Source organism: Mammaliicoccus fleurettii, from assembly GCF_002018435.1.
Lineage (GTDB): Bacteria > Bacillota > Bacilli > Staphylococcales > Staphylococcaceae > Mammaliicoccus > Mammaliicoccus fleurettii.
Genome location: NZ_MWJM01000014.1, coordinates 1 through 57,671, shown reverse-complemented (window position 1 = coordinate 57,671; position 57,671 = coordinate 1). Strand labels below are relative to the sequence as shown.

At 31.3% G+C, this 57,671-nt stretch carries 58 protein-coding genes; 20 read left to right on the top strand and 38 right to left on the bottom strand.

Annotated elements, in window-relative coordinates; all coding sequences use genetic code 11:
• Positions 1-271: 271 nt before the first annotated feature.
• Entirely contained in the window at positions 272-955 is a 684-nt protein-coding gene (locus B2G86_RS10770) for a hypothetical protein (RefSeq protein WP_078358110.1), read from the bottom strand.
• Between the two features lie 157 nt (positions 956-1,112).
• On the opposite strand from B2G86_RS10770, the gene hutG reads away from it, so the two are divergent.
• Together hutG and rarD are read left to right on the top strand one after the other, a co-directional pair.
• A complete protein-coding gene (hutG, locus tag B2G86_RS10765; RefSeq protein WP_078358109.1) occupies positions 1,113-2,102 on the top strand; it encodes a formimidoylglutamase in 990 nt (329 codons plus the stop codon).
• Between the two features lie 3 nt (positions 2,103-2,105).
• Entirely contained in the window at positions 2,106-3,014 is a 909-nt protein-coding gene (gene rarD, locus B2G86_RS10760; protein WP_078358108.1) for an EamA family transporter RarD, read from the top strand.
• A gap of 63 nt (positions 3,015-3,077) precedes the next feature.
• Here rarD and argF read toward each other — a convergent pair whose 3' ends face one another.
• On the bottom strand, positions 3,078-4,079 hold the full coding sequence (gene argF / locus B2G86_RS10755; RefSeq protein WP_078358107.1) for an ornithine carbamoyltransferase: 1,002 nt from the start codon (positions 4,077-4,079) through the stop codon (positions 3,078-3,080).
• 225 nt (positions 4,080-4,304) lie between these two features.
• Here argF and B2G86_RS10750 point away from each other — a divergent pair, with 225 nt between their 5' ends.
• The 3 genes from B2G86_RS10750 to B2G86_RS10740 all read left to right on the top strand — a co-directional run bounded on the left by B2G86_RS10750 (position 4,305) and on the right by B2G86_RS10740 (position 5,771).
• On the top strand, positions 4,305-4,568 hold the full coding sequence (locus tag B2G86_RS10750) for a SunI/YnzG family protein (RefSeq protein ID WP_078358106.1): 264 nt from the start codon (positions 4,305-4,307) through the stop codon (positions 4,566-4,568).
• 142 nt (positions 4,569-4,710) lie between these two features.
• The gene (locus tag B2G86_RS10745) at positions 4,711-5,433 is read left to right on the top strand and encodes an SDR family NAD(P)-dependent oxidoreductase (protein ID WP_078358105.1); all 723 of its coding nucleotides are present in this window, start codon (positions 4,711-4,713) and stop codon (positions 5,431-5,433) included.
• Between the two features lie 11 nt (positions 5,434-5,444).
• Positions 5,445-5,771, top strand: coding sequence for a heme oxygenase (locus B2G86_RS10740; protein ID WP_078358104.1), 327 nt, complete (start codon positions 5,445-5,447; stop codon positions 5,769-5,771).
• A 60-nt stretch (positions 5,772-5,831) separates the two neighbouring features.
• On the opposite strand, the gene B2G86_RS10735 is transcribed toward B2G86_RS10740, so the two are convergent.
• Complete coding sequence (locus tag B2G86_RS10735; RefSeq protein WP_078358103.1) at positions 5,832-7,190, bottom strand: YjiH family protein; 1,359 nt, start codon at positions 7,188-7,190, stop codon at positions 5,832-5,834.
• Between the two features lie 360 nt (positions 7,191-7,550).
• Here B2G86_RS10735 and B2G86_RS10730 point away from each other — a divergent pair, with 360 nt between their 5' ends.
• The gene (locus B2G86_RS10730; protein ID WP_078358102.1) at positions 7,551-8,708 is read left to right on the top strand and encodes an MFS transporter; all 1,158 of its coding nucleotides are present in this window, start codon (positions 7,551-7,553) and stop codon (positions 8,706-8,708) included.
• A gap of 43 nt (positions 8,709-8,751) precedes the next feature.
• On the opposite strand, the gene B2G86_RS10725 is transcribed toward B2G86_RS10730, so the two are convergent.
• The 10 genes from B2G86_RS10725 to B2G86_RS10680 all read right to left on the bottom strand — a co-directional run bounded on the left by B2G86_RS10725 (position 8,752) and on the right by B2G86_RS10680 (position 19,527).
• Positions 8,752-9,267, bottom strand: coding sequence for an Asp23/Gls24 family envelope stress response protein (locus B2G86_RS10725; RefSeq protein WP_078358101.1), 516 nt, complete (start codon positions 9,265-9,267; stop codon positions 8,752-8,754).
• Between the two features lie 61 nt (positions 9,268-9,328).
• The gene (locus tag B2G86_RS10720) at positions 9,329-9,553 is read right to left on the bottom strand and encodes a DUF2273 domain-containing protein (protein ID WP_025906323.1); all 225 of its coding nucleotides are present in this window, start codon (positions 9,551-9,553) and stop codon (positions 9,329-9,331) included.
• A 23-nt stretch (positions 9,554-9,576) separates the two neighbouring features.
• Positions 9,577-10,116 carry an alkaline shock response membrane anchor protein AmaP gene (gene amaP / locus B2G86_RS10715; RefSeq protein ID WP_239700419.1) on the bottom strand — a complete coding sequence of 180 codons (540 nt, stop codon included), beginning with the start codon at positions 10,114-10,116 and terminating at the stop codon, positions 9,577-9,579.
• A gap of 201 nt (positions 10,117-10,317) precedes the next feature.
• Positions 10,318-11,334 (bottom strand): FecCD family ABC transporter permease, encoded by a 1,017-nt coding sequence (locus B2G86_RS10710; protein WP_078358099.1) that lies wholly within the window; start codon positions 11,332-11,334, stop codon positions 10,318-10,320.
• Entirely contained in the window at positions 11,331-12,335 is a 1,005-nt protein-coding gene (locus B2G86_RS10705) for a FecCD family ABC transporter permease (RefSeq protein ID WP_078358098.1), read from the bottom strand. The genes B2G86_RS10710 and B2G86_RS10705 overlap by 4 nt, the downstream gene beginning before the upstream one ends.
• Before the next feature lie 15 nt (positions 12,336-12,350).
• Positions 12,351-13,154 (bottom strand): ABC transporter ATP-binding protein, encoded by an 804-nt coding sequence (locus B2G86_RS10700; protein WP_078358097.1) that lies wholly within the window; start codon positions 13,152-13,154, stop codon positions 12,351-12,353.
• A gap of 212 nt (positions 13,155-13,366) precedes the next feature.
• Complete coding sequence (locus B2G86_RS10695) at positions 13,367-14,203, bottom strand: YitT family protein (RefSeq protein ID WP_078358096.1); 837 nt, start codon at positions 14,201-14,203, stop codon at positions 13,367-13,369.
• Between the two features lie 160 nt (positions 14,204-14,363).
• Complete coding sequence (locus B2G86_RS10690; RefSeq protein WP_078358095.1) at positions 14,364-15,317, bottom strand: L-lactate dehydrogenase; 954 nt, start codon at positions 15,315-15,317, stop codon at positions 14,364-14,366.
• Positions 15,318-15,339: 22 nt separating this feature from the next.
• Positions 15,340-16,938 carry an L-lactate permease gene (locus B2G86_RS10685; RefSeq protein WP_078358094.1) on the bottom strand — a complete coding sequence of 533 codons (1,599 nt, stop codon included), beginning with the start codon at positions 16,936-16,938 and terminating at the stop codon, positions 15,340-15,342.
• Between the two features lie 867 nt (positions 16,939-17,805).
• A complete protein-coding gene (locus tag B2G86_RS10680; RefSeq protein WP_078358093.1) occupies positions 17,806-19,527 on the bottom strand; it encodes an ABC transporter ATP-binding protein in 1,722 nt (573 codons plus the stop codon).
• A 190-nt stretch (positions 19,528-19,717) separates the two neighbouring features.
• Here B2G86_RS10680 and pbp4 point away from each other — a divergent pair, with 190 nt between their 5' ends.
• Complete coding sequence (pbp4, locus tag B2G86_RS10675; RefSeq protein ID WP_078358092.1) at positions 19,718-21,091, top strand: penicillin-binding protein PBP4; 1,374 nt, start codon at positions 19,718-19,720, stop codon at positions 21,089-21,091.
• 81 nt (positions 21,092-21,172) lie between these two features.
• The gene (locus B2G86_RS10670) at positions 21,173-21,922 is read left to right on the top strand and encodes a M50 family metallopeptidase (RefSeq protein WP_078358091.1); all 750 of its coding nucleotides are present in this window, start codon (positions 21,173-21,175) and stop codon (positions 21,920-21,922) included.
• Between the two features lie 41 nt (positions 21,923-21,963).
• Here the strand turns inward: B2G86_RS10670 and B2G86_RS10665 are convergent, their stop codons facing one another.
• Positions 21,964-22,611, bottom strand: coding sequence for a metal-dependent transcriptional regulator (locus tag B2G86_RS10665; RefSeq protein WP_078358090.1), 648 nt, complete (start codon positions 22,609-22,611; stop codon positions 21,964-21,966).
• A gap of 145 nt (positions 22,612-22,756) precedes the next feature.
• Here B2G86_RS10665 and B2G86_RS10660 point away from each other — a divergent pair, with 145 nt between their 5' ends.
• From B2G86_RS10660 to mntC, 3 genes are read left to right on the top strand one after another with little or no spacing between them, the layout of a single operon-like run.
• Positions 22,757-23,470 (top strand): metal ABC transporter ATP-binding protein, encoded by a 714-nt coding sequence (locus tag B2G86_RS10660; RefSeq protein WP_078358089.1) that lies wholly within the window; start codon positions 22,757-22,759, stop codon positions 23,468-23,470.
• Positions 23,467-24,291 carry a metal ABC transporter permease gene (locus B2G86_RS10655; RefSeq protein WP_088369007.1) on the top strand — a complete coding sequence of 275 codons (825 nt, stop codon included), beginning with the start codon at positions 23,467-23,469 and terminating at the stop codon, positions 24,289-24,291. Before B2G86_RS10660 ends, B2G86_RS10655 begins: the two co-directional genes overlap by 4 nt.
• 10 nt (positions 24,292-24,301) lie before the next feature.
• Entirely contained in the window at positions 24,302-25,219 is a 918-nt protein-coding gene (mntC, locus tag B2G86_RS10650; protein WP_078358088.1) for a manganese ABC transporter substrate-binding lipoprotein MntC, read from the top strand.
• A gap of 414 nt (positions 25,220-25,633) precedes the next feature.
• Here the strand turns inward: mntC and B2G86_RS10645 are convergent, their stop codons facing one another.
• Genes B2G86_RS10645 through B2G86_RS10610 form a run of 8 tightly spaced genes read right to left on the bottom strand, consistent with a single transcriptional unit; the run spans position 25,634 to position 32,095 of the window.
• The gene (locus B2G86_RS10645; RefSeq protein ID WP_078358087.1) at positions 25,634-26,125 is read right to left on the bottom strand and encodes a Na+/H+ antiporter subunit G; all 492 of its coding nucleotides are present in this window, start codon (positions 26,123-26,125) and stop codon (positions 25,634-25,636) included.
• Positions 26,103-26,396, bottom strand: coding sequence for a monovalent cation/H+ antiporter complex subunit F (locus tag B2G86_RS10640; RefSeq protein WP_078358086.1), 294 nt, complete (start codon positions 26,394-26,396; stop codon positions 26,103-26,105). Before B2G86_RS10640 ends, B2G86_RS10645 begins: the two co-directional genes overlap by 23 nt.
• The gene (locus B2G86_RS10635) at positions 26,396-26,878 is read right to left on the bottom strand and encodes a Na+/H+ antiporter subunit E (RefSeq protein ID WP_078358085.1); all 483 of its coding nucleotides are present in this window, start codon (positions 26,876-26,878) and stop codon (positions 26,396-26,398) included. The genes B2G86_RS10640 and B2G86_RS10635 overlap by 1 nt, the downstream gene beginning before the upstream one ends.
• A gap of 2 nt (positions 26,879-26,880) precedes the next feature.
• The gene (locus B2G86_RS10630) at positions 26,881-28,377 is read right to left on the bottom strand and encodes a Na+/H+ antiporter subunit D (protein ID WP_078358084.1); all 1,497 of its coding nucleotides are present in this window, start codon (positions 28,375-28,377) and stop codon (positions 26,881-26,883) included.
• Complete coding sequence (locus B2G86_RS10625; protein WP_078358083.1) at positions 28,370-28,717, bottom strand: Na(+)/H(+) antiporter subunit C; 348 nt, start codon at positions 28,715-28,717, stop codon at positions 28,370-28,372. Before B2G86_RS10625 ends, B2G86_RS10630 begins: the two co-directional genes overlap by 8 nt.
• A complete protein-coding gene (locus B2G86_RS10620) occupies positions 28,714-29,139 on the bottom strand; it encodes a monovalent cation/H+ antiporter subunit B (protein WP_078358082.1) in 426 nt (141 codons plus the stop codon). Before B2G86_RS10620 ends, B2G86_RS10625 begins: the two co-directional genes overlap by 4 nt.
• On the bottom strand, positions 29,126-31,525 hold the full coding sequence (locus B2G86_RS10615) for a DUF4040 family protein (RefSeq protein ID WP_078358081.1): 2,400 nt from the start codon (positions 31,523-31,525) through the stop codon (positions 29,126-29,128). Before B2G86_RS10615 ends, B2G86_RS10620 begins: the two co-directional genes overlap by 14 nt.
• Positions 31,526-31,543: 18 nt before the next feature.
• Entirely contained in the window at positions 31,544-32,095 is a 552-nt protein-coding gene (locus tag B2G86_RS10610; protein WP_078358080.1) for a tyrosine-type recombinase/integrase, read from the bottom strand.
• 136 nt (positions 32,096-32,231) lie between these two features.
• Between B2G86_RS10610 and B2G86_RS10605 the strand changes: the two genes are divergently transcribed.
• Both B2G86_RS10605 and B2G86_RS10600 read left to right on the top strand, forming a co-directional pair.
• A complete protein-coding gene (locus B2G86_RS10605) occupies positions 32,232-32,441 on the top strand; it encodes a DUF1659 domain-containing protein (protein ID WP_078358079.1) in 210 nt (69 codons plus the stop codon).
• Positions 32,442-32,473: 32 nt separating this feature from the next.
• Positions 32,474-32,689 (top strand): DUF2922 domain-containing protein, encoded by a 216-nt coding sequence (locus B2G86_RS10600; RefSeq protein WP_078358078.1) that lies wholly within the window; start codon positions 32,474-32,476, stop codon positions 32,687-32,689.
• A gap of 649 nt (positions 32,690-33,338) precedes the next feature.
• Here B2G86_RS10600 and B2G86_RS10595 read toward each other — a convergent pair.
• A complete protein-coding gene (locus tag B2G86_RS10595) occupies positions 33,339-33,668 on the bottom strand; it encodes a MarR family transcriptional regulator (protein ID WP_078358077.1) in 330 nt (109 codons plus the stop codon).
• Between the two features lie 262 nt (positions 33,669-33,930).
• Here B2G86_RS10595 and B2G86_RS10590 point away from each other — a divergent pair, with 262 nt between their 5' ends.
• Complete coding sequence (locus B2G86_RS10590; protein ID WP_078358076.1) at positions 33,931-36,111, top strand: AraC family transcriptional regulator; 2,181 nt, start codon at positions 33,931-33,933, stop codon at positions 36,109-36,111.
• Positions 36,112-36,164: 53 nt separating this feature from the next.
• Here B2G86_RS10590 and B2G86_RS10585 read toward each other — a convergent pair whose 3' ends face one another.
• The 3 genes from B2G86_RS10585 to B2G86_RS10575 form a co-directional block, all read right to left on the bottom strand.
• Positions 36,165-37,127, bottom strand: a complete 963-nt coding sequence (locus B2G86_RS10585; protein WP_078358075.1) for an LCP family protein — start codon at positions 37,125-37,127, stop codon at positions 36,165-36,167.
• A 246-nt stretch (positions 37,128-37,373) separates the two neighbouring features.
• Entirely contained in the window at positions 37,374-37,670 is a 297-nt protein-coding gene (locus tag B2G86_RS10580; RefSeq protein WP_078358074.1) for a hypothetical protein, read from the bottom strand.
• Between the two features lie 55 nt (positions 37,671-37,725).
• The gene (locus B2G86_RS10575; protein ID WP_078358073.1) at positions 37,726-38,145 is read right to left on the bottom strand and encodes an HTH domain-containing protein; all 420 of its coding nucleotides are present in this window, start codon (positions 38,143-38,145) and stop codon (positions 37,726-37,728) included.
• Between the two features lie 114 nt (positions 38,146-38,259).
• Between B2G86_RS10575 and B2G86_RS10570 the strand changes: the two genes are divergently transcribed.
• Positions 38,260-39,216 carry an ornithine cyclodeaminase family protein gene (locus tag B2G86_RS10570; RefSeq protein ID WP_078358072.1) on the top strand — a complete coding sequence of 319 codons (957 nt, stop codon included), beginning with the start codon at positions 38,260-38,262 and terminating at the stop codon, positions 39,214-39,216.
• 108 nt (positions 39,217-39,324) lie between these two features.
• Here B2G86_RS10570 and B2G86_RS10565 read toward each other — a convergent pair whose 3' ends face one another.
• The 7 genes from B2G86_RS10565 to panD form a co-directional block, all read right to left on the bottom strand.
• Positions 39,325-40,176 carry a MurR/RpiR family transcriptional regulator gene (locus B2G86_RS10565; RefSeq protein WP_078358071.1) on the bottom strand — a complete coding sequence of 284 codons (852 nt, stop codon included), beginning with the start codon at positions 40,174-40,176 and terminating at the stop codon, positions 39,325-39,327.
• 5 nt (positions 40,177-40,181) lie between these two features.
• On the bottom strand, positions 40,182-41,618 hold the full coding sequence (locus B2G86_RS10560; RefSeq protein ID WP_078358070.1) for a PTS transporter subunit EIIC: 1,437 nt from the start codon (positions 41,616-41,618) through the stop codon (positions 40,182-40,184).
• Positions 41,619-41,637: 19 nt separating this feature from the next.
• The gene (gene murQ / locus B2G86_RS10555) at positions 41,638-42,522 is read right to left on the bottom strand and encodes an N-acetylmuramic acid 6-phosphate etherase (protein ID WP_078358069.1); all 885 of its coding nucleotides are present in this window, start codon (positions 42,520-42,522) and stop codon (positions 41,638-41,640) included.
• Positions 42,523-43,572 (bottom strand): MupG family TIM beta-alpha barrel fold protein, encoded by a 1,050-nt coding sequence (locus B2G86_RS10550; RefSeq protein WP_078358068.1) that lies wholly within the window; start codon positions 43,570-43,572, stop codon positions 42,523-42,525. It lies immediately after the preceding gene.
• 620 nt (positions 43,573-44,192) lie between these two features.
• Complete coding sequence (locus tag B2G86_RS10545; protein WP_078358067.1) at positions 44,193-46,604, bottom strand: MMPL family transporter; 2,412 nt, start codon at positions 46,602-46,604, stop codon at positions 44,193-44,195.
• Between the two features lie 185 nt (positions 46,605-46,789).
• A complete protein-coding gene (locus tag B2G86_RS10540; protein WP_078358066.1) occupies positions 46,790-47,149 on the bottom strand; it encodes a DUF1304 domain-containing protein in 360 nt (119 codons plus the stop codon).
• 12 nt (positions 47,150-47,161) lie between these two features.
• A complete protein-coding gene (panD, locus tag B2G86_RS10535) occupies positions 47,162-47,545 on the bottom strand; it encodes an aspartate 1-decarboxylase (RefSeq protein ID WP_078358065.1) in 384 nt (127 codons plus the stop codon).
• Between the two features lie 181 nt (positions 47,546-47,726).
• On the opposite strand from panD, the gene B2G86_RS10530 reads away from it, so the two are divergent.
• From B2G86_RS10530 to B2G86_RS10520, 3 genes are all read left to right on the top strand, one after another.
• Positions 47,727-48,560, top strand: a complete 834-nt coding sequence (locus tag B2G86_RS10530) for an aldo/keto reductase (RefSeq protein WP_078358064.1) — start codon at positions 47,727-47,729, stop codon at positions 48,558-48,560.
• Between the two features lie 567 nt (positions 48,561-49,127).
• Positions 49,128-49,496 (top strand): transcriptional regulator, SarA/Rot family, encoded by a 369-nt coding sequence (locus tag B2G86_RS10525; RefSeq protein WP_078358063.1) that lies wholly within the window; start codon positions 49,128-49,130, stop codon positions 49,494-49,496.
• Between the two features lie 113 nt (positions 49,497-49,609).
• Positions 49,610-50,260 (top strand): SDR family oxidoreductase, encoded by a 651-nt coding sequence (locus B2G86_RS10520; RefSeq protein ID WP_078358062.1) that lies wholly within the window; start codon positions 49,610-49,612, stop codon positions 50,258-50,260.
• 48 nt (positions 50,261-50,308) lie between these two features.
• Here B2G86_RS10520 and B2G86_RS10515 read toward each other — a convergent pair whose 3' ends face one another.
• Genes B2G86_RS10515 through B2G86_RS10495 form a run of 5 tightly spaced genes read right to left on the bottom strand, consistent with a single transcriptional unit; the run spans position 50,309 to position 55,477 of the window.
• Positions 50,309-50,917, bottom strand: coding sequence for an AAA family ATPase (locus B2G86_RS10515; RefSeq protein ID WP_078358061.1), 609 nt, complete (start codon positions 50,915-50,917; stop codon positions 50,309-50,311).
• On the bottom strand, positions 50,914-51,771 hold the full coding sequence (locus B2G86_RS10510; protein ID WP_078358060.1) for a class II fructose-bisphosphate aldolase: 858 nt from the start codon (positions 51,769-51,771) through the stop codon (positions 50,914-50,916). Before B2G86_RS10510 ends, B2G86_RS10515 begins: the two co-directional genes overlap by 4 nt.
• Positions 51,772-51,785: 14 nt before the next feature.
• Positions 51,786-53,075, bottom strand: coding sequence for a PTS sugar transporter subunit IIC (locus tag B2G86_RS10505; RefSeq protein WP_078358059.1), 1,290 nt, complete (start codon positions 53,073-53,075; stop codon positions 51,786-51,788).
• A gap of 15 nt (positions 53,076-53,090) precedes the next feature.
• A complete protein-coding gene (locus B2G86_RS10500) occupies positions 53,091-53,396 on the bottom strand; it encodes a PTS sugar transporter subunit IIB (RefSeq protein ID WP_078358058.1) in 306 nt (101 codons plus the stop codon).
• A complete protein-coding gene (locus B2G86_RS10495; RefSeq protein ID WP_158079037.1) occupies positions 53,393-55,477 on the bottom strand; it encodes a BglG family transcription antiterminator in 2,085 nt (694 codons plus the stop codon). Before B2G86_RS10495 ends, B2G86_RS10500 begins: the two co-directional genes overlap by 4 nt.
• Positions 55,478-55,789: 312 nt before the next feature.
• Between B2G86_RS10495 and B2G86_RS10490 the strand changes: the two genes are divergently transcribed.
• Complete coding sequence (locus B2G86_RS10490) at positions 55,790-56,794, top strand: LLM class flavin-dependent oxidoreductase (protein ID WP_078358056.1); 1,005 nt, start codon at positions 55,790-55,792, stop codon at positions 56,792-56,794.
• Between the two features lie 230 nt (positions 56,795-57,024).
• Positions 57,025-57,671: IS256 family transposase (locus B2G86_RS10485; RefSeq protein WP_198931318.1), on the top strand; the 647-nt coding region annotated here is incomplete at its 3' end.

Sequence of the window (57,671 nt, the reverse complement as noted above, 5' to 3'; positions counted from 1 at the left end):
ATTTTTCCTCTTTTCAAAATCATTTTAATTTATTTTACCACAAAATACCGAACAAGTATACGAACACTTTGTGACTTTATAGTGATGTACATCACAAAAAATAAATTCAAATGACGAAATTGTGAAAACAATCACAAAAGTATTGATTTGAAATAAAAGCCTGTTAAACTATAGTTGTAAGTCATATTAAACATAACCCTATACCATTGTTGAAATAACCCCCTTATTTCACAGTAAAAAGCGTTCGTCTACAGAGACGAACGCTTTTTATTTAGCTTGCTTTATTTAAATTCTCTTGATTATTAGTATTTTCATTTGTTGTTTCATTTGATTGATTTTGTTTTTGTTGTTCTTTATTCGTATCTTTATATTGTTGATTGTTATTATTCGAGTGATTTTCTCGATGATTATTTTCATTCGTATTCAATTCATCTGTTTGATAATTTGAATCTTGATCTGATTGTTGACTATTATCTTGATGTTGATCATCTTTAGGCAAAGTACAACCATCATCATTACATAAATAACCATCATGACTTAAATTTTGCCAAGCTCTCGTGAATTCTATTGTACTTTCTACATCATCACACTCTGCTTGAGAATTGCCTTGATTTAACAAACAATTTCTTGCAGTATTATATACTTTTGTATCGAATTCTTCAGGTACAGTATGATTGTTAGGTTTAACACCGTTCACATTTTCTTCTACTGGAATTTCTTCTGAAGACTGCTTTTCATTATTTTCTATACTTTTGTTATTTTGAGCTTTATTTTTTTCTACTGTTTTATTGTCAATACGCTTTTCTTCTTTCGTTTTAACTTCATTTGTATCTTCTTCTGTTGTTTTTACATTTGACGACTTTTCTTTATTTGTTTCATTATTCTTAGAAGATTGATTGTCACATGCTACTAGAAATATTAAGCAAACTGTTAAGAGACCATAAATCCATTTCATTGAATCACTCCTCGGCCTTTTTGCTTTTTCTTTCTTTTCTCTCATTAAGGACACTTCTTTCTTATAAAATAATTAAGCACATATTAAAACATAAGAATATCATACATGATAAACTGATATTAGTAAAAATTATTGTAACATGTAGGAGGTATTTGTTATGTATAAAGATGTTAAAAAGGATGAATGGACTGGTAGAACTGATAGCTTATCTTTACGCTCTGCATTTAGATTTCATCAAATTGTGAATTCGATTAATCTCGACAAAGATGATATTCAACCAAAGAAAGAATTTGAGCACCAAGTAAACATGGCGCTTATAGGCTTTGAATGTGATGAAGGTGTTTCTAGAAATAATGGCAGAACAGGAGCTGTTGATGGTCCTAAACATTTTAGAAAGTCATTGAGTCCCTTACCAATTCATAATGAATATTTACATTTAACAGACTATGGTAATGTCATTTGCAACAAAACTAAAATGGAAGATGCACAAGAAGAACTAGGAGATAAAATTTCTAAAATTCTATTACATAACCATTTCACAGTCATTGTTGGTGGCGGTCATGAAGTTTTATATGGACATTATTTAGGCGTGAGAAGAGCTAATAAAAACAAAAAAATAGGCATCATCAATATAGATGCGCATTTTGATATGAGAGATTATGATGAACAACCTTCTTCTGGAACAATGTTTAAACAAATTTTAGATCAAGATGACCAAGTCGGTTATTTTGTATTAGGTATACAAAAAAATGGTAATACAAAAGCATTGTTCGAAAGAGCTGATGAATATGGCGTACAGTATATACGTGAAGATGAACTACGTAGTCATTTATCTATCGAAACAATTACTTCTATTAATTCATTTATTGAAGAATACGACGAAATACTCATAACATTATGTACAGATTCAATCGATGTTAGTTATGCACCTGCTGTTAGTGCACCTTGTATAATGGGATTACAACCTCAAATTGTACAAACAATTTTACAGTTAGTTACAAATTCAAATAAAAGTACAAGCATTAGTATTGCAGAACTATCACCAAGATTCGATATTGATAATCGAACTTCGAGATTACTTGCAAATATTGCTTCAAACATTTATCACGATCAAGCAGAAGTTATTCAATCACAATGGGAGTCATAAACAATGTCAGAATTTAAAAAAGGTATTATGTATGCAACTTTCGCATATATAATTTGGGGTATTCTTCCAATATACTGGAACCTCGTAAATGAAATCGGTCCATTCGAAATACTAGCTCACCGCATAATATGGTCCGCTGTATTCATGTTGTTATTATTAACATTTACTAAACAACTATCAATGTTCAAAAATGCAACAATTAAATTATTTAAGCAAAAAAAAATGTTATTAGCGATTATTGCTGCAGGTTATATTATTACAGTTAACTGGGGTACATTTATTTGGGCTGTTAATAACCATCATGTGCTCCAAGCGAGTTTAGGCTATTACATAAATCCTTTAATGAGTATATTCCTAGCTTTTATATTTTTAGGAGAACGTTTCTCAAAAGCACAATGGATCGCAATTGCACTAGCGTTTATAGGTGTAATTTATATGACTTTCCAAGTCGGTGAATTTCCGTACGTATCGATACTATTAGCAACTTCCTTTGCATTGTACGGGTTAATTAAGAAAGTAGTAGATATCGATGCTTTTAGTAGTATTACAATAGAATGTATTGTCACATTACCAGCAGCACTTATTTATATATTCTACTTATCACAAAATGATGCTATTACTTTTGGAATGAATCATTCTAGTGGTTGGTTATTACTGTCTGGCGCAATAACTGCAATACCACTTATACTATTTAGTGCTGGAGCTAGAAGAATACCACTTTCACTAACTGGGTTCATTCAATATATCGGTCCTACTCTTATGTTCTTTATAGGTATTTTCTTACTTGGTGAACAATTTGATGTTGACCAGTTAATTACATTTATATTTATTTGGGCAGGTATAATTCTTTATAGCTATACTAAATATGTTGAAATCAATCGTAATCGAAAGAAATTAATAAAAGATTTTTAAATAAAAAGAGTGGGTGAGAAATCTAATTGTATAAAAAGATTTCTTCTCCACTCTTTTTTCACTTTAAAATATTTCTCCACACGTAGTGGCTAATAATGCTTTTATTGTATGCATTCTATTTTCTGCTTGTTGAAATACTTTAGAATAGTCTGATCTGAATACGTCATCAGTTACTTCCATACACGTTACACCAAATTTTTCGAAACAGAGTGCCCCCATTTCTGTATTCAAATCATGAATGGCAGGTAAGCAATGTAAAAATAAAGTATCATTTTTTCCTGTTAAATTTATAAGGTTCTGATTCACTTGATAATCCTTTAATAATTCAAAGCGTTCTTCAAGTTTGTCTTCTTCCCCCATTGAACACCATACATCTGTGTATATGACATCACTTCCGTAAATACCTTCTTGAATATCATCCGTGATTAACACTTCGCTTTGAGATTTTTCGCTAAGTGATTTGGCCATCTCTTGAATTTCTTTATTAGGATGCAATTCTTTTGGCGCTACTATATGGATATTTACGCCAAGTATCGCACTTGTTACAAGCAATGAATTTGCAATATTATTACGACCATCCCCGATAAAAGTCAAAGTCTTTCCTTCATATGTACCAAAATGCTCTTTAATAGTTAAAAAGTCAGCTAACATCTGTGTTGGATGCCACTCATTCGTCAATCCATTCCAAACTGGTACTTTTGAATATTTTGCTAAGTCTTCTACAGTTTTTTGTTCATAACCTCTAAAAGCAATGCCATCAAACATTGAACCTAATACAATTGCCGTATCTTCTACAGACTCTTTCTTACCAAGTTGTAAATCTTCTTTACCAAGATAAGAAATATTCGCCCCCATTTTAGTAGCAGCTACTGTAAAAGCAGAACGTGTTCTTGTAGATTGTTTCTCAAATAATAAAGCAATATGTTTTCCGCTTAAAAAACGGTGTGGGATCTGATGCTTTTCTTTGAATTTTAATTCTATAGCTAAATCAATAAGTGTTTCTAATTCTTCTTTAGAAAAATCAACTTCTTTTAAAAAACTCGTCTTATTTAATTCCTTTAACATAGATATCTTCGTCCCAATGAAACCAGCTCCTTATTTATTTATAAAGATAATATTACAATACAAAATCCTCTTTGTAAATAGTTATTCAATATATTGCATAAAAATACTAAATTTAATTAGTATGACATATTAAATAAAAAACATGACACATTTTCTTTATTATCTGTTGAAAACGGATACATAATGCGTTATGATGTAGTCATCAAACAAAAGGATGTGTTAGTTATGGCAATGAGAGTATCTAAAGACAACAATCAAGTTCATATTCAATGGAGAGTCGCTGATATTACAATTCCAAATAATGAAATTAAAGACATTAAGGAAGATCAGGATATTCACGCTTTGTCTAATGAAAATCAGGATCATATCGTAAGAATTGGTTCAACTTTTGGTAAAACAAATCGCGTGATCATTGAAACAAGTGAAAAAGAATACATTATTTATACACATGCTGATAAGAAGGTATATAACGAACTAACGAAAGCGTAAGTTTGAATCTTCTATCATTTAAAATAAACACCGCGAAGTCCTTATTAATCGACTTCGCGGTGTTATTTATGTCATATTCATATTAAATATTATGATACATTTTCAATGCGTGCTAACATATAGATGAGGAGTGATGTTAATTATGTTAAGAGAATTAAATGGGCTAAACGCCATTATTACAGGCGGTTCTAAAGGTATAGGTAAGTCTATTGCTATAGCTTTAGCTCGTGAAGGTGTCAATGTAGCAATAGCGAGTAGAAATGTCGAAACTTTAAAAGAAGCTGCCAATGAATTAAAACAATATGACGTTAAAGTTTTTTATAAAGAAACAAACATAGCACATCATAAAGATGTCCAACGCTTTATCGAAGACTCATATCATGCACTCGGTTCAATTGATATTGTTATTAATAATGCAGGTATAATGAAAACTAATTCATTTTTAGAAGTTAGTGAATCAGAATTCGATCAATTATTTGAAACGAATGTTAAAGGAATTTACTATGTATTACAAGAATCATTACCTTACTTAGTTAAGCAAAAAAGTGGTGATGTCATAAACATTGCATCTATGTCTGGATTAAAAGCAAATGCTACAAGCAGTGTTTACTCTGCTACTAAGTATGCTGTAATTGGAATGACTGAAGGTATTATGCAAGAAATGAGAAAGCATAATATTCGCGTGTCTTATTTAACACCATCAGCCGTTCTTACTGATTTGATAGGTGAACCTCAATTACAAGAAGATACAATGACACACCCTGAAGATGTAGCAGACGTTGTAATAGCACAATTGAAATTACAACCAAGAACATTTATGAAGACAGCACAAATTTGGGCAACAAACCCTACACCAAAGGAATAGGAGCGATTAATATGTATGTAGTAACAAACAGAATTAAAATAAAAAAAGGTTATGCAGAAAAATTAGCACCAATGTTTACTAAAGGTGGCGCTTTGCAAGAAATGAAAGGTTTCATTAAAGTAGAAACTTGGAATATGCAAGATATAGAAGAGAACGACGAATTACACGTAAACATGTGGTGGGAAGAATTAGAAGACTTTGAAGTTTGGAAAAATAGTGATGCTTTCAAACAAGCACATAATCGTGATGGCGATTCTAATAAAGACAAAGGTGAATCACCAATGTTAGGGTCAGAGATTGCTATTGCAAAAGTAGAAACAACTATCGAACCAAAATAAAAAAGTACTGATGTGAATAAAAAAATGTCGACAAAGTCTAAAACTTTGTCGACATTTTTATTAAAAGAATATATGCGCTAGTATAACAATAATTGGAAGAGCAATTATTGTACGTATAATATAAATCATAAAGAGTTTCCCTAGGCTAACTGGTATTTTAGAACCAAGTATTACGCCCCCTACTTCAGATAAATAAATTAATTGAGAAATACTTAACGCACCTACAATAAATCTTGTCATATCACTTGGTACATCACTAATGAGTAGTGATGGCAAGAACATATCTGCAAAACCGATTAATAATGTTTCAGATGCTTCTTTAGCATATGGAATTTGCATTAATTCTAGTAATGGAACAAACGGTGCTCCAAGAATACTGAATGTTGGTGTATATTCTGCAACAATTGTTGCTAAAGTACCAATTGTCATTACAACAGGCAGTACAGCTAACCACATATCTAAAACTGTCTTAACACCATTAACAAAGAATTGTTTTACTCCTGGTGATTTAACTGCTTTTTCTGTTGCTTGTTCAAATCCCCATGTAATAGGATTATGAGTCTTAGGTATTTTTTCGTTTAATTGTTCAGTACTTCCATCAGAATATTGATCAGGAATTTGCTTCAACGGCCAAATTCTAGGCATTATAAATGCTGCAACAATACAAGCTATAATAACTGATAAATAAAACTGGAAGAAATAATCCATTAAACCGATTGTTTGAGCAATAACAATCGCAAATGTAATAGACACAACTGAAAATGTCGTTGCTATTACAGTAGCTTCTCTTCTAGTATAAAACCCTTGTTCGTATTGCTGACTTGTAATCATAACACCAACTGTTCCATCGCCAATAAAAGATGCAAGGTTATCAACTGTAGATCTTCCTGGTAATTTAAACACTGGTCTCATGACAGGTGCAAACATTGGTCCTAAAAATTCTAATAAACCAAAGTCCATCAACAATGGAAGGAATAGACCTGCAAAGAAAAATACAGCTAGTAAAGTTGGTAATAAATCATTATAAACCATTAAACCTGTATTTTCGTTCACTACAATGCCCGGTCCAAAATCGAAATATATACAAATGGCAAATATAGCACCTATTATGCGTATTACAACCCATATCCAATTCACATTAAATAGCTCATTAGTTATAGATCTCTTAGTAGAACTACTAAATACAGTAGAATAAATTAATGTCATCACTGCAGAAAAACATATTAAGAGCATAATAATTAATCCTGCATAATCCCCAATCCAACCTAAAACGGTATTTGCTAAAAATGCAACAGGTAAACTAGTCTCTGGATTACCTTTATCGTCTGTTACTGTTATTGGAACTAAAAAGAGGTAAATCCCTAATAATGATAATATTATAAATTTTAACCTTCCCACTAAAACACTCGATTGTTTCATACTTTCTCTCCTTTTCGCAAGACTAACTATACACAATAATTAATAAATATTCAATACTATTCATCCCTAATTTTATTATATATTTTTATGTAAGCGCTGTCATTAATTTTTAGAAAAATAAAAGCGAAATGAGATAATAATACGCAATAAAATTTTGTAAATCTTAACTTTAATATTTTTAAATATTCAATCAATTGAATATTATCCGTATGATATATTGATGATTATCACTTTTTCAATTAATTTTATACATAAAATATGTACAGACATTACGATTGTTCGGGTATTAAATTTTATCTGTATTTTTACAAATCACACTGTTATAATCATGATTATATGTCAAAGAGAAGGAGTTATATGATGTCGAAAGCTCGATTAATCACATTTATGTTAAGCGTATTTGTCGTAGGAATGGTTGAATTGATGATTGCGGGGATTCTTACTTTAATGAGTAAAGATTTAAATGTATCTGAAGCAATAGTTGGCCAACTCGTAACAGTTTATGCATTAACGTTCGCGATAAGTGGACCAATACTTGTTAAAGTCACAAAGAACATATCACCAAAGACCGTCTTATTAGTAAGCATGGCTATTTTCATATTAGGAAACTGCATCATCGCTTTCTCACCTAATTTTACAATATTAGTTTTAGGTAGAATATTATCTTCTGCCGCTGCAGCTATTATAGTTGTTAAGATTTTATCATTAACTGTCGTATATTCTAACCCAAGTGAACGAGGCAAAATGATCGGACTCGTGTATACAGGTTTCAGTGCCGCCAATGTATTAGGTGTTCCACTAGGTACAAAAATTGGTGACCTAGTAGGTTGGAGAATGTCATTTGTATTTATATCACTTGTCGGGGTTGCAGCTATTATATTAATCGCATTTAATGTAGCAAGTAATAAAATAGATACAGTTGAATCATCTCAACAAAGTCAAGGCTATAAGATTATTGACAAACTTGAAATTGTTAAATATTTAAGTATCACTTTCTTAATACTTGCAGCTAATTATGTTGTCGTAACATATATCAGTCCATTATTATCAATTTATGGATATGACTTAAATATTGTTTCCATTGTATTGCTCGTTGCGGGACTTGGTGCAATTCTTGGAACATCATTAGGAGGATATATTACAGACTCATTAGGAAGCAAGAAATGGTTGTTAATTTCATTAAGCACTTACACAGTATTAATGCTTATTTTCCAATCATTTTTACCTATATTAATTATTACTCTTGTAGGTGTATTCTTATGGAATATCGTTCAATGGGGATCGAATCCACCAATTCAAATAGGTATTATCTCTCAAATAGAAGGAGATACTAGTGCTGCTATGAGTTGGAACATGTCTAGTTTAAATGCAGGAATTGGGGCAGGTTCATTATTAGGAGGCATTTTTGTATCTTACTTTAATGTCGTGTCAAGCTTATATGTAGCAGCTGTATTAAGCTTTATCGCATTTTTAATTTGCTTAACACTTAAAAAGAAACCTAAATCACAACAAGTATAATAAAAAGCGACCGGAAAATTTCCGGTCGCTTTTTTTATATCTATTATTGTAATTCTTTACCATTTTGTGATTGGTTTTCTTCATTAGAAGATGCGTTTTTTTGTTCGTATTCTTTTTTACTCATTACATCATCAACATGCATGTTAACTTCAACAACTTCAAGGCCAGTCATATGTTTAACTTGTTCTTTAACTAAGTCTGACACTTTTTTGAAGATTCTAGGAGCTGATTCACCATATTCTAAAATAACTTTTAAGTCTACAGCTGCTTGTTTTTCTCCTACTTCAACAGTTACACCTTGTGTTACGTTATTTCCAGAAGTAAAACGGTCAGTAAAGCTAGATGCAAATCCGCCTTTCATATCTAAAATACCTTTAACTTCTCTTGCAGCAATTCCAGCAATTTTTTCTACTACTTCATCTGAGAAAGATAATGTATTTGAAAATTGTGGTTCTTGAGCTTGAGCTTGTTGTTGTTGTTGAACTTCACGTTCTTGTTCGTTTACACCAGTTTGTTCATTGTAACTGCTTTTTGCTTTGTTGTTGTCTACGTTTGCCATAATAAATTCTCTCCCTTAGTTTATAATTTGTTTTAATTTTTTTATTTATATATTTAGCAGTCTAACTAATTCTGTTAAGGAAATTTAAAAACTGCTGTGTACAGTCTTTAATATACCCTAGCCCCACACCTATTAAACATAGGACAAGAATTAAAACTGTTTTCCAAAAACCAATAGTTAAAAATAAAACTGCTAAAATTAACATCGCTATAAAACCAATAATTCTCCATTTATATTCTTTAATAAAATTAATGAATTGATTCGGATCTTGATTTTCATTTGGCATAACCGGAACCTCCTATCCTTGTCTTATAATACTCTTGTATCACTCGTTTTCTGATCTCTTACATTAATCTCGATATTTTTCACTGGTATTTCAGAGAAATGTTCAACATTTTCTTTAATATCCGATTTGATACGATCAGTTAATGTTTGAATACCACCTGTCTCTGAAACTACAAAGAAATCAGCTTTAACTGTTGCATAAGATTTGTTCTTCTTGTTATAAAGTTTAGCAACAACATTTGGTTGACGAACTTGATCGTATTTTTGAATTGTACGATAAACACATTTTTCAACTGAATTTCTCGTAATATATATGTGACCATCCTCGTAGTCACGGTGTAAGCCTGGTTTCTTATGTGTTGGTTTAAATGTCGCAAAGAACATTAGTAAACCAAAGAATATTAATACGCCAGCACAAGCAATCAATGTAGGTTCAAACCAATTATATTTTAATAACTGTTGTTGATAGCTCTTAATTTGGCTAATATCCAAGTACATAAAAAGAAGCGTGCCTACAACTACTATTATGAACAAGCCTAGGAAAAAATTCTTTAATCTTCTCACTGGCAACTGCACCTCCTATGTAAAGTTCTATTACTACTCATAGTTATACCCCTAAAATGATTTCGGAAACAATATTTTATATTTAATTTATATTTTTAGTTAAAATTTTATTTGAAACTGGATTTTTTAAGTCTGTACAGTATACTATATTCAAAAATAAAAAAATGCTTTCAATCCGAATTAATTCAGATTGAAAGCATTTTATATATGTGTTGATTTTTGCATTAAATATAAGAAATATGGTGCTCCAACTATTGCAACGATAATTCCTGCTGGTAGTCCATTAGGCTCTAATACAATTTTACCAATTGTATCTGCTACGACTAACAATATTGCACCGTTTAACACGGCTATTGGTAGGTATAGTTGATGTCTTGGTCCTACTATACTTCTAGCAATATGTGGCCCCATTAATCCTACGAAGCCTATTCCTCCTGCTACTGAAACTGCTGCAGATGATAACACAACAGCTAAGAAGACGAGAAGGATTCTTTCTTTATTATTATTAATACCGAAAGCAACTGAAACTTGTTCGTTTGTGCTTAAGACATTTAATACATTCGCTTTATAAAACAAGAATGGCATAACGATTGCTAACCATGGTACAAATGCAAACACGAATGGCCATTCGTCTCCCCATATATTACCTGCAAACCATCTTGCTATAAATTCCATTTGATCTTGGTCAAAAGTAGACATGATTGTAATAGATGCCCCACTTAATGCAGTTGATAAACCCACACCGATTAATACCATTCTCACTGGGTTTATTCCTTCACCTTTTTTATGACTAAAGATGAATATTACCATAGCTGTAGCTAAACCACCTAGCATACTTACAAGTGGTAATACATATACAAAGTCGCCTGCTTTGATAGTACCAACTACTAAAAACAATGTAATCATAAAGCCGCTTCCTGCGTTAATACCCAAGATACCAGGCTCTGCTAGTGGGTTCTTTGTAATACTTTGAAGTATTGCACCACTCAATGCTAAGCTAGCTCCTGCTAAGATTGTAATAAGCATTCTTGGCATTCTAAATTCATACAAAATCATAGTATCTAGTTCGTTACCTTGACCTAAAATTGTTTTGAAAAATTGGACAAATGACATCTTAAATTCGCCAGTTGTCATCGCAAATCCCATTGATGCGATGAGTACGACTACTAAAATGGTAAAAGTTATGCGTTGTTTTCGAATTATTTTAGGATGTATCATAATATTTTACCGTCCCTTCTTACAAGATAAAGGAAGAACGGTACACCAATAATTGAAATAACTGCTCCAATTGGTGCTTCTCCTAACATTCTCGCAATCATATCTGCAAATAGAAGAATAAATCCACCTAATACTGCTGATAAAGGGATAACGCGTTTATAATCTGTCCCTATCATAAATCTAACAATATGAGGAACCATTAAGCCTACAAAAGCAATTTGACCTACAATAGATACAGCTATACCTGCTAATAATATTGTAGCAATTAAACTCGTATACCTAACAACAGTACTATTTTGTCCCAAACCTTTTGAAAGTGTATCACCTAAACTAAGTATTGTAAGTTGTCTACTCATCATAATTAACACTATTAAAATAACAACAACTATCGGCGTTGAAATCATAAGTTGTTTCCACGTTGTACCACTTACGCCACCAACACTCCAAAATGTTAATGTTTGATTTAATTTAAATATTAATGCGATTCCTTCACTTGCAGCAGTCAATAGCGCAGATACTGCAGCACCTGCAAGTACAAGTCTCATTGGACTAAATCCACCACGTTTAGATGAACCGACACTCATTACAAGTACCCCACCAATTCCAGCTCCAACAAATCCTGCAAGCATAAGTGTAAAGTACCCTGCACTTGGTATTACTGCTAAAGTTAGTGCAAGCATCATACTTGCTCCAGCGTTAAGTCCTAATAATCCAGGATCAGCTAAGCCATTACGTGTAACACCCTGCATTACAGCTCCAGATACTGCCAGTGCCATTCCGACAATAACTGCTCCAATTTCTCTTGGAATTCGTATTTCTCTTAAAATATTATGTTCCTCTATTTGAGGATTATAGTTGAAAATTGCATCATAAACCATTTGAATCGAAGTTGTTTTTGCTCCGAATAAAAATGACAGAAGTAAAACAGCTACAAGTAAAATAATTGTAACTGTTAAAATAATAGGATAGCGATTTTCTTTAATTGTTTTTGATTGAGTCATCAGGCTGCCATCCTTTTATAACTTTGTGTAATGTTTACATAGTAAATTATACGTTACTAGCATTGGCTTACCAGTTCTAGGATCTGTTGAAAGTTCAGCATCAATGTTAAACACTTCTTCTAAAATCTCGTTTGTTAACACTTCTTCTGTTTGACCTTGAGCAACTATTTCTCCAGCTTTCATAGCTATTAAATGGTCAGAAAAACGTATTGCTTGGTTGATATCATGTAAAACCATGATAATCGTACAACCTTGTTCTCTATTTAATTCTTGAACAAGTTCTAGAATTTCAAGTTGATGTGAAATATCTAAATATGTTGTTGGCTCATCTAAGAAAATGATATCTGTTTTTTGAGCTAGCGCCATAGCAATCCATACTCTTTGTCTTTGACCACCACTTAAATCATTTATTGCTCTATATTTAAAATCATGAGTTCCGGTAACGTTTAAAGCCCACTCTATTTCCTCTTTATCTTGTTTAGATAATCTACCAAAACCTTTTTGATGAGGAAATCGTCCATAAGAAACCAGTTCACCAACTGTTAATCCATCTGCAACATCAGGAGACTGAGGTAATATCGCAATTTTTTTAGCAATTTCTTTTGTAGAAGTTGAATGTAAGTTCTTTCCATCAAGTAAAACTTCTCCAGTTTGTACATTTAAAATACGGCTTAATGCTTTAAGTAAAGTTGATTTACCACAGCCATTTGGACCGATTATAGAAGTTACTTTACCATCAGGTATTTCTAAGTTTAAATCATTAACTATTAATTTTTCACCATAACCTATTGAAATGGCTTCTCCCGTTAAACGATTCATAAAGAACCCTCTTTCTATTAAAAATAGACTCTATTTATTATGCTTATTTGTATTTTTTGTAAATGATAATCATTATCATCATTCATATCTATGTATTATAACATTTAATGGGGTCTTTTTCTATCATTTAATGAATATTTTCACGTTATATTCACTTTTGAGACAAATAAAAACAAGCTAAGAATCCCCTTTTTCTTAGCTTGTTTTTTAAATTATTCATCCACAAGGAAACCATTTCCGAGTACGTCCCTCACATCATGGACAACTACAAATGCATTTTCGTCGAATTTCTTGATCATACGTTTAGTTCTAGAAAGTTGCGTTTTAGCAATTACTACATACAAAACATCCGTATCTTTTTTCGAATAATATCCTCTACCATTTAAAATCGTACATCCTCTTCCAATTTGCTCATCTATCATTTTAGCAATTTGATCAGGATTTTGAGATATAATGGTTACGGCTTTTTTAGGGTTTAAACCTTCAATAACAAAGTCCATAACTTTAGTACCAACGTATAAAGATATCACTGTTAGTAATGCTTTTTCTAACGGCATTACAGTTAGTGAGAACATGACTACGATAAGGTCAAAGAATAGAAGAGCATATGATGTATTAACATCTAAATATTTATGAGCTATTCTTGCTAGGATTGTTGTTCCAGCAGTTGTTCCGCCAGATAACACTATTAAACCAATACCTAGACCGACCATAAATCCGCCAAAGATTGTGTTAATTAATATTTCGTGTGTCTCAACAACCCATGAACCTGTCAGACCTAAAAATACCGATATTGCAATAACCGCTATTATTGTATAAATTGTACTTCTCTTACTTAAAAATTTATACCCTAACGCGATTAAAATAGCGTTTAGTATAAACGTTGACCACGCTGGTGAAATATCATAAGCATAAAGTAGAATCAAAGAAACCCCGGTTACGCCACCTTCACCTAAATTAGCTGATATAATAAAGGCATTTACCCCAGTAGCAAATATGAATGATCCTACTAGTATTAATATCATATCTCGTAATAATCTATTTTTCATGACCTTACCTCCTTTTTATTTTTCAGCAGACATATAGATACTACCATAATCAGCAAATCCCCTCAACATGCCTATTTCAAATACAAAAAGGGAGTGGGATAGAAATCTAGTTTTATAAAAAGATTTCGTCGTCCCACTCCTGCAAGGATAAATTTTTATATTAAAATTGTTCTTCGAATGGTGCTTGTATATCTTTTAGTACTTTAACAGAGTTATCAAATAATGCTTTTTCCTCTTCATTTAAAGGCATTTCGATTATTTCTTTAATACCAGATCTATTAATTAAAGCTGGTACACCGATATAAACACCTTCATGTCCATATTCACCTTCTAGATATCCAGAAACAGTTAACACTACATCTTGATTGTTTAAAATTGCTTTAGTAATACGCATAAGCCCCATTGCAACTCCATAGTATGTTGCACCTTTTGCTTCAATAATTTCATAAGCTGCATCTCTAGTTTGAACAAAAATTTCTTCTATTCTATGTTTACGTGTTTCATCTTTTTCTATTATAGATCTTAATGGCTTACCTGCAATATTTGCGTGTGACCATACAGGTAGCTCAGAATCTCCGTGTTCTCCAATAATATTTGCATGTACGCTTTGTGGTGCTACATCAAATTCTTCGCTTAATAAATATCTGAATCTTGCTGTATCAAGAATTGTACCTGAACCGATAACGCGTTCTTTTGGCAAACCAGAGAATTTCATTGTTGCATAAGTTAAGATGTCTACTGGATTTGTAGCAATTAAGAAGATTCCATCAAATCCAGAACTCATAACTTCATCGACTATAGCTTTAAAGATTTTCATATTTTTTGCTACTAAATCCAATCTTGTTTCACCAGGTTTTTGAGCCGCACCCGCACAAATCACGACTAAATCAGCATCATTACAATCCTTATATTCGCCTGCTTTTACTTTGACTGGAGAAGGACCATAAATTGTTCCATGGTTTAAATCCATAACATCTCCATTTACTTTCTTCTTATCTAAATCTATGATGACAAATTCATCACAAATACCTTGATTGATCATTGAGAATGCATAACTAGAACCTACTGCACCATTTCCTACTAATACAACTTTGTTTCCTTTAAATTGTTTCATTATAACCGCTCCCTGTTTATTATTATAAAATCATCGCTAATATGAATGTCCACACACATATGAATATTAAAAATCCTATACTATATTTCAAAGTCATTTTGAGTAATTCTGACTCTTTACCAACTTCACCTACTGCTGCTGTTGCAATAGCTATTGACTGTGGTGAAATAAGTTTAGCTGCTACACCACCAGCAGTATTTGCTGCAACTAGTAATGGGCCACTTGTGCCAATTTGACTTGCTACAGTTGCCTGAATTGGCGCAAACAACGTATTGTTATTAACAACAGATCCTGTCATAAATACGCCAATCCAACCTAATACAGGAGAAAGTAATGGGAATACACTACCAGCTTTCGCAATACCTTGTCCCATAGCACCTGTTAAACCACCGTAAGTAGTAATTTTAGCAATCGCTAAAATGAAACATATCGTCAAAATTGGTAGCCATAATTCTTTAATTGTTAAGCCTAATAATTTAAACGCTTCACTAAATTTAAAATGTTTAGATATTAGAATTGTAATGATGATAGATATTAAAATCGCAGTACCTGTTGCACTAAATATGTCTATTTTTAATGTAATTAATTTATTTGTAATTTCATTTAATGTTCCAGGAATACTAATGTTCCATACTAATGATGATAATAAACCATCTTCTGCAAACAATCCTTTGAAGAATGGCGCACTCCATATCATGACAAAAATAGTTAATATATAGAATGGGCTCCATGCATATAAAATCGTTTTAACAGAATGCTTTTTCGGTTGCATAACTTTTTGATCAGTAACTCTATAAATATTTTTAGGTTGATAAAATTTTGAGAATATTGCTAATGCAACCATTGATAATAATGGTGGAATAATATCAGCAAGTTCTGGACCTTGGAAATAAGTAATGAGTACTTGTAAAACTGTATAAGTTGAACTTACAACTAATATCATCGGTAAAATTTCTTTAACACCTTTTAATCCATCTAAAATCATAATTAACAAGAAAGGAATAAAGAAATTCATAATTGGCAATGTAAGCGTTGATATTTGAGAAACTTCTAATGCCGTAATATTACCATGTAAACCTAAACTATCCACTATTCCAACTGGTATACCAATTGCACCAAAAGCACCAGCAGCACCATTTGCAATTAAACATAACATTGCAGCTTGTAACGGTCTAAATCCAATTTGAATTAATAGCACACTACAAATTGCAATCGGAACACCAAAACCAGCAGCACCTTCTAAAAATGCATTAAAACTAAATCCAATTAATAGTAATTGTATACGCTGATCTTGAGATATCCCAGAAATACTATCTTGAATAATGCTGAATTGACCTGTACCAATAGAAACTTTATATAGCCATACCGCCATTACAACAATATAACCAATAGGAAGAATACCTTGGAAAAACCCTTCAGTTACAGCACCAACAGCTACAGTTTTTGGTAAATCAAATATAAAAAATGCAATTAATAAAGTTACGACAAGTGTTGTAATTGATGCATATATACCTTTCATTTTAAAAACTGTTAAACATAATAAAAATAATATAATCGGTATACTAGCGACAAGTGCTGATAAAGTTACATTATCTAATGGATTAATATTATTTAATAACACAACGAACAACTTCTTTCTTTTTTATTTTTTAAGATGCGCATCTTTTATATTTGTGATGTTTTTCACAATGTAAATATAACACCTCCAAAACCCTGGGTCAATAGCTTCAGCGCATATTATGTGAAAATATTCACGATAAATTTTATATAGATTTTTACGATTTTTTACAAACTCTTTATCTACTTGAATGGTTGCGTTTACATTTTTGTCACTGAGTTGAAAATTAATTTTCTACTTAATATTGTGTTAGGGACATTATTCTGAGTATTGTCCGTAAGAAGTTCTGTTAGGGACATAATTCTGAGTAATGTCCGCAAGAAGTACTGTTAGGGACATAATTCTGAGAAATGTCCGCAAGAAGTACTGTTAGGGACATAATTCTGAGAAATGTCCGTAAGAAGTACTGTTAGAGACATAATTCTGAGTAATGTCCGTAAGAGGTAGTGTTAGGGACATAATTACGAGTAATGTCCGTAAGAACTAGTGTCTAAGGAGCATTATTCAGAATTTTGCTAGTTAGAACTTTCTAAGGAGCACTATTCGGAATTTTGCCAGTTAGAGCTTTCTAAGGAGCACTATTCGGAATTTTGCCAGTTAGAGCTTTCTAAGGAGCATTATTCGGAATTTTGCCAGTTAGAACAGTCTAAGGAGCATTATTCAGAATTCTGCTAGTTAGCCCAACCTAAGGAGCATTATTCAGAATTCTGCTAGTTAGCCCAATCTAAACTCCACAACCAATCTCTTTCCCACACCGCATCTTTCTCCACACGCAAAATAGAGCCTAGACAATTAATTGTCTAGGCTCTATTTTGTGATTTTTAGTTGTTTTCATCTACCAAGTTCTATTACATTCTTAATTTTATATTTTTATTCCGTTAGGCTTTGCGTATTTACGAAATGTCTATACTTATCGTGTGTTGTTATTAACTCACTATGTGTACCTGCACCGGTAATTTCTCCTTTATCTAAGAAAATTATTTGATTTGCTTTCTTTATTGTTGCTAGTCTATGTGCTATTACTATCGTAGTTCTATCTTTCATAAGTTCATTCAATGCTTGTTGAATATAATATTCACTTTCACTATCTAGATTAGCTGTTGCTTCGTCTAATAGTAAAATATCAGGGTTCTTAATGAAACTTCTTGCTATATCTATTCGCTGTCTCTGTCCTCCTGATAATTTAGTACCTCTTTCTCCTATTTCTGTTTCAAATCCTTGTGGGAATTCCATTATAAAGTCATAACAACGTGCCATTTTTGTATAATGTATCAGTGTTTCATCACTTACCGCTTCATTAATTCCATATGTAAGATTATCTCTTATCGTACCTGACATCATTGCATTAGATTGCATGACATATCCAATTTTCTGTCTCCAATATTTCAAAGATATATCTTGTATAGACTCGTTACCATATAATATTTCCCCGTGCTCTAGTGGATACAATCTTTCAATTAAACTGAACAATGTACTTTTCCCTGATCCTGATGGTCCTACAAATGCTGTAACTTCTCCAGAATGGATAGATAATGATAAATCTTTAATAACGAGATTATCTTCATATCCAAATGAAACATTTTTGAATGTTATGTCTTGATGGTCGGCTACTGGACGATTTGAATCTATCCCAATTTTTTCGACTTTTTCTTGATATATTTCATATATTCTTTCACTTGCCCCAACTGCTTTTTTATAGTCCGTAATGAACATTGAGAAACTTAAAATGGGTGCTGATAATTGTATAACATAGAAAATCATCGCAACTAAAGTTCCTGCTGTAATTGCGCCACTTGATACTCTTATTCCACCAAATCCTAATATTATAGCGACGGTAACCGTCATTATAATTCCTGATAATGGTGATATAATCGCTCTTATTTTAGCTTCTTTCAAACCTAAATTATATATACTTAATAAAGTTACTTTCGTCTTTTCTAATTCGTTTGTTTCTGAAGTTGTTACTTTCACTAACTTCATTTCAGTTAATACTCTACCCAGCAATCCACTAAATTTAGCAATTTCAGTTTGTGTTTCTTTAGAAATTTTGCCCATTTTCTTTCCTAGTGGAATCATAATGCCTATAAAAATCGGTAAAATAATAAAAGTAATGAGTGTCATTTGCCAATCGAGAATGAACAACATAACAATAGAACCAATCAGCGTTAATAAAGAAGGTAATACGCTTGGCGCCTTTTCAGAAATAAATAAATTAATTACATTCGTATCATCAGTAATACGACTCATTAATTGGCCACTTTCATTCTTATCAAAAAAACTCATTTTTAAGTTGATGAGATGTTGCCAAAGCTTTGCTCTAATAGAGTAAATAGTTTTCTCACCAATTTTACTTAATAAATACGTACCTATACCACTTAAAACAGCATTAGCTAAGAATATCCCAATAAATAGCCATACCATACGTAAATCTAAATTTTCTGCATTAAATGTATCCACTAATTTCCCGGTAAATAATGGTACAAGTAAACCACTTAGACTCCCTAGTATAGATAGAAACATTGCCCAAAATACCATTTGTTTAGGCCAATCTACTTTTTTTAGTAAATATATCAACGGATTTTCATTTTTCATTTTAACTACCTCTTCAATAAATATAATGATTATATTTGTATTTTACAGCAAAATGGTATATACATACTAATTATAGAAAACTAATTTTACAAAAAATTAATATTCATTTGTTATCTTGTTATACGGAAGTTATTTAATTTATGTTAGAATGATATAGTTAATTTTAAAAATAAATAAAGAGGTCTTATTAATGAAAAAAAGTCTATTAATATTTTTTGCACTACTAATATTGAGCATTCCAGTAACTCAAAATGCATCTGCTGCTGATAACGCAAAGTCTCCAACAACTGTTGCAAACGAAAATGGATATTCACTTGGAGAAATATATGAACCAGAAGGCGCAATTAATTACAGTTCTGAAACTGGTCAAATTATGTATGAATATAAGATAGATGCTAAATGGTATCCTGCTAGTATGTCTAAGTTGATGACATTATACTTAACTGAAAAAGCAATCAACAGCGGTAAATTAGACAAAAATGCAAAAGTTAAAATGACAAACGAAGAATACCGTTTATCAACGTTACCTGAACTAAGTAATACAAAATTATATCCAGGTGATGTATATACTATTTCAGAGTTAATGCAAATTACAGTTTCTAACTCTTCAAATGCCGGCGCGATGATTTTAGGTAGAGAGACTATGAAAGCTGAAAATTTAGCTTCTGCAAAAAAGATAGATAAAAAAGATAAAGACTCAAATAAAAATACAGCTTCTAAACAACAAAAGAAAGATTTAGACTCTGACTTTGTTGATTACATGAATGAAACTGCTAAAAAAATAGGCATGAAACATACAAAGTTCTACAATTCTAATGGCGCATCAAATAATTTGTTATTAGAATATAAAGCTAAGCGTTACCAATCAGATGAAGATAATTATTCTACATCTAGAGATTTCGCAATTCTAGCACAACATCTTGTAAAGCAGTATCCTGATATATTAGAATATACAAAATTAGTAGCACCCACTGTTCAAAACGTTACTTATTATACTTATAACCACTCACTTGAAGGTGCGGATATGTCATTAAAAGGCACGGACGGTCTAAAAACAGGCTCAAGTGATACAGCCGACTATAACCATAGTCTTTCAACTAAAAGAGATGGTTTAAGAATCAATCAAATCATTCTTGGTGCTGGTGACTATAATAGCGTTGGTGGTGAAAAAGAACGTAATATGATGGGTAACAGCTTAATGGAAAAATCATTCAATGAATATGAATGGAAAAAAGTATTATCTAAAGGCAAACAAAAAATAAACGGTAAAACTTATTATGTTTCAGAAGATCTTTATGACGTTGTGCAAAAAGGTGTAGATTATAAAGTTGTTCTTGAGGATGGTAAAGCCCATATCGATTATAAACGTACTTTCTTAAATGATAGCTATGGTCCACCAACAGTCAATGTGGAGTCACCTAGCAAACATAAATTTAATCAAACAAAAGAAAAAGTTACAAGCGAAGATAATAGACCTATCATCATGACCGCTTCAATATTACTTATTTTAGGAATATTGTTATTATTAACTTGGTTATTAAAACGTAAGAAAAATAATAAATAACATTAAGCCTTAAGCCCGACAACAAATACGTCACTTTAGTGTAGAATAGTATTAAACTATTTTATTCGAGGTGACGTATTTTTGATTCATTTTTTACCGAATTTTTTATCAGAACCAATCAATATATCATTAGTTACGATTACGATCATCGCGCTAATATATGTATTTGTTCATCATAGAAGACAACAGCCTATATTAAGTTTGATTGATATTATTTTAGGATATTTCCCTATTTTAATTCATGAAATGGGCCATGTGATTGCAAATAAACTTTCCGGTGGTAAACCGAAAGATTTAGTTGTTGTATGGCGTAGAAAAGAACGAACAGAAACAGGTAGACAAGGTTATGCTATCACGGGTTCTAAATCGCGATTAAATCAAGTTATAACAACATTGTTCGGTTATATTATGCCATCTATTATGCTTATTTTAGGTGTTTGGCTTAAACATCATACGTTTGGACCAATATTCTTAATTATCCTTCTTTTAATGTTTTTATACTATGTTATGCTTACATCTAAAAAGTTTATACCAACTATCATACTAGTTGTCATAGCTGCTGCATTATACGAAGTCATATCAGCACCAAATATACATGACTTTGGCCAAATCACCACTTATATATATCACTTGGGCTTAGGTACATTGCTAGGCGAAGTTGCTCAATCAAGCATCACGATATTCTTATTAACTTTCACACGATCAAGCCAAGAATGGGATGGCAGCCAATTAAGGCAACTAACTAAAATCCCTACTATTGTCTTTAGTGTTATTTGGATTGCAATAAACGTATATGCAGTTATGTATACTTTTAATATTTTATGGTCATAAAAAAAGCCAATAAAGAATCGAGTTTTTCGATTTTTTATTGGTTATTTTTTTATTCCAAACAAATATGATGCATTTGTTTCGCTAATCATAATCGTTTTATTATTTAACTTTAGTTCTATAATTTGATTTAAGCTATCTTTATTACTTATTGTAACGACATTACCTATATTCAAGTCTTGATTACTTAAATAATCTAATAAATTCACATAGTCCATTACACGTTTAATGATAACATCGTCACCTACTTCAAATTCATTCAAAGAAGTATTATATAATTCTTCAATTTGATTCTCTCTTGGAATTATTCCACCATGTGGACACGTCTTAGGATACCCCATCAACTTATCTATCTTTTCTATGAAACGATCAGATACTCGATGCTCTAAAATTTCAGCCTCTTCATGTACTTCATCCCACGAATACTCTAACTCTTCTATTAAAAATCTTTCAATTAGTCTATGCCTTTTAATGATATTCGCAGTATGGTCTAATCCTTTTTGTGTTAATTTCACACCTTTATATGGACGGATATCTACATAATCGTCTTTTTTTAAGCGCAGCATCATTTCACTTACTGATGACGGTTTAATACCTAAATCTTGAGCTAAGTTTTTATTTGATACATAATCTGTCGTTCCATTTAATCCAAAAATTGCTTTTAAATAATCTTCTTGTTCTTCAGTCAACATCTGCTCTGACCTCGCTTTTATTATCATATTTTTATTGTACCATGATTTATTTTTACAAGCTATCTCTTGACTTCACCTAATTTTATAATATAATCTAACTATAGTTTAGGTTAGCCTAAACTTATTTTTAGAAAAAGGTGATAACATGTTACAGGTTAAGAATATGAATTTATTTATAGGTCAACAGCACATATTGCATGATATTAACTTAACAATTCAATCATCAGGAGAGCTAATAGGCATTATGGGGCCAAATGGTGCTGGGAAATCATCGTTTATCAAATCAATTTTAGGCGAATTCAAAGCAACTGGCTTTGCTTTTTGGAATGATAAACCTATTAAGCAACAACTCACTCAATTAACTTACATTCCCCAAAGAAATCAACTAGATTTAGATTTTCCTATTACAGTTAAAGACAGCTTAATAACTGGCTATTACCAAACTTCTGGATGGTTTAGACCGATGGCAAATGAAGCTTATATAAAAAGAGACCAATTATTATCTGACTTGCAGCTAACTGATTTAAAAGATAAAACATTAAATCAATTAAGTGGTGGACAATTACAACGTGTTCTCTTAGCAAAAGCTTTAATGAAAGATAGTGATTTATTGTGTCTAGATGAGCCTTTCGTTGGAATCGACTTTAAAAGTGAAGAAATCATGATTCAAATATTACGAAGACTAAGATCAGAAGGTAAACTGATTTTAATTGTTCATCATGATATCCATAAAGCCAAAGCGTATTTCGATAGAATCCTCCTCCTCAATCGATCGGTAAAATTCTTTGGTTCTGCTACAGAAGCTTTATCTGATGAAAACATTAAAGAAGTATTTTTAAAGGAAGGCGTAACATTATGATTAACGAATTTATCTCATCACTCTTTCAATATAACTTTTTAAGTAGAGCTCTAATCACTGCCATCATAGTTGGGATTGTTTGCGGGGTTGTAGGAAGCCTTATTATATTAAGAGGTTTATCTCTAATGGGTGATGCCATGAGCCATGCTGTTCTACCTGGTGTCGCACTCAGCTATGTATTTAATATTCCAATGTTTATAGGTGCCTTAGTATCAGGTATGTTAACGAGTTTACTAATAGGATATATTTCACAACATTCGAAGACAAAAAATGATGCTGCAATAGGTATTATTTTCACTGCTTTCTTTTCCCTAGGTATTATAATCATTAGCCAAATCAATTCCTCTACAGATTTGTACCATATACTATTCGGAAACATTTTAGCAGTAACTTCAAATGCTTTTTATACAACGAGCATTGTAAGTATTATCGTGATTGCTTGTGTCATTATATTTTATAAACCACTCCACTTATCAACTTTTGATCCAATAGCGGCGAAAATGAGTGGATTGAATATTAAATTAATTCATTACTTTGTCATGATGTTGTTAGCACTTGTTACTGTAGCGAGCTTACAAACGGTAGGAATTATTTTAGTTGTTGCATTGCTAATCACACCTAGCTCTACTGCATTTTTAATTACTAAATCATTAAAAGCAATGATGATTGTTGCAAGTACAATTAGTGCAATATGTGCAGCCTGTGGCATGTATATTAGTTACCTATACAACTTACCTAGTGGCGCTTGTATCGTATTAGTATGTTGTTTAGTTTATATTATTACGTTCGCCATACATAAACTTAAATTAAAATTTATATAAGGAGTACATTATGAAAAAATTATTGTTTTCACTCATAGCTGTCATCTTATTATTGAGTGCATGTAGTCAATCTTCGTCTAAAAATGATAAACATTTAAAAGTCGTCACTACAAATTCTATACTTGCTGATATGACTAAAGAAGTAACTAAATCAAACGCAAAAGTCACAAGTATCGTTCCCATTGGTCAAGATCCACATGAATATGAAATCAAACCACAAGACGTTAAAGAACTTACAGATGCCGATGTTATCATATATAATGGCTTTAATCTTGAAAGTGGAAATGGTTGGTTTGAAAAAGCTTTAGAACAAGCTGGCAAAAAAATATCTGACAAAAATGTTATACAAGCTACAGAAGATGTAAAACCTATTTACTTAAAAGGTGGAGAAGGAGATAAAAACAAAGTCGATCCTCACGCTTGGTTAAGTATTGAAAATGGTATTAAATATGTAAATACTATCGAAAAACATCTGAGTAAAATAGATGGAAAATATAGTAAAGATTATAAATCGAATGCAGATAATTATACAAATAAACTTAATAAATTACATAGCAAAATGAAAAATGAATTTAATGATATAGATGAGAACAAACGAGCATTCATTACAAGTGAAGGTGCATTTAAATATTTTGCAAAAACGTATCATATAAAACCAGGTTACATATGGGAAATTAATACAGAAAAACAGGGTACTCCAGATCAAATGAAACAAGCCATTAATTTTGTTAAAAACAATCATCTATCATCATTAATCGTAGAAACAAGTGTAGATAAGAAAAGTATGCAAACATTAGCTGAAGAAACGAACCTTGAGATTAAAGAAAAAGTCTTTACAGATTCTATAGGTAAAAAAGACTCTAAAGGAAATTCATACTACAATATGATGGAACACAACGCCAAAGCAATACACAATAGTATGAAATAGTTATTGAATTTATAAAAAAGTCTGAGACAAATTAATTGTCTCAGACTTTTTTATGGACACCTTTCATGAGAAAGAGAATAACAACCTTATTGTCGACAGTTTTTTGCGCTGACTCCTGTGGGAAAAGCATGATTCGAAGACTACAGGCTGAGAACATGCCCGCGGAAAGCATGCGCATAAAAAAACTGCCGGCAAAGTTTAAAACTGTGTCGACAGTTTTTCGTTGGAAAGTAAATAAAGTTACTTGAATTTATCTAGACGAACCAAACTTGATAAATTCAGTCTTTTTTTCACACTTTTCTCATTGAAAATCTCAAGCTCTTTTTTCTTATGGACACGTTTCATAAAAAAATGTCGGCAAAGTCCACGACTTTGTCGACACTATAAAATAAATTAATTGTCTCAACCTTTTTGCTATTTTAAAGTTTTGTCATCTTTTTTCATAACTTGTTTATATTTGCTAAATGTTTCTTTATCATTTTTAGAAAATGCTTCATTCATTAACTGTCTTTTTTCAGCTCTTTTTCTACGATCTTTTTTAGTTTCTTTTCGATCATATCTAAAGTTTAATGATGTTCCTTTTTTCGTAAACTCTTTCATATACATATATGAACCAGAATTGTATGCTGATCTAATAATCATATGACCTGCTACTGGTGATGTTAAATATAAGAATAATATTGTCAATAATGTACGAACACTGAAATAGTCTTGTGTTACTAAGAAATAGATAAATACACCTGTTAATGTAAGCAATACTGATAAAGTTGAGCTTTTAGTTGCAGCATGACTTCTAAGAAATGTATCTCTAAACCTAACAATACCAATTGCACTTATTAAAGCTGCAATTGAACCAAGCAATATAGATAAAGCAGCAATTAGACTAACGATCTCGCTTAGATTCAAAGACACGACCCCCTTCTATGAAACGTGAAATACCTACTGTACTCAAGAAGGAAAGTATCGCAATAATAAGACTTGCTTCTAAGTAGCTAAATGTATCAAAAACAATACTCAATACACCCACAACTGAAACTAATATCGCACCAATTGCATCAAAAGCAATAACTCTATCTGCTGTAGTTGGTCCAATTATCGTTCTAAAAAGTACTATAACAATGGAAATACCATAAATAACAAGTGCTGTATTTATAATTGTTAAAATGATAAATGACATTATTTAAGCACCTCCCAGATTAGTTTCTCATATTTCTTAATTTGCTTAGTTAGAATTTGTTTTTCTTTTTCTGAAACATCAATTGCATGAATAAAGAATCTCCTACCATCAGGCGAGAGTCTTAACACGACTGATCCTGGCGTTAACATAATGAGTAGTGTTAACAATGTAATAGCCCAATCATGTTTCAACGTTGTCTCGTAAGTTACAAGTCCTGGATTTACTTTATTCGTTTTGAAAAGAATATAGTTTATAGTTGTCATACTTGAAGTTACAAGTTGATAGTTGTAAACACAAATAAATTTGAATATTACCCATACTTTTTTTAAATAGAAAACATGACCGAAAAACCTATGCATCAAGTAGACAATAAATATCCCTATAAAATATCCACCTATGAAAGTTGATAAGTGAAATGTATCTTCATCTTGAAATAAAGTCCATAAGAAGGCGATTAAAATATTTAATAATAGTTGTGCCATTATTACTTCGCCTCCACTTCTACATTTGGAATAATTTCTTTAATATATGATTGTTCATTTATATTAAATTGGGCAGCTAATTCTGAAATGTCTAGAACATATTGAGAAGCAATCCCCAACACAATTGTTGCTACAGTCAATATAACCATCGCATAAAGTTTGTTTTTAGATAGCACAACTCTCTCAGCTTGTGGAATGCCTTCTCTTCCAAAATACATCACCAAGAATACTCTCAGTAAGCTGTACATAGCGATTACACTTGAAAGAATCATCACAATGACACCGATTGTATAACCATTCTCTAAAGCACCTTTTATAATTAATAATTTCCCAGGAAATCCACTAAATGGAGGTACACCACCGATAGATAGTATAGTTATAAAGAATATAACGCCTAGACTTGGATAATATTTAATGAGACCACCAAATTGGTCATAATATCTCGTTCCAGCTAATAATACAAACGTACCTATGATTAAGAATAGTAAAGTTTTGATTATCATATCATGGCTGACATAGAAGATAGCGCCAGTTATACCGTCACTATTATTTGCACTTAAACCAAGTACTGCAAAACCAATAGACAAAATTACTTGGTAAGCAGCTATTTTTTTAATATCTTTAAATCCTAATACACCTATACTACCGATAATCATCGTAATAATAGCCATTATATATAGTAGAAAATGTGTAACGTCTGGCTTCTCATCAAACATAAGTACCATTATTCTAAGTAACGCATATACACCAACTTTAGTCATAAGACTTGCGAATAACGCAGCTAGTTCTGTGTTTAATGCAGCATACGCTTTTGGCAACCACATAAACATTACAAGAGCAGCCTTACCACCAAATACAAATATCATAATAATCGCCACTAAAGTAACTGTCGCTGGTTGATTACTTTCGCTCACTCTCATAGCTATATGGCCAAAATTCAAAGTACCTAACGTACCATATAAATAAGCAACACCCATCAAGAAGAACCATGAGCTTACGACGTTAATTACAACATAGATAATACTAGCTCTCAACTGTTCAATAGATTGCCCCAGTGTTAGTAATACAAATGAGGCTAAGAGCATAATTTCAAACATAACATACAAATTAAATATATCTGCTGTAAGAAAACTACCATTAACACCAGTTAGTAAAAATAGTATAAAAGATGGTAAAAAATATTTATTTGCTATTCTTTCTCGTTTACCAAAACCAAAATAAATAATAACTGTCACAACAAAACAAGAAACAGTCGTGAACAATAGCCCGAGTTCATCACCTACGAATTGTATTCCAAATGGTGGTTGCCAGTCCCCAAAATTAATTACTAACGCTTTATTTAAACTAACTTCTATTAACATCCAAGCAGTTATTAATGTTGTAATTGTTAAACTCGATATCGCGATACGTCTAGTTAACGTTAAACGTTCTTTAAAGAAGAACAGTATTAACCCAGTAATTAAAGGAACGAGTAATGGTATTAATATTAAATTATTCATCTACATCTTCATCCTCACCGCGTAACGCCTCTATTCTGTTCACTTTCGTTAACTTAAATGTTCTATATACTAAAACAAGTAAAAATGCTGTAATAGCAAAACCTATAACGATTGCAGTCAATATTAGCGCTTGTGGTAAAGGATCTACATAATCTTTACCTTCTCCATTTATAAGAGGGACATTCTTCCCACCAAATTCGCTCATTGATAAAATCATTAAGTTTGCTACGTGTGTATAAATTGCTGTCCCGATAACAATTCGAATTAAGTTCTTAGATAAAATCATATATGTTCCTACAAAGGTCAGTACACCTATTATAATTACAAGTATTAAATTCAACTGTTATCACCACTAATCGCAAGCATGATTGTTACAACAGCTCCAACTACAGTGAGTAGTATACCTAGCTCAAATAGTGTAACACTTGATATATGAATTTCACCTAATAGCGGTAATGTGACATAACCGTCTTCGTGAGTTAACATTGGATGACCAAAAAATATTGGTATAATACCAGTTCCGATAGAGATTAAACAACCGATAATCGTCACTGCTCTAAAATCCAAAGGCATTGATTGGACAACTGTTTCAACATCAAAAGCTAAAAACATTAAGATAAAGGCTGAACTAAAAACAAGTCCACCTATAAATCCTCCACCAGGGTTATCATGACCTGCAAGAAAAATATAAAATCCAAACGTCAAAATAATAAAAATGGCTATTTTGGATATCGTTTCTAATACCACATCATTTTCTTTCATTAGGATCACCCTTTCTTATCTTAAATTTAACTAAAGTGAATATACCTAAACCAGCAATCAAAATAACAATACCTTCTAACATTGTATCGAGTGCTCTAAAGTCTCCGAGTATACCGTTCACTATATTTTTAACGCCTGCTAATTCGTCGGCATGCTCATAATAAAATGAAATTTTGTCGAATAAACTATCTTGTTGCATCATTATAACGAAGATTACGACAAAGACTGCCATTAATAAAGAAATCGTTAATTTAAATACTTCACTTAACACATGAGGATTATCCTTTTGTACGTTTGGCAAATGGTAAAATACTAATAAAAATAACACTGTTGTGATCGTTTCAATTACTAATTGTGTAAGTGCTAAATCTGGTGCTTTCATAAATATAAATACCACTGCTATTGAATATCCTATTACACCGTTTAAGATGGTCATCGTCATTCTTTCACGAATAAACATTAATGCTGTCGCAGTTATCACGATATTAATTAAAATAATAATTTCAAATGTTGAAGCATCTGTAATATGATAATAAGCTATATCGTAAATACCTACTTGATAAATACCGTATCCCATTATGACAAAGAATATAATATATATAATGTGCAAGTATTGATTCAATTTATTGTTCATTATACTTTGAATTGAGAACGTACTTACTCTATCTAATAAACTCATACCTTGTGTATAAAGCGTATTAATTTCAAGTTGTTTAGAAAACTTACTATATATAACATCCCATTTAGGAAATAGCACAAGTAATGTACCACAGATATAAATACCTAATGTTAAGAATAATTCTACTGTGAAACCATGCCATGCACTAATATGAGGTAAATGATTCATAACTTGACCATCTTGGAATATATCTCTTAACGCTGGTCCAATTAAATATTCTCCTAATAAATTAGGAACAAAGAATATTGTCGGTACAAACAACACGATTATAAATGGTGCAATTAACAATCCACCGCCATCATGACGAGGTACTTTAGGTAATTGTTCTTTTTTTATTTGTCCAAAGAATGGTTCTTTAATTAACTTAATACAATAAACAAATGTAAAAATGCTGCCTATAAATCCAGCTGATATCATTACAATGGACATTACTTGATTAAATATTTCAGTATGTCCTGTTTCCACTAAACTAGTAAAAAATGCTTCTTTACTTAAAAAACCATTAAACAATGGAATACCAGCCATAGACAGTGCACTTATCGTCATAACAACTGCTGTTATTGGCATAATTTTTCGTAATCCACCTAGCTTTTTAACATCTCTTGTGCCTGTTTCATGGTCAATAATGCCAACACCCATAAATAGAACACTTTTGAAAATAGCGTGATTAATTAAATGGAATAATGCTGCAAACAAACTTGCTAAAAAGATTTCATTATCCGCTTTAAAATCACTGTTTAAAGCAAGTAATCCTAAACCAATCATCGTCATAATCATACCGAGCTGACTGATTGTAGAATAAGCTAGCATTGCTTTTAAGTCTTTCTTATTTACTGCAAAGAAAGATCCTACCAATAAAGTAACTAACCCAACTGTAACAACTGTATAAACAACCCATTCACTTTGACCAATAATTGGTGTGAATCTTAATAATAAATAAAGTCCTGCTTTAACCATTGTTGCTGAATGTAAATAAGCACTTACTGGCGTTGGTGCTTCCATAGCATCCGGTAACCAAATATGGAATGGAAACTGTGCTGACTTCGTAAATGCTCCGAGTAAGATTAAAATGACTGCAAGTACAAACCATGGTGATTCAAATATTTTATCAACCATACCCACTTGTTCAGTAATTGTATTCGTACCCGTAATGCTATTTAGCAGAATTAAACCTACTAACATAGCCATTCCACCAAAAACAGTGATTAAAAATGATTTCAAAGCACCTTCTTGACTTTTCCCACGTTGATACCAATATGAAATAAGTAAGAATGAAGAAATACTCGTCAATTCCCAAAATGTATATAACAAAATTGTATTATTAGAAAGCACTACGCCCAACATTGCGAGCATAAACATTAATAAATACGTATAAAATCTTGGAAGGTTATCTTTTTCATGAGATAAGTAATAAATGGCATAAAGGAAAACACCTGCACCAATTAATGAAATAAGAAGTGCAAAAATTAAAGATAAGCCATCAAGTCGAAAATCTAAATTAACATCAATGATAGGTATCCATTCTTGAAAATAAGTAACTATATTTCCAGTATAAACATTCCTAATTTGGCTAAGAAAATATATGGAACTAAGTACTGGAGCAATTAAACTTAGCCAACCTGCAAATCGACTAAACTTTGTATTCATAGTCATAAGTACAATTGACATTACAACTATAATCATTAAAAACAGCCATACTAAAGCCATACACTAACTCCTTTCTCTCTATATATTAAGTTCTATTGTCGTTTCTTTTTTAATAGTCGTTACGTCAATAAATTTTAGTGTCTCTAGTAAAGATTGATGTCCAAGATACTTTTGAATAATAGATACAGAAATCCCGGATTTGAAAGCATGATATGCAAAAGTTTTTCTTAACGAGTATAACCCAATATTCTTGAGCCCTACCTCTTCAGCAGCCACATGAATAATTCTATAAGCTTGTTGTCTCGATAATTGTTTTTTTGTTTTGATGGACATAAATACAAAGTCGTCTCTCTTAAGCCCTTCTTCCCTTATAAAAGATGACAAACTCGATCTTAAATGGAGAGGAATGACCACTCTTATTACATCCTTCTCATCATTAATCCAATTATATTTAATATCATTATCCTCATCTAATAAATCCTGAACAGTTAAAGTCAATAATTGATTAACTTTCATTCCAGTATGAATAGCCAAGCTAAACAATAAATAATCTCTTTCACTATGTGATTTAAGCACTTCATACATTGCTCTTATATCGTCTTTATTCTTAATTGGAGATACTTGTTGCATGCAATTTGTCCATCCTTCCTAATTAAGGTACATATTAATAATAATATATATTTGAGTAACATGAAAGAAATTTTTACCTTTTTTTGTCGTTTTTACAAAGATATTTCGATATATAAGTTGAAAGGAGGTATTAATTATGGAAACAGTTAAAGACATTAACATCATATTATTACATCAATATTTAGACGAAGCCTCTAAAGTGAAAACTGTTCAACGAAAATTTAATGCAATTAATTTAAACGTTACTCCTGAACAAGTTAAAACTTTTAAAGCTATCATCGAAACATTAAGCGACGAAAAGTTCAAAGATGCTTATATCGTCAAAACAATTCAGATAGAAAATTAATACTATCTGATAATAAGTTAGGAGGTGAAAACATGAGAAGAGTATTAGAATTAACATTTAAGACATCAACTGAAAAAACATTTACACTCCAAATTCAAAATCCAAAAGCAGATTTAACAAAAGAATTTGTAGAGCAAGCTATGAATAAAATCATGAAACTAAACTTATTTAATTTATCAAAAGGAGAATTAGTTTCAATCCATTCAGCGCAATATATAGAGCGTAATACTCGCCCTTTAATTAAATAATCTATATACAAAAAAGTGGCTGAGACAAATTAATTGTCTCAGCCTTTTAGTATTTGGTCATTTATTTTTACACTAGTCGGAAGTTGTGTAAGCATGGGTAGCTATATTCACACATATAGTAAGATGTGTAAGCAAGGGTAGCTATATTTACACTAGTTGAGAGAAGTGTAAGCATGGGTAGCTATATTCACACATGTCGGAAGATGGGTAAGCATGGGTAGCTATATTCACACTAGTCGGAAGTTGTGTAAGCATGGGTAGCTATATTCACACTAGTCGGAAGTTGTGTAAGCATGGGTAGCTATATTCACACTAGTTGAGAGAAGTGTAAGCATGGGTAGCCATATTCACACAAGTCGGAAGATGTGTAAGCATGGGTAGCTATATTCACACATATAGTAAGATGTGTAAGCATGGGTAGCTATATTCACACATATAGTAAGATGTGTAAGCATGGGTAGCTATATTCACACATATAGTAAGATGTGTAAGCATGGGTAGCTATATTTACACTAGTTGAGAGAAGTGTAAGCATGGGTAGCCATATTCACACAAGTCGGAAGATGTGTAAAAGATTTTTATACAAAAAAGCAGAACTTCATTTTTACAAAGAAGTTCTGCTCTTTTATGTCCTGAATTCTTATTTTTGTTAAATATCTTGAACGAGTGCTTTATAGTTCTCTTTATGCTTTTCATCCATGAAGTAATATACTTTTCTTTCATCAAGATCACTTCTATATTTATCTATTAAACCTTTTCTATACAACTTTGCTAAGTTTGTACCTATATTTGAAGGTCTCGTTTCGAGTTCTGTTAATTTACCGTTTAGTATTTCTTTTATCGTGATTTCTTTAGCTCTGAATATTTCTTCTAATATAATAAATTCAACTAGCGATAAGCGTTTATCATTTTTTAAATTTGTTATTTTATTTTCATAATCTATCATTTCTTGAATTGTTTTGTTAAATATTTCTGCCACTTCAAACCCTCCTGTTTTAAATTCTCCCGATTTTTAATAGTTCGCAATACATAAATTTCATTAATTATTATTGTAACCCGTTTTAAATTCATATTTTGATTAAATCGATTAGAATATTTGATTTATTATAATACAACTTATCTTTTTCAACGAATCAGGTAACATATAATTACTTTTTTTGATATTATGATAGTATAAACATTTAAAATATGACGATACTTGATGTTATATTCCAATTTTTGTCTTTCCATGAGGTGGTTATTTGTATAATTACGAGATTACTTTACATAAAGAAAGCATTATTAATCCTAAAAAACCAGGATTTGGTGCACTATGTTTTATTTTAGAAGGAAAAACGGATTTAACTTTAAATCATACGAGCTATACTTTTAATGTCGGAGAATTATTCTATTTACAGGATAATGATAACTATTTACCTATTATTAATAATGGTTTAGTTGCTATTCTTCATATTAGTTACTCAATGATGGAAAGTTTAAGTGGAGAGGAAGCTTTCGTCTTTAACATTCCTAGAACTACAAAAACCAATGAATTAGATAGATTTAAACACCAAATTAAAGATTTGTTTATTAGAGCTATATTAGCAGATTTAAACAACGTAAAAATTAGACGTAGTCATTATGTGGTAGAAATTTATAAAATTTTGTATGAACGATTTAAAGTTGATACTAAAAACTATGGACAAATCGAAATCAAGTTAAGTAGCCTTATATATAAAGTTAAACAATATATTGACCAGCATTATCATGAAAGGCTTTCACTCAATAGTGTAGCAAGCCAGTTCTATATTTCTCCAGAACATTTATCACGAGAATTCTCGAAACAAATGGGAACGACATTTATTCAGTATTTAAAAGAAACGAGATTATTCCAAGCAACATATGCTTTATTGTTCAGTCAATTTAAGGTTGAACAAATTGCTAATAGTCACGGTTTCTCCAGTTATCACAATTTTAATCGACAGTTTAAGAAACAATTTCATGTAACACCGAACCAATATAGATTACAATATAAAAAACACAAAATTAATAAAGAAAATGAAAATATTTCTAATGATTATAAGGCTTTACTCATTTCTAAATTGCAAAAAATGATGCAAAATAGATCGTTCGTACATGAGTATAAAAAAATGTCTTTTAATGATGGTCCACTTAAAACATTAAGAGCCAATCATAAGACATATTTACATATAGGCGATGTTTATGATTTCTACTCACCTTTTCTAGGTGAAATTTTAGAAAATGTAGAAAAAATGACTCAAACACCTATTATCATCATTCACTGTTCAGTGAAGAAATTTTTCAATGATGAACATAAAGAAATTTATAAACAAAATTTAGGTTTTTGTTTAAGTATGTTTTCAGATACTCGAATTATTCCATCTATAAAATTATACGATATTGATTTAAACGATACTAAATTTAAAACAAACTGGCATGAACTAATAGATACGATACATAATTATTTTTATAATAAAAATGGAGAAATATTCTTTGATATAAACTATGCCGATGTTTATCAAATCAGACAACAAATAAGAGAAACAAAAGATAGACTTAATGACATTAAGATTATGATCAATGCACCAAATCCTTTTGAGAATACATATGAGGATATGAATATGGAAGTCTGTCATTTTAATGAAATAGATGGTTTTGCTTTAAGTTACAACTTTAATAGTCTATATAAACTAGATGAAATGAGTCATTATGATATTATAAAAATCACAAACGAATATACAGAAAAACTCATTCAAAATATGTCATATTTAAAATCATTTAATAAAGAAGTTATACCTTTAGAATGGAATATTTTAAATGGTGATACATACACAAGTAGTGACTTTTATTTTAATGTTTCAATAATGTTGAAACATTTATTAAATATTACTAATTATATTTCCGGTATAGGGTTCTGGTTAATGGAAGAATCATCAGCTAAATATGCATCAATAGAGCAACCACTTTCTTTATATTTAAAATATCATTGCAAAAGTCCAACAAATTACTTATTAACTATATTGAGCCATTTTAACGAACAACACTTTTATGAAGGACCGAATTACGTTAAATTTGAAATACATAACAAAATCTTTTTCTTATTGTACAATTATGAGCTCTATCATCCTCATGATATAAATTACCAAAATAATATAAGTGTTATTTTGTCTTATAGAGATATCCCTTTCGAGAAATTTAGAGTTACTAAGATTACTTTTGATCAAGATAACGGTAATATATTTAAAGCAATAAGGAAATTAGACCACAATCATGGTAATTTAGATTATTTGAACACCGTTTTGTTAGATAGATATTGCTCACCCGACATAGAAATGGCAGACTACAATAGTAATAATATAGACGAAACATATTATATAAAAACAAATGGTATCAAATTGTTAATTGTTCAAAATCAAGGATAATTAACAATATAAAAAAAGTAGAAATTCTTCTTGGAAGAATTTCTACTTTTTTATTAATCTAATTCTAAGTTAGAACGGTAATTATCTACTACTTCTTTTTTACTAGAATCACTAGGTACGAAGTAATATAATCCGTCATCTAAAATTGTATCTTGGCCTTCTAATTGGTTTCTATCTACATTATCTAATGCATCACTATATTTAGATCTTAAGCTGTTGATTTGAGAAATCTTTAAATCTGTTTGAACATTATCACCTAATGTATCAAAGATCTGATTGATTTTTGGTAATGAACCAACACTAACTAATTCATTTGCTAAAGCTTGAATAACAAGTTGTTGACGTTCTTGTCTTCCAAAGTCACCACCAGCACCATCTTCTTTTCTACTTCTAATAAATGCTAATGCTTCTTTTCCATCTAGTTTATATTTTTGACCTTTAACATATGAATTTCCTTTAACTGTAAATGTCGCATTACTTGTAACAGTTACGCCACCAGCTTGATCGACTAATTCTTCAACACCATCCATATTAATTGATGCATAATGGTCAACTGGTACATTCATAAGTTTCTCTAATGAGTTAATAGCCATTTTCGGACCACCATATGCATACGCATGGTTAATCTTTTCAACAGAATCTTGACCAACTATTTCTGCTCTTGTATCTCGTGGAATACTTACCATAACAGTCTTTTTCTTATCAGGGTTAATTGATAATAAAACGATTGAATCTGATCTTTCCCCGCCACCTTGAGCTGCTCTTGTAGAATCTGAATCTACTCCGAATAAAGCAATGGATATTGGATCTCCATTTACATCCACAGCTTTCTTTCTTAACTCTGATTTATCTCTGTCTAATGGATTATGTATTGAATTACCTAATGCAAAAAATTTATAAACAAAAAATGCCAAAGCAATTAAGAACAGAAGTAATAAAATAATGACGATTGTCGTTACTATTTTAAACGCTGCAGACTTTGGTTTTTTCGTCGAACGCTCATATTGATTTGCCACGTGTGCTCAGTCCATTCTATTTTTTTCTTTATTATACATTTATTTTTCAATCTTTGCCAATATCAAATTAATTATGTGCACAATTTAAATGCAAATCCAAAAGATTGTAAATTTATACTAAATCAACCCACTTATTTCTGGAAAATCTATACATTCTATGATAAAGTATTCTTGTAAATCTACAACGTTACTTGTTTTAAATTTTTTAGACATATTAAACGGGAAAGAGGATGAGATTCGGCGATCTCATCCTCTCTTTTTACGTCTTTTTTTACTAGTTTTAGATTTAATGACTTTAGTCGTTATTTGATTATCGTCAGGATATCTGATTCTAACAATGTCTCCATAAAATAATCGCTGTTCTCCATATCTTTTACATAGAGATAAATCTGGATAAACTTCTTCTACTTTGGCAATATAATTATACGATTTATCCGTCTTCAAAACATCAATAAAATAACCTGGTTCAATACCTTTATTGGTTCCTGCATTAATAACAAATGTCGTATCATCTAAGATTCTTATAATTTCAACTTGTTTCATAATTCCACTCTAACTTTCTTTAATTCTAAAAAATATGAAATATTATGATAACCACTTAGTTGACTGTTTTTAAAGTTTCATAGAGTTGAAGAATATTTAATATGAGATTTCTTTCTTCCTTACGATCAATTTTTTTATTTTTTAATAATCTATTTATTGTTTTCTTTTTTACATTACATAATTTGGCAATAGATTTATTAGTTAAATTATACTCTTTTTTTAACGTTTTTTCAATATAGTACTTACTATATTTTAATGCATCTTTATTCTCACCAATTGAATCAAAGTAATTTAGTCTTTTATCAATCTCATTTCTTTGTTTGTCAGTTAGTACACCTTGATTGCCTTGTAACAATAATTCATACTTTTCTTTTGGTAGATTCAATAGTTTCCTTAATTGTTTATCACCTATCTCATATTTATTTGAGACATTTTGTATTCTTTCAGCATAATTTTTTTTATCTATTTTAGCCATCATATCACTTCCTTCTTTACTATTTTATATACCCCAAAACAGAAAAAATAAGCAATGATATCTATAACATGATATGTTGTAATTACACTAATATTAAGAAAGGTGCGGTTACATATGCATATATTATCGGATTCTGAAATTGAACAGCAATACTTAATGGCAGATGCTATACGAGATACTCAGGACTTATTCCCTAAATTAGAACAAGGCCAAATTTTAGTTGAACATCGAACAGTTATGGAGCTTCCTGATACACATAACGCAATGCTTTATATGCCATGTTTAGATTTAAAAGAAAAGCTCGGAACAAATAAAATCATTTCTATTTTTCCAGATAATCCAAAATTAAATTTACCGACAACTCAAGGAAAAATTTTAATTACTGAATTAGAAACTGGTCAACATAAAGCATTAATTGATGCAAGTTACTTAACAAGGTTAAGAACTGGTGCTTTAAGTGGTATCGCAACTCATTACTTAAGTCGTAAAGATAGCCGAGTACTTGGTGTTATTGGTACTGGTGGAATGGCTTTTGAACAAGTTTTAGGAATACTTGAAGTAAGAAATATTGAACACATATATCTATATAATAGAACAAATGAAAAAGCAGAAATTTTTAAAGAAAAACTAATCAAATTTGGAATTAATGCAGAAATCAATGTCGTTAAAGATGTCCAAGAATTAGTAAAGCAAAGCGACATTATAAACTGTGCAACACGTTCAAATGAATCGGTATTTGACGCTATAGATTTGAAACAAGGTGCACATATTAACGGTGTTGGTTCTTATCAACCTTCAATGCGTGAAATTGATATTAAAGCGATAGAACAGTCATCTAAAATAGTTTTTGATGATATAGATGGCGCAAAAACAGAAGCAGGAGAATTTATTCAAGCTGAAAAAGATGGTCTCTTTAGTTTTGATCATGCATACAGTGATTTACAACAACTAGCATTAGGCAACATAGATGGCCGAACTGATGAACATGAAATTACGATATTTAAATCAGTCGGTGCTGCCCATTTCGATTTAGCAGTTGGCGTTGGCGTATTTAAGAAGTTGCTGTCTTAGATTTTATAGATAAAGAATCCATATATTACTTTTATAAATTAGAAATTAAAAAGCGCCCACTCCGCAAGATAATATCAAACGGAATGGGCGCTTTTTTTGATGAAATTTTTATTCTAAATATAATTCAACTGCATCTCTTGTTTTACTCATTGTCACTACATGGTCGTCATAATTTCTAGATAGATAACTATAAAACAGTATATCTATTGTCATAAGCTGAGAAATAAGAGAACTTGTAGCTGCAAGCCTCAAACTCTTTTCTGAGCTTGCATCGTGTATTAAATAAAAGTCAGATGTTTTAGCTAATGTAGATTTTTCTGATTGTGTAAGCACAACAGTTTGTACGCCATATTTTTTAGCAACTTTAGTTAATGAAATGGTCTCTTTGTTCTCACCTGAATTTGAAATTCCAATTAATACACAGCTTTTACTATGTGAAGCGATAGCTGTGGCTAAAAAATGTGTATCTAGTGAATGGATAACTTGCTTACCTATTCTTGTGAATTTTTGGTATAAATCTTGTGCCACTAAACTAGAAGCACCTACGCCAAATACTATAATTGTATGTGTATTATATAATTGATCAACAATTTGATTAATACTTTCATTAGAAATATTTTTTTCTGTCATTTCAAGTGTATGTGAAGCTCTTGTGATCAACTTCTTACTTATTGAATCGACCGTTTCATCTTGTTTAATTTCTTGATAAATACTTTGTTCATGTTGAGGCAAGTATCTAGAAATTGCTAATTTCAAATCTGTGAAACCTTTAAAGTCCAATTTATGTGTACATCTAATAACGGAAGCTGCACTTGTATTTGTTAGTTTCCCTAGTTCTTTAGCACTTAAATTAATCGTCTTTTCAGGATGATTGATGAAATATTCAGCAATTCGTTTTTCATGTTTTGTTAAATGAGACATTTGTTCTTTTATAAATATGAGTAAATGTTGATGTTCCATATAAATTAGTCCTCTTCCAATTCTTGTGGTGCAGTCATTTCTTTATTTGTGCCAAATAAGAATGTTGCAACAAATCCTCCTAGATAAGCTGCTAATAATCCTGCAATATACCCTAAATACATATTATCAGAAATTAAAGGAATCAATGATACACCACTTGGTCCAATTGCTGTTGCACCAATCTGACCAATGCCACCGATGACAGCTCCACCTATACCGCCACCTATACAAGCAGTAATAAATGGTCTACCTAATGGTAACGTAACACCATAAATTAATGGTTCACCAATTCCTAAAATACCTACTGGTAAAGCACCTTTTAATAAATTAATAATTTTTTTATTTTTTCTACATTTAAACCATAATGCAAAGGCAGCACCTACTTGTCCTGCACCTGCCATTGCTAATATTGGTAACAGATAAGTAGCTCCAGATTGATTAATCATTTCAATATGAATAGGTGTTAAGACTTGATGTAATCCAAACATTACAAGTGGTAAGAATGTTGCACCTAATACAAATCCACTAAATGCTCCACCTATATTAAGCACCCAATCAATAATACCTAACAAACCGTTAGAAATAAATCCAGCTATTGGCATGATTATGAAAATCGTAGCAAGACCCATTATAAATAGCGTAACAGTTGGTGTAACAATAATATCTACAGCACTTGGAACGATTTTGTGTAGTTTCTTTTCTATTATTGATAATATCCAAACAGCGATGATAACACCGATTACACCGCCTTGTCCTGCTGCTAATGGTTCACCGTTGAAAATGTTCTTTATCGGACTTTCTGGATCCATACCAGTTAGCATTGTAGTACCACCGATTACACCACCAAGTCCAGGTGTAGCACCAAATTCTTTAGCTGCATTGATACCAACATAGATAACTAAGTATGCGAAAATACCATTTTTAATAATATTAAATACTAAAACAAATTGTTCCCATGAAGCACCATCTATTGTTCCTGCAGCTAACATGTTTGAAAGTACTGCTGCAATTCCGCCTATTAAACCTGCACCAACGAAAGCAGGTATTAATGGTACAAATATATTCGCGATAGATCTTAATACTTTTTTAAACGGCGTTTGATTCTTTTTATTTATATTTTGTTTAAATAAATCCGCTTCTTTTTCAACTTGTTCTTTATTTGATGCTTTATGTTTAATCTCTTCCCCTAAAGGTACCCCAATTATTGAACTCATTTCATTTGCTACTTTATTAACAGTTCCCGGTCCAATAACCACTTGAAGCATGTCATCTTCTACAACACCCATAACACCTTTAATATTCTTTAGTCCTTCAACATCTACTTTACTATAGTCAACGATATTCATTCTGACACGTGTCATACAATGAATAACTTTGTCTAAGTTATCTCTTCCCCCGACTTCTTTCAATATGTCTTGTGCAATATCTCTTTCTTTTGACATAACCTACACACCCCTTTGTTTATGTATTTCTTACAAACCCCTTAGCTTGTGCTAATTTTTCAATTGCTTCGTCCTTAGTTATATGATGCATCCCCATCACAATAGCAACTTTCACTTGTTCTCCGCTATCTTGAAATAGTTTACTACTTTCTTCATCTGTACAATCTAATACTTCTTGGATCATATTAATTGCACGTTGTTTTAACTTCTTATTAGTTGGTTTTACATCAATCATTAAATTTTCATACACTTTTCCTATACCAACCATGGCACCAGTTGAAATCATGTTAAGAATCAATTTTTGTGCAGTTCCAGCTTTAAGTCTCGTAGACCCTGTTAATACTTCTGGACCAACATCTACTTGTACGGGGAAGTCAGCGTGTCTTCCTACTTCAGATTCTTTATTACATGTAACACAACCTGTAGGCACATTTATTTTTTGAGCATATTTTAATCCACCGATTACGTAGGGTGTTCGCCCACTAGCAGCTATGCCAATTACTGTATCGTGCTCATTAATTTTTAAGTCTTTTAAATCTTGTTCCCCAAGACGCTCATCATCTTCTGCACCTTCAACAGCCACTGTCATCGCCTTTTGACCACCTGCAATTAAGCCTATTACAACATCAGGTGTCACTCCAAAAGTTGGTACACATTCTGCAGCATCTAGAACACCTAATCTTCCGCTTGTTCCAGCTCCCATATAAATTAATCTTCCACCATTGTTTAAGCTCTTTATAACTTGTGTAATAAGATTAGCTATAGCTGTATTTTCTTCTTTAATAAACTGGGCAACTTTTTGATCTTCATTGTTCATTACTTCAACGAATTGGGCTGGTGTTAAAGTATCTAACTTTGAAGAATGCTCGTTTCTTGTTTCTGTCGTTAAACGACTTATATCCATTTATTCTTCCCCCTCAACAAACTGAAATGCAGTTCCCGCATCAATCAAGTCTATGCATGCCAAATCTTGTTCGCATACATGACCAATAACATTTACTGCTTTATTACTATTTAAACTCTTATTCACAATTTGTAACTCATTCATATATCGACCATACTTTACATTATCTAAAGTAATGGCACCCCTTTTTCTTGCAATCGTGTTTTCAGGCATTACTTCATCTTTAAAAGTTTGCCTTGCTTCTTCCGCTCTAATCACATCTCTAGCTTTATCTTTCCTATTATGAAAAATTCTCCCAATAACATAATCTAAATGCTTTGTTTCGGATTGCACTTGAAGTGACACGATTCCTTTATTAAAGAAGGTGTTGAACTGATTAATTGTTGATTGATTGATATGCGTATCCCCTATACAAATATCATCTACACCTAGTGCTAATAATTCTTTAGCAGCAACTAGAGGATGGACTTTTCTATGGTCTTCTAATGTAGGTAAACCTTGATATAACGGACCTCTTAAAGTTGTTCCAGGAACAAATGCCATTACTGAAACATCTGGAAAAGATACCTTCAACTCTTCGTTTTTATTTATAAAGAATTGTTTATCCAAACCAGTTTCAGGACGAGGATAGTAATTATGTGCAACCATAATGCGAGTCATATCAACATTTTGAGATTGTAATTGATTAAGTAAATCAATAGCATCTGTACTAGCATTGCAGACAATTTTCACTTTATCTAATAAAGAAATAATATCCGAAAGTTCTAATGAAATATCTAATCTAATATAATCTATGCCTATTTCACTTAAAATTTCCGGTTCTTTATAAGACAAACCAAGATTGGAAAAAGCATGAGGACTTGCATCAGCTATAATTTCAGCTTTATTTCCTACAAGACGCTTCAATTCCTTTAACTTATCAAAATATTGACTTGAGTCCTCTTCAGGAATTTGAAGAGACGTAAACACATAACGAAAACCCTTATCTAGCATTGTTTCAATATAAGAACGATCAAAAGATTCACCTAAATATACTGAAAAACCTAACATATCAACACATCCTTTTTGGAATCGTTTACATTATCTCATTTTTGGAATTTAATTTCAATATTTATATAAATATTATCAGTAATCGGAACGATATTACAATTGAGCGTTTATATAGGAATCTTAGATGCATAATTCTGAATTGTGCTTCTTAGACTGCGCTTACTAGCAGAATTCTGAATTGTGCTCCTTAGACTGTTCTTACTAGCAGAATTCTGGATTGTGCTCCTTAGATTGCGCTAACTGGCATAATTCTGAATTGTGCTCCTTAGATTATTCTTACTAGCAGAATTCTGGATTGTGCTCCTTAGATTGTTCTAACTGGCAGAATTCTGAATTGTGCTCCTTAGACAACACCTCTTACGGACATTTCTCGGAATTTTGTCCCTTACAACACCTCTTACGGACATTTCTCGGAATTTTGTCCCTTACAACACCTCTTACGGACATTTCTCGGAATTTTGTCCCTTACAACACCTCTTACGGACATTTCTCGGAATTGTGTCCCTTATTCCTTAATCTCTTAATCCCTTATTCTCTTAACCTATATTTGCCTCTCACTATAAAATAAAAAACCTTCCATCAGAATTATATCTAATGGAAGGTTTTTTATTTTTATATGATTATTTATCTTTATTAATTATACGTTCTATTAAGTGGTTAACTTGTTCGATATTCTTACTTTGTTGATTCAGTATGCTCATTATATTTTCATTGTCAGTTTCTGAATGTTGTTGTTCTTCTGTTTTATTGTTGTACTGACGTAATGCGTTATATAACACTTCATCTTTTGAAGCTGAATCTATATTATCGTATAAGTCTTTAGTTTTTGGACTGACTTCAATTGTACTTACATTTTTGTTTTCTGTAGTTTGTTCAACGCTATTATTTTCACTTAGTGCGTGTCCTTCAATGTCTATTTTAGGTAAAATTGTGTTTAACCAGTTTGGTAAGTACCATGATGCTCTGCCAAATAATTTTGTTAGTGCTGGTATAATAGTCATTCTTACAACAAAGGCATCGAATAACACACCAAATGCTAATGCTATACCCATAGATTTAATCATTACATCATCTTGGAATACGAAACCTATAAATACACTGAACATAATTAATGCTGCTGCTACTATTACAGGTCCACTTTCTTTTAGTCCTACTTTAATAGATTTTGTATTGTTCATTGTACATACATATTCTTCATGGATTCTAGACATTAAGAATACTTCATAGTCCATTGCCAAACCAAACAGCAACCCTATCGTGATTACGGGTAAGAATGCTAGCAACGGTCCTGTTGTATCTACTCCGAATAATCCACTCATAAATCCATCTTGCATAACAAGCGTCGTAAATCCTAACGTTGCAGCAAGTGATAATACGAATCCTAGTACTGCTTTAAGTGGAATGATGATAGATCTAAATACTACCATTAATAATACGAATGCTAATAATATAATTACACCAGCAAATAATGGTATTGCTTCGTTAAGTTTTTCTGACATGTCTATATTAATAACACTTTGTCCTGATATTTCAGTACTTAAGTCATACTTATCTTTAGAGTCTGAATTATAATCTCTTAAATCGTGTACTAGATCATATGTTGATTCTGCATTTGGTCCTTTTTCAGGAAGCACTGTAACAAGTGCATAATCTTGATCTTTATTTAGTTGAGGTGGTGTAACTGTTTCAACATTTTTAATATCATTAACATCTTTCATTAATCCTTGTAAATCTTTTTGTAACGCTTGTTGATCATCTTTTTTATCTGAAGTATCTACAAGCATTACGATTGGTCCATTGAAACCTTCTCCAAAATCATCAGAAATAATATCATATGCTTTTTTCTCAGTTGAAGTATCAGGTTTCATACCATTATCGGGTATACCTAATCTCATATGCGTAACTGGAAGTGCGGCTGCTAGTAATATTACTAGTCCAACGAGTATAGCAATCCACGGTTTCCCTACTACAAATTTAGACCACGGAGTATCTAAACTCTCATTAGAATGAATTTTACGTTTCTTTGGATGTATTTGTTTATGGAACACACTGATTACTGCTGGAAGTAATGTAATTGAACTTAATACTGCAAATACAACACTTAATGCAGATGCATATCCCATTATAGATAAGAAATCAATGCCGACTAATCCAAGTCCACATACCGCAATAACAACTGTTACCCCCGCAAAAATAACAGCACTACCTGCTGTTCCTAATGCTAAGCCGATTGCTTTAACATGATTTTGCTCAGTTTTAATAATTTGTCTATATCTAAATAATATAAACAGTGCATAATCAATTCCTAAAGCGAGTCCTATCATTACAGCTAGTGAAAGCGTAACGTTCGGAATATCAAATGAATATGTTAGTAACGCGATTGCCCCTATACTAGAACCTAATCCAACTAGTGCACTAATTATAGGCATTCCTGCAGCAATTAATGATCCGAATGTTACAAGTAATACTACGAAAGCAATAATAATACCAATTGCTTCAGAGCTACCTCCAATTTCAGTACTTGCGTTTAAAGCGTTACCTGTAAGTTCTGTCTGTATGCCTTCATCGTCTAAAGGTTTCATAGCATCTTTCACTTTATCTACAGAATCAGATTTTATAGATGTTTGAGAAACTTTATAATTGATATCTGCAAAAGCAGTTGTTTGATCTTTATTTATTTGTTTATTTTTATAAGGATCGGTAATTTCTTTTATATCATCATCTTTATCTTTAGCATCTTTCAACGCATCTTGAATTTCTTTCATTGCTTTTTTGTCTGTAATACCTTTTTTATCATCACTTTTAAAGACAACTCGTACATTTGCCTTTTCACTATCTTGATTAAATTCCTTTTCAATCTTATCGTTCGTATCGATTGACTTAATACCATTCATTGTAATGTCATTATCGAAAGTGGGTTTATTAATTGCTAATGGTGTGATAATACCCGCTAAAACAACAACCCATATAATAATTGTTAACCATTTATGTTTAGCAATAGATGAACCTAATTTAAATAAAAAATTAGCCAAAATACTTCCTCCCTTAAATCTACTCTATAGTTTATGCATACAGTGTATACAACATAACGCTTATAGTATCATTTCAAAATGCTTCTAAAAAGAGATAAAATCCTAAATGTGTATACTTTGTCTACACTTTTTAAATAATGTAGAAAAGCCGTTTACTAAACGTTCACATTTAGGATTCTAATTTTTTATAATAATAATAGAATTAAGGCGATTATTGCAGGTCCACCTTGCTTTAATATAATGGATTTCGAACTTGTAAGACTGCCATATACTGCTGCTACAATAATGAACATTAACAATAAAGCTACAAATTCTTTCGGGTTTGATGATAAAAATGCCCCGTAAAACAAAGCTATAGCTAACAAGCCATTATATATACCTTGATTTTTCAGAAGGACTTGAATATTTTTATCTTTTAATACTTGTTGCTTTAAATTGAAAGTTTGTGATGTTTTTTTAGAATCTGTCGCAATCGTTTCTAAATACATAATATACAAATGTTCAATTGCAACAATAACTACAAAAATAGTTGCTAGTATATGCATAACAAGTCTCCTTTAAAGAACAATTTGATTTTCTTTTTCATGTATCATTTCAATAATCTCGTTCTTCTCGTTCATAACAGCTACTTTTGGTGCATGCGTTTTTGCTTCTTCATCAGTAACTTGAACATAATTCATAATAATAACAATATCATCTACTTGAACTAATCTTGCTGCAGCACCATTTAAGCAAATTTTGCCACTGCCACGTTCACCTTCAATAACATAAGTTTCAAGGCGCGCACCATTATTGTTATTAACTATAGCTACTTTCTCATTTGGCAAAATATCTACTGCATCTAAAATATCTGCATCTATCGTAATGCTACCTACATAATTTAAATTGGCTTCAGTTACTCTAGCACGATGAATCTTCCCGTTCATCATAGTTCTAATCATCGTATTCATCTCCATATTTATATTTATATACTCGTTATTATCATACAATGATTTTATAATCCGTCAACTATTAAATCTTAATATTACTTTTTAGTGCCTATAGAACAAAATAGTGCGTACTTACCTTTCAATCTATAAAGCATTATACTAATCTATACATTAATAAAAAGGAGTTTTGAATATGAATTACACAAAGTTTCATAATGGAAATAGTATGCCAAGCGTAGGTTCAGGTGTTTTTAGAGTAGAAAATAACGACGTAGCTAAAGATGCAGTCAAACACGCTATTCAATCTGGATATAGAAGTATTGACGCAGCATTTATATATGGAAATGAAGTAAAAGTCGGCGAAGGTATTGCTGAAGGTATAAAAGCAGCTAATATTACAAGAGAAGATTTATTTATCACATCTAAAATATGGATAGATGATTATGGAAAAGACAATGTACAAAAAGCATATGAAAAATCATTAAACTTACTAGGTCTAGATTATTTAGATTTATATTTGATGCATTGGCCAGGTACAGATTTAGATTTACTATTGAATACTTGGGAAGGTATGGAAAACTTATATAATCAACAATTAGTTAAAAATATTGGCGTAAGTAACTTCAATATCGATCACTTAGAAATTCTAATCAATCAAGCTAATGTTAAACCAGTATTGAACCAAGTAGAATTTCACCCATACTTAACACAAACAGAACTAAGAAACTATTTAAGCAAACACGAAATAAAAATGGAATCATGGTCACCACTTATGAATGCAGAAATTCTACAAGACGAAACAGTAAATCGTATTGCTAAAGAAATAAATAAATCACCAGCACAAGTCATCATACGTTGGAACATCGACCATGACGTTATCACAATACCAAAATCAGTAACACCATCACGTATCGAAGAAAACTTCGAAGTCTTTAACTTCAGTTTAAACGATGATCAAATCAAGAGATTAGATGCACTTAACGAAAACAAACGCATAGGACCAAACCCAGCAGAATTTAACGGTTAAGTTATTGATAAGCGTGAAACCTTGATTAAGACGATCATTAGTTGCACTTCTCTTACGTTGTGTGAATATGGATGTCCTTGCTTACACTTCTCTTACGTTGTGTGAATATAGATACCCTTGCTTACTCTTCTTCTGACTTATGTGAGTATGGATACCCTTGCTTACACTTCTTCTGACTTATGTGAGTATGGATGCCATCTCTGATAACTACTTTTATAGTAATCTTTTAAAATAATATAAGCTTTGACGATATAAGAGTCTAGGACAAATAATTTGTCCTAGACTCTTTTTCCATTTTTTTGATTTTTCTATTATACACAAGCAAATTATAAATTTATTTGTATTATACAATTATTATTGAGATTTATTATTTTAATAAAATACATATGATTTTTTACTTATTATATTGCTTTACTAGTTAATAATTTGGTATTATTTAGGAGAAATATATTTTTCCCAATAAACCTTCAACAAATGCTTAAAATTTGGAAATACTTTATTTTAATCAATAAGCTAACAACAAAGATATATACATTTGGAAAAAAATTAAATAACCAGGAGGATATTATGGAAAAGATTATGCATTACGAACTATTAAAAAAGGACATTTTCAACAACATCTTTGATAAAACACAACTAAAAAGAATGGACATTCTTACTTTATATTATATAGAACAAATGAATGAGGATGAAATATACGTTAGAAAGCTTCGAAAACTAATGTTTGAACCATCTTCTTCTGAACTAACTGGTGCAATTAAAACGCTCGAAGAATTAAATTACTTTAAAAAAGTAAGAGATCCTTTAGATGAACGTTCTATTATATTGAAAAATATTGATTATGAAGCAATTAATAATACATTACGTACTTGCAAAGAAATCACAATCGATCATTTACGTAAGGTCAATTCAGAAGATGACAAAACACTTTTATAAATATCAATGAAATATGAAATAGATTTCAACAATAAATCTATTTAATTGAAAATAAACCTTTTCTTATATACGCTTTAATAGTAAACATTTTCTATTAGAGAGGAAGTTCAAATATGAAAGTAGCAATTATTGGCGCGAACGGAAATATTGGAAAACATCTCGGAAAAACACTAGCTGAACGCGGTGATGAACCTATTGGATTTATACGTAAAGAGGAACAAGCTCCAGAACTCAATCAACTTGGCGTGAAAACGGAACTAGCAGATATTATAAAAACAGACGTATCAGAATACACTTCTAAATTTCAAGGTATTGATGCATTAATATTTACTGCAGGTGCTGGTGGTGCTGGTGTCGAACTCACAAAAGCAGTTGATGGAGACGGCGTTACTAAAATGATTGAAGCTGCTGAACAAGCTGGTATCAAACGCTTTATACTCGTGTCTGCATTTCCAGATGCTGGTAGAGGTATGAATATATCTGAAAGCTTCGAATTCTATATGAAAATGAAAAGACAAGCCGATGTAGAATTAGCACAATCTGCATTAGACTGGACAATTCTTCGTCCAGGCACGCTTACTAACGATGAAGCAAATGGACAAATAACGCTTGGTTACGCAATCAGCTACGATGAAATCCCAAGAGATGATGTCGCAAATGTAATTGTAGAATTACTTAACCAACCAAACACTTCCCATAAAATATTAGAGCTTACAAAAGGTAAGACACCTATTCAACAAGCAGTAGAAAAATACAGCAATTAACACCAAAACACCACGAAGTAGGAATGTTCCTTCCTTCGCGGTGTTTTATTATTTTATTTTACTGTAAACCCAGTTTACTATTTCTTGAACATCGATATTCTCAATATTTGTTACGTCTATTTTTTTATACTCACCTATATGAAATTCGTCATATTTTCTATTTTCACAGCGTTCTTTAAATGTTGTAAAATCATCTAAGTCATCTGGTTGTTGATGCTTATTTCCTTTATGATAACTTGTTAGTATATGTCCAATATGCCTGGAGTCCTTTAAATCTCTTTCTTTTTGTCTATGAAATAATATTTCCATATCACCATATAATGTTAACGTAATCGGTTTATAATTATATTTACTAATCATTTCTTTCAGTTTGTTCTCTTGCTTATAACTAAATGGATAATCAATTATTATTTTTGTTGATTTTTTTAAATAGTTATCTAGTTTTTTATAATAATATTCCCATGCTTCATTTCCAAGGTTATTTTTTTCAATTATGTTGTTGAAACCATACTTATCGAAATACATTTCTTTAATATCATCATAAGATAATAAATGCCATTTAGAATCCTGTTCGATTATTTGATTAGCTAAATATGTTTTTCCGGTACCTGGAGGACCAGCCAATATAATTATAAATCTTTTTTGATTATCGATCATATTTTAACGCGTTCTTTATTCATGAATAAATTAATCTTATGTGCAACAATATTTTTCACCGCTTCATTACATGGGATAATATTATGTCTTAATGATTTATTCACTTTTGTTTCACCAAAATATTTTTTTGCTGTTTCTGTCCAAGTTACAAGCAATTCTGTACCTACGTTGAATTTTCTTATTCCATTATCTATTAATTCAGGCACGTCTTCTTCTTTAACACCTGTACCACCGTGTACTACAAGAGGTGTTTCCACAATCTCATTAATTTCAGCTAACAATGGAATATTAACATTTGTTTTAGATTTAAATTGTCCATGATTTGTACCTATTGCTACAGCTAATGCATCTACATTAGTAGCTTCTGCAAAATATTTAGCATCATAAGGATCTGTATATTTTACTTCAGAACCATCAATTGTTATTCCTTCTTCAGTACCCCCGATTATTCCGAGTTCAGCTTCAACTGATGTCCCTCTTTTATGTGCATAATCTACTACGGCTTTTGTCTTCATTATATTTTCTTTTAATGGTAATGATGAACCATCAAACATAACAGACGAATAACCTGCATCTATCGCATTTTTTATATCATTAAAATCTTTAGCATGGTCCAAATGAAGCACAACATCAACCATTTCTGAATTAGCTATACTTTTAGTTACAGTAACCAATGTCTTATATCCAATATACTTTGCAGTATCAACACTTGTTTGTATAATGATTGGGCTACCTGCTTCTTTAGCTGCATCTATCATACTTGGCAACATTTCTAAATTATGTGCATTGAAAGCACCTATCGTACAATTTAAACGTTCTGCTTTTTCAGTTGCTTCTTTTAAATTAATATACATATTTTTCTCTCCCTTTAAAATGCTTTCATTAATGGTCCAATAATCCATGCATAAAATAGTGCTGCCGCTACAGTATCAACATCTGTTGCAGTGGCGTTAACAAATCCCATATTGCTAAGCACTGTAACTAAAAGTGCTGGAAGTAAAGTAATGAATAAACCATGTGCAATACCACCTATAATTGCGCCTCTTAATCCACCAGTTAAATTACCAAATATACCTGCAGTGCCTCCTGCAAAAAAGTTAGTCAATATTCCAGGTATTATCATGGCTAACCCTAAAGTTGGGAAGAAGAACATCGCAATGACTGTACCAATCGTTGTTGTTATAAAACCGATTATTACAGCATTTGGTGAAAATGGGAAAAGCACAGGACAATCTAACGCAGGTTTTGCATCTGGAACTAATTTCATTGCAATACCTTTAAATGCTGGTACAATTTCTCCAAGAAGTAATCTAACACCAGCTAGTAATACATAGACTCCAACTACAAACTGAATTGATTGCATGAAAGCATACATCACATAATGTGTATCACCTGATAATTTTGAAGCAAAGTCCTCGCCTGCAAATAATACCGTTACTAAAAATAAAGGTGCCATAACGACCATCAGTGATAAATATGTGTCTTGTAAAAACTCAAAATTCTTTGGTAATTTTAAATCTTCAACTGATTTTCTATTTTCTCCTCTTTTACCAAATACATACCCAACACCTGCTTCAAACACGTAACCAAGAGTACAAAAATGTCCTAAAGCAATGTTGTCACCACCTACTATTTTCCTTACAAACGGTTGAGCTATTGCAGGCATCATTGTGGCAAACACACCACCAATCAATCCTCCTACAACAATTAGTGGAAATCCTCTTAATCCTGCAAAGTATCCACCAATCGTAGTCATAGTAGCCATCCATAATAATGCTTGACCAGTTAAAAATATATATTTCCATGGTGTGAAACGTGCTATTAAAATATTAAATATAAAAATAGCTAAAAATGTAAATGCTATTTCTCGACCTAATCCTAAATCTCCCATTGCTTGTCCATTTATTGCTTCAATGGAAGGTACAATACCTTCCATTTGGAATCCTTCAGAAAATATTTTGCCGAAATATGTTAAACTTCCAACAATAATAGCCGAACCTGCAGTTAATACTTGAAAACCTAACAATGTTTTAAACGATCCTGATATAATTTGCCCAGTTGATTTTTTCTGTAATATTAAACCTAACATTGCAATTAAAGCCACAATTATTGCTGCTTGTGTCAAAATATTTTGTATAATAAAGTTTATAATTTGCATAGCATCACTTCCTTATTAAATGATCCCTTTTTCTTTAAGAACTGGTGAAAGCTTTTCTTCTATTTCATCTGTAGATACAATATTCTTTAAATAAACAATTGAAGTTACATCTTCATCTATTGAAAAATTATTAAACTGCGACTTAAAATTTTCTCCCGTTATTATGATTTCAGCATTTCTTGATACAGCAGATGAAATTGTATCGTGATCTAGATTTGCATCTACACCTAATTTGTTTAATACATCTTCAGCTGCCATTTGACATGCAAAACTACTTCCTAATCCTGCTCCACAAACAAAAAGTATATTTAGTTTACTCATGCTAATTCCTCCTCTAATAAATAATTTATAAATTCATCTTTATCCTTAAAACTCAGTAATTTGTCTACTTTTTCCTCATTTCTCACAAGTGATACGATACTTTTCATAATATTTAAATGTGAAAATGAATCAGTTGCTGATAAACAAAATATAATTTTAACCGGATCATTTATTTCATTTCCAAACTCTATATTAGGATTTAGTGTTGCAATACTAACACCTAATGCGTTAGCACCTTCTTCTGGTCTAGCATGTGCTAACGCTATATGCTTACCAATTACAATATATGGACCGTATTCTTCAACTGAATTAATCATTGCATCTTGATATTGAGATGTGATAATTCCGTCATCAAGTAATGGTTTGGAAACCATCTTAATCGCATTCTTCCAATCAGAGCACGTTTCATCTAAAAGAACATGATGATTTTCCAATACTTCATTTAACATAGGCTGCACCTCTTTATCATTGAAATTAAAATTATTTATTTCAAATAAGTTTTTAATATCTTTATAATCCTGCTCATTTAATTTCATGCCCTTATCTTCTAACCAAATAGATAAGTCTTTAAATAATGAAACTTCATTACGCTTAAACTTTTCATTATTTCTAGATAAGTATGCGTGTTGTTCTAAAAATGCTTCTATTTTCTTTATATCTGTTTCGTTAACTATGGCATTAACATAACAAGTAGGTTTATCAAAATCTGCATCAATAGTCGTAAACACAATATCTACATCATCATTTTTTATAAAATCTTCTTCATTTGATGCAAGAATTTTTATTATATTCACATTAAAATGTGACTTTAAAATTTCAGCCAATAAGTTGCTCGTAGCAATACCAAAACTACAAACAATTACAGCATTAAAATAGTGTTTATTTTGTTGAACGTATTTAAAGTATGCAGTAGAAAAATAAACAGTTATAAATGCTATTTCATCTTCTGTAAAATCCAGTTCTATATATCTATTTAAACGATTCATTGAATATTTTTTTATTGTATTAAAAAACTTATTGTGGCTATTTTTAATATTTTCTTTCAAAGGATTATATATTTGAATACCTTGTTGCAAACGGCTAATCAATCCCGAGATATGTTTATTTAGTCCTTCAAATAAATAACTTTGATAGCCTGTAAAATCAATAGACAATTCATGCTCTACATACTCAATTAATTTAAGGCTAATTAGCTGAGACAGTGCTTCGTGTTTATCATCTGTAACTTGTTTCTTTCCTCCAATTAAAACATCAAGTCTATTATTAATATAATTAAATTCACCTAAACTAACATCTTGTGCTTTCCAATTTATAACTTCATCAATAAAAATATTTATTATGCTTAGTTGTTTTCTCTTGTCATCTTTTTCTGTTGCTAATATATGGTTATGACTAATACGAGATATCCAAATAGCTGTTAATATGATCGCTGATAGTTTAATATCATTTTGTTCAATTGAAATAATTTTAGTATAAGTATCTTTAATATTTTCTATATTTTTTGAGTCAATGTAATGAATCAAAGGACTGTAACTGTCAAATAAATTGTCAATTGTAACTTTATCTTCAGTTATTTTTTTAACTAAGTAATCATAAAGGAATGTTCGTATATCTCTTTCATTTCCTTCAATAGATAAACCTGTAGAAACATTAGAAACGATCTTCAAATTAAATTTGTTTAAGTCCATACGAACTTGTTTCATATCCTTATCCATTGTACTTTTAGAAATCTGCAATTCCTCACACAATTCATAAATTTTTTTATAGGAATCATCTGATAAAGCATGACTTATAATGTATTCTTTTCTATACGCAGGATTGTAAATTTGCTCTTCAACTTCACCTGAAACAATTTCTTTTAATTTAGTACGTTCTGAGTTTGATAAATTTAATATAAACAAACCACTGTTGTTATTAATTTCAAAAAATTGATTTGTTATTAGAAACTCATTTATATCCTTTAAATCATTTCTAATAGTTCGTTCCGTTTTGTTGAACATGATACTAAGTTCTTTTGCAGAAACGCTTTCTTTACTATTAAGAAAAATATTCAAAATATTCATCGGCCGACTTTTTAACATTTTTAACATCTCCCTTAATTAATATTGTAAATTTATCCTTTAACAATTGTTAGTATTTTTATATTCTAATTAAAAACGGAAAAAATGTAAGCGCTTTACACAATAACAAAAAGACACTGAATACTTTTACAGTAAACAGCGTCTTTCCAATATATAATTAAGTTCATTATTAATTTTTTCACATTAACTTTACATCTAATTAATGATTTTCACAAGATTCAAAAAATAATACCCAAGCAAAATATCATTATATTTTGAAAGATAAGATATACTTATAATAAATATGAGATATAAATTTTAAGGAGGAGCATCATGTTAAAAATAAGTGTATTAGATCAAGCGCCAATATCCAAAGGCAGTAATCCTGAAGAAACGCTACAAAATACAATTAAATTAGCTAAATGGACTGAATCGCTAGGATACTATCGATATTGGGTAGCTGAACATCATAATACAAGCGGTTTAGCAAGTTCTTCTCCTGAAATCTTAATGACACAAATTGCCGCTTCTACTCATAAAATTCGAATCGGATCTGGTGGTATATTACTGCCGCAATATAGCCCATATAAAATCGCAGAAAATGCTAAAACATTATCAGCTTTGTACCCTAATCGTATCGACTTAGGGTTCGGCAATTCACCCGGTGGTTCTCCTATCACTCAAAAAGCATTAACAGATAATCATATTAAACCTAAAGAAGACTTTTATAGACAAGTATCAGATTTACAAGGATTCTTGCACAACACACTGTCTAGAGATCACGAATATAGACTCGTAAAAGCAGGACCACGAATAGATAACCCACCAGCAATGTGGTTATTAGGACTTACTGAAAATGGAGCGAAAAATGCAGCACAACTAGGTATTGGATTTGTATTCGGACATTTCATCAATCCTAAATACGGTAAAATAGCTATGAAACGCTATAATAAAGATTTCGTACCATCAGTAAATCATAAAGAACCGACAACAATCATTTGTATATTTGTAGTCTGTGCAGAAACCGACGAAAAAGCAGAAGAACTCGCAATCACACAAGACAAATGGTTATTAAACGTAGGAAAAGGATTAGGCACAAAAGTACAACCACGAGAAGAAATAAATATTGAAGAATACACAAAAGAAGAATTAGAACAAATAGAAGAAAATAGAAAAAGATGTATAGTCGGTTCACCAACAACAGTCAAAACAGAGCTACACAAACTAGCAGAATTCTATCAAACAAATGAATTTATGATCATTACAAATATATATGACTTTGAAGATAAAAAAAGATCCTATCAACTAATCGCAGAAGCAATGTTGAGTGACAGTTAAAGAAATTGTTATAGAGAGTTGGATTTATATTAGTTCCAGTGAGGGCTAACTGGCAGAATTCTGAATTATGCTCCTTAGACAATATCTCTTACGGACATTTCTCGGAATTTTGTCCCTTAGCACCCTTCTTACGAATATGTCCATATAATTGTGTAATAAAATAAGAGCCATATATAGCTCACTTTAGTACAATGTAATCGACTAAGAAAAAATTGTAGAGGTGACTATATATGACTCAATTAAATATTAACGTAGACTTCGAAGAATTGGCAAGTGCTATATTTGAAAGTAACTTAAATACAGCTATGAAAAGCATTGCTGTATCTGTCTTAAATGCTTATATGGAGATGGAAAGAGACCAGTATGTAAATGCAGATTTCAAACAAAAAAATCCTAAAAGGATTGCCCAACGTAATGGCTACTACGAACGTGATTTTATGATGCCTGTTGGTAAAATTCATCTGAAAGTGCCTAGAACACGAGATGGTGAGTTTACAACTGACGTTTTCGAACAGTACACACGCTCTGATCAATCTCTTATTTTAGCCATGATGGAAGCTTATATTAATGGTGTTTCAACTCGGAATATCACGAAGATTGTCGAGGCTTTATCAGGGGAATCTGTATCGAAATCAACGATTTCTGAAGTAATGAAAAATATAGATCCTGATATTCAAGAATGGGCAAGTAGACCCATTACGAATCATCAATATAAGTATGTGTTTGTTGATGCTATGTATATAAAAGTTAGAGAGAATAATAAAATAGTATCCAAGGGTGTTTACACCGCAATGGGTATCAATGAACTTAGACAGCGTGAAATTATTGGCTTTAAAATTTCTAATCAAGAATCTGAAAAGGCTTGGTCTGAATTTTT

Bases quoted from the DNA above. Each gene is read 5' to 3' on its own strand.
- B2G86_RS10770 (WP_078358110.1), bottom strand. From the start codon at position 955: ATGAAATGGATTTATGGTCTCTTAACAGTTTGCTTAATATTTCTAGTA.
- hutG (WP_078358109.1), top strand. From the start codon at position 1,113: ATGTATAAAGATGTTAAAAAGGATGAATGGACTGGTAGAACTGATAGC.
- rarD (WP_078358108.1), top strand. From the start codon at position 2,106: ATGTCAGAATTTAAAAAAGGTATTATGTATGCAACTTTCGCATATATA.
- argF (WP_078358107.1), bottom strand. From the start codon at position 4,079: ATGTTAAAGGAATTAAATAAGACGAGTTTTTTAAAAGAAGTTGATTTT.
- B2G86_RS10750 (WP_078358106.1), top strand. From the start codon at position 4,305: ATGGCAATGAGAGTATCTAAAGACAACAATCAAGTTCATATTCAATGG.
- B2G86_RS10745 (WP_078358105.1), top strand. From the start codon at position 4,711: ATGTTAAGAGAATTAAATGGGCTAAACGCCATTATTACAGGCGGTTCT.
- B2G86_RS10740 (WP_078358104.1), top strand. From the start codon at position 5,445: ATGTATGTAGTAACAAACAGAATTAAAATAAAAAAAGGTTATGCAGAA.
- B2G86_RS10735 (WP_078358103.1), bottom strand. From the start codon at position 7,190: ATGAAACAATCGAGTGTTTTAGTGGGAAGGTTAAAATTTATAATATTA.
- B2G86_RS10730 (WP_078358102.1), top strand. From the start codon at position 7,551: ATGTCGAAAGCTCGATTAATCACATTTATGTTAAGCGTATTTGTCGTA.
- B2G86_RS10725 (WP_078358101.1), bottom strand. From the start codon at position 9,267: ATGGCAAACGTAGACAACAACAAAGCAAAAAGCAGTTACAATGAACAA.
- B2G86_RS10720 (WP_025906323.1), bottom strand. From the start codon at position 9,553: ATGCCAAATGAAAATCAAGATCCGAATCAATTCATTAATTTTATTAAA.
- B2G86_RS10710 (WP_078358099.1), bottom strand. From the start codon at position 11,334: ATGATACATCCTAAAATAATTCGAAAACAACGCATAACTTTTACCATT.
- B2G86_RS10705 (WP_078358098.1), bottom strand. From the start codon at position 12,335: ATGACTCAATCAAAAACAATTAAAGAAAATCGCTATCCTATTATTTTA.
- B2G86_RS10700 (WP_078358097.1), bottom strand. From the start codon at position 13,154: ATGAATCGTTTAACGGGAGAAGCCATTTCAATAGGTTATGGTGAAAAA.
- B2G86_RS10695 (WP_078358096.1), bottom strand. From the start codon at position 14,203: ATGAAAAATAGATTATTACGAGATATGATATTAATACTAGTAGGATCA.
- B2G86_RS10690 (WP_078358095.1), bottom strand. From the start codon at position 15,317: ATGAAACAATTTAAAGGAAACAAAGTTGTATTAGTAGGAAATGGTGCA.
- B2G86_RS10680 (WP_078358093.1), bottom strand. From the start codon at position 19,527: ATGAAAAATGAAAATCCGTTGATATATTTACTAAAAAAAGTAGATTGG.
- pbp4 (WP_078358092.1), top strand. From the start codon at position 19,718: ATGAAAAAAAGTCTATTAATATTTTTTGCACTACTAATATTGAGCATT.
- B2G86_RS10665 (WP_078358090.1), bottom strand. From the start codon at position 22,611: ATGTTGACTGAAGAACAAGAAGATTATTTAAAAGCAATTTTTGGATTA.
- B2G86_RS10660 (WP_078358089.1), top strand. From the start codon at position 22,757: ATGTTACAGGTTAAGAATATGAATTTATTTATAGGTCAACAGCACATA.
- B2G86_RS10655 (WP_088369007.1), top strand. From the start codon at position 23,467: ATGATTAACGAATTTATCTCATCACTCTTTCAATATAACTTTTTAAGT.
- mntC (WP_078358088.1), top strand. From the start codon at position 24,302: ATGAAAAAATTATTGTTTTCACTCATAGCTGTCATCTTATTATTGAGT.
- B2G86_RS10640 (WP_078358086.1), bottom strand. From the start codon at position 26,396: ATGTCATTTATCATTTTAACAATTATAAATACAGCACTTGTTATTTAT.
- B2G86_RS10635 (WP_078358085.1), bottom strand. From the start codon at position 26,878: ATGGCACAACTATTATTAAATATTTTAATCGCCTTCTTATGGACTTTA.
- B2G86_RS10630 (WP_078358084.1), bottom strand. From the start codon at position 28,377: ATGAATAATTTAATATTAATACCATTACTCGTTCCTTTAATTACTGGG.
- B2G86_RS10620 (WP_078358082.1), bottom strand. From the start codon at position 29,139: ATGAAAGAAAATGATGTGGTATTAGAAACGATATCCAAAATAGCCATT.
- B2G86_RS10615 (WP_078358081.1), bottom strand. From the start codon at position 31,525: ATGGCTTTAGTATGGCTGTTTTTAATGATTATAGTTGTAATGTCAATT.
- B2G86_RS10610 (WP_078358080.1), bottom strand. From the start codon at position 32,095: ATGCAACAAGTATCTCCAATTAAGAATAAAGACGATATAAGAGCAATG.
- B2G86_RS10605 (WP_078358079.1), top strand. From the start codon at position 32,232: ATGGAAACAGTTAAAGACATTAACATCATATTATTACATCAATATTTA.
- B2G86_RS10600 (WP_078358078.1), top strand. From the start codon at position 32,474: ATGAGAAGAGTATTAGAATTAACATTTAAGACATCAACTGAAAAAACA.
- B2G86_RS10580 (WP_078358074.1), bottom strand. From the start codon at position 37,670: ATGAAACAAGTTGAAATTATAAGAATCTTAGATGATACGACATTTGTT.
- B2G86_RS10575 (WP_078358073.1), bottom strand. From the start codon at position 38,145: ATGGCTAAAATAGATAAAAAAAATTATGCTGAAAGAATACAAAATGTC.
- B2G86_RS10570 (WP_078358072.1), top strand. From the start codon at position 38,260: ATGCATATATTATCGGATTCTGAAATTGAACAGCAATACTTAATGGCA.
- B2G86_RS10565 (WP_078358071.1), bottom strand. From the start codon at position 40,176: ATGGAACATCAACATTTACTCATATTTATAAAAGAACAAATGTCTCAT.
- B2G86_RS10560 (WP_078358070.1), bottom strand. From the start codon at position 41,618: ATGTCAAAAGAAAGAGATATTGCACAAGACATATTGAAAGAAGTCGGG.
- murQ (WP_078358069.1), bottom strand. From the start codon at position 42,522: ATGGATATAAGTCGTTTAACGACAGAAACAAGAAACGAGCATTCTTCA.
- B2G86_RS10550 (WP_078358068.1), bottom strand. From the start codon at position 43,572: ATGTTAGGTTTTTCAGTATATTTAGGTGAATCTTTTGATCGTTCTTAT.
- B2G86_RS10540 (WP_078358066.1), bottom strand. From the start codon at position 47,149: ATGCATATACTAGCAACTATTTTTGTAGTTATTGTTGCAATTGAACAT.
- panD (WP_078358065.1), bottom strand. From the start codon at position 47,545: ATGATTAGAACTATGATGAACGGGAAGATTCATCGTGCTAGAGTAACT.
- B2G86_RS10530 (WP_078358064.1), top strand. From the start codon at position 47,727: ATGAATTACACAAAGTTTCATAATGGAAATAGTATGCCAAGCGTAGGT.
- B2G86_RS10525 (WP_078358063.1), top strand. From the start codon at position 49,128: ATGGAAAAGATTATGCATTACGAACTATTAAAAAAGGACATTTTCAAC.
- B2G86_RS10520 (WP_078358062.1), top strand. From the start codon at position 49,610: ATGAAAGTAGCAATTATTGGCGCGAACGGAAATATTGGAAAACATCTC.
- B2G86_RS10515 (WP_078358061.1), bottom strand. From the start codon at position 50,917: ATGATCGATAATCAAAAAAGATTTATAATTATATTGGCTGGTCCTCCA.
- B2G86_RS10510 (WP_078358060.1), bottom strand. From the start codon at position 51,771: ATGTATATTAATTTAAAAGAAGCAACTGAAAAAGCAGAACGTTTAAAT.
- B2G86_RS10505 (WP_078358059.1), bottom strand. From the start codon at position 53,075: ATGCAAATTATAAACTTTATTATACAAAATATTTTGACACAAGCAGCA.
- B2G86_RS10500 (WP_078358058.1), bottom strand. From the start codon at position 53,396: ATGAGTAAACTAAATATACTTTTTGTTTGTGGAGCAGGATTAGGAAGT.
- B2G86_RS10495 (WP_158079037.1), bottom strand. From the start codon at position 55,477: ATGTTAAAAAGTCGGCCGATGAATATTTTGAATATTTTTCTTAATAGT.
- B2G86_RS10490 (WP_078358056.1), top strand. From the start codon at position 55,790: ATGTTAAAAATAAGTGTATTAGATCAAGCGCCAATATCCAAAGGCAGT.